Annotated in this window: 54 protein-coding genes, 1 pseudogene and 2 riboswitches (1 of these 57 cut by a window edge); of the genes and pseudogenes, 40 read left to right on the top strand and 15 right to left on the bottom strand. The window is 38.1% G+C overall.

What is annotated here, in order from left to right; translation table 11 throughout:
- Positions 1-73 carry the beginning of a response regulator transcription factor gene (locus AC1DRF_RS00260; RefSeq protein ID WP_043975761.1) on the bottom strand. It extends 653 nt beyond the left edge of the window, so only the first 73 of its 726 coding nucleotides appear in the window; its start codon is at positions 71-73; its stop codon lies off the left edge, out of view.
- A gap of 170 nt (positions 74-243) precedes the next feature.
- Here AC1DRF_RS00260 and AC1DRF_RS00265 point away from each other — a divergent pair, with 170 nt between their 5' ends.
- The 7 genes from AC1DRF_RS00265 to AC1DRF_RS00295 all read left to right on the top strand — a co-directional run bounded on the left by AC1DRF_RS00265 (position 244) and on the right by AC1DRF_RS00295 (position 7,035).
- A complete protein-coding gene (locus tag AC1DRF_RS00265; protein WP_477740216.1) occupies positions 244-1,458 on the top strand; it encodes a DUF418 domain-containing protein in 1,215 nt (404 codons plus the stop codon).
- A 35-nt stretch (positions 1,459-1,493) separates the two neighbouring features.
- The gene (locus tag AC1DRF_RS00270; protein ID WP_043975758.1) at positions 1,494-2,177 is read left to right on the top strand and encodes an ABC transporter permease; all 684 of its coding nucleotides are present in this window, start codon (positions 1,494-1,496) and stop codon (positions 2,175-2,177) included.
- Between the two features lies 1 nt (position 2,178).
- Positions 2,179-3,111, top strand: a complete 933-nt coding sequence (locus tag AC1DRF_RS00275) for an ABC transporter ATP-binding protein (protein ID WP_477740217.1) — start codon at positions 2,179-2,181, stop codon at positions 3,109-3,111.
- Between the two features lie 146 nt (positions 3,112-3,257).
- Entirely contained in the window at positions 3,258-3,851 is a 594-nt protein-coding gene (locus AC1DRF_RS00280; protein ID WP_477740218.1) for an undecaprenyl-diphosphatase, read from the top strand.
- Between the two features lie 152 nt (positions 3,852-4,003).
- Positions 4,004-4,423, top strand: a complete 420-nt coding sequence (locus AC1DRF_RS00285) for an organic hydroperoxide resistance protein (protein WP_013055083.1) — start codon at positions 4,004-4,006, stop codon at positions 4,421-4,423.
- Between the two features lie 105 nt (positions 4,424-4,528).
- Positions 4,529-4,711, top strand: a riboswitch (cobalamin riboswitch).
- Between the two features lie 133 nt (positions 4,712-4,844).
- Positions 4,845-5,642 (top strand): HoxN/HupN/NixA family nickel/cobalt transporter, encoded by a 798-nt coding sequence (locus AC1DRF_RS00290; protein ID WP_013055084.1) that lies wholly within the window; start codon positions 4,845-4,847, stop codon positions 5,640-5,642.
- Positions 5,643-5,871: 229 nt separating this feature from the next.
- Complete coding sequence (locus AC1DRF_RS00295) at positions 5,872-7,035, top strand: M20 family metallopeptidase (protein WP_043975748.1); 1,164 nt, start codon at positions 5,872-5,874, stop codon at positions 7,033-7,035.
- Between the two features lie 69 nt (positions 7,036-7,104).
- On the opposite strand, the gene AC1DRF_RS00300 is transcribed toward AC1DRF_RS00295, so the two are convergent.
- A complete protein-coding gene (locus AC1DRF_RS00300; RefSeq protein ID WP_016762814.1) occupies positions 7,105-7,527 on the bottom strand; it encodes a DoxX family protein in 423 nt (140 codons plus the stop codon).
- 305 nt (positions 7,528-7,832) lie between these two features.
- Here AC1DRF_RS00300 and AC1DRF_RS00305 point away from each other — a divergent pair, with 305 nt between their 5' ends.
- Positions 7,833-8,357, top strand: coding sequence for a type 1 glutamine amidotransferase domain-containing protein (locus tag AC1DRF_RS00305; RefSeq protein ID WP_427076835.1), 525 nt, complete (start codon positions 7,833-7,835; stop codon positions 8,355-8,357).
- On the opposite strand, the gene AC1DRF_RS00310 is transcribed toward AC1DRF_RS00305, so the two are convergent.
- The gene (locus tag AC1DRF_RS00310) at positions 8,318-8,623 is read right to left on the bottom strand and encodes a hypothetical protein (protein ID WP_427076834.1); all 306 of its coding nucleotides are present in this window, start codon (positions 8,621-8,623) and stop codon (positions 8,318-8,320) included. The two genes, AC1DRF_RS00305 and AC1DRF_RS00310, sit on opposite strands and share 40 nt — an antisense overlap.
- A 367-nt stretch (positions 8,624-8,990) precedes the next feature.
- Between AC1DRF_RS00310 and AC1DRF_RS00315 the strand changes: the two genes are divergently transcribed.
- The gene (locus AC1DRF_RS00315) at positions 8,991-9,479 is read left to right on the top strand and encodes a DinB family protein (protein ID WP_274157404.1); all 489 of its coding nucleotides are present in this window, start codon (positions 8,991-8,993) and stop codon (positions 9,477-9,479) included.
- A 25-nt stretch (positions 9,480-9,504) separates the two neighbouring features.
- On the opposite strand, the gene AC1DRF_RS00320 is transcribed toward AC1DRF_RS00315, so the two are convergent.
- Positions 9,505-10,257, bottom strand: coding sequence for a lipase family protein (locus AC1DRF_RS00320; RefSeq protein ID WP_274157405.1), 753 nt, complete (start codon positions 10,255-10,257; stop codon positions 9,505-9,507).
- Between the two features lie 255 nt (positions 10,258-10,512).
- Between AC1DRF_RS00320 and AC1DRF_RS00325 the strand changes: the two genes are divergently transcribed.
- The gene (locus AC1DRF_RS00325; protein ID WP_063248473.1) at positions 10,513-11,967 is read left to right on the top strand and encodes an alanine/glycine:cation symporter family protein; all 1,455 of its coding nucleotides are present in this window, start codon (positions 10,513-10,515) and stop codon (positions 11,965-11,967) included.
- 32 nt (positions 11,968-11,999) lie between these two features.
- On the opposite strand, the gene AC1DRF_RS00330 is transcribed toward AC1DRF_RS00325, so the two are convergent.
- A complete protein-coding gene (locus AC1DRF_RS00330) occupies positions 12,000-13,055 on the bottom strand; it encodes an aromatic acid exporter family protein (RefSeq protein WP_477740219.1) in 1,056 nt (351 codons plus the stop codon).
- 143 nt (positions 13,056-13,198) lie between these two features.
- On the opposite strand from AC1DRF_RS00330, the gene AC1DRF_RS00335 reads away from it, so the two are divergent.
- Complete coding sequence (locus AC1DRF_RS00335; RefSeq protein WP_274157407.1) at positions 13,199-14,365, top strand: M20 family metallopeptidase; 1,167 nt, start codon at positions 13,199-13,201, stop codon at positions 14,363-14,365.
- Between the two features lie 54 nt (positions 14,366-14,419).
- Here AC1DRF_RS00335 and AC1DRF_RS00340 read toward each other — a convergent pair whose 3' ends face one another.
- Positions 14,420-14,875: a ferritin-like domain-containing protein gene (locus AC1DRF_RS00340; RefSeq protein WP_274157408.1), complete on the bottom strand. Its 456-nt coding sequence runs from the start codon at positions 14,873-14,875 to the stop codon at positions 14,420-14,422.
- A 151-nt stretch (positions 14,876-15,026) separates the two neighbouring features.
- Here AC1DRF_RS00340 and corA point away from each other — a divergent pair, with 151 nt between their 5' ends.
- The 3 genes and pseudogenes from corA to AC1DRF_RS00355 form a co-directional block, all read left to right on the top strand.
- On the top strand, positions 15,027-15,992 hold the full coding sequence (gene corA, locus AC1DRF_RS00345; RefSeq protein ID WP_274157409.1) for a magnesium/cobalt transporter CorA: 966 nt from the start codon (positions 15,027-15,029) through the stop codon (positions 15,990-15,992).
- A 154-nt stretch (positions 15,993-16,146) separates the two neighbouring features.
- Positions 16,147-17,733, top strand: a complete 1,587-nt coding sequence (dcuS, locus tag AC1DRF_RS00350; RefSeq protein WP_477740229.1) for a DcuS/MalK family sensor histidine kinase — start codon at positions 16,147-16,149, stop codon at positions 17,731-17,733.
- Positions 17,726-18,058: pseudogene (locus tag AC1DRF_RS00355) on the top strand (response regulator); the annotation flags it as partial. The gene dcuS and the pseudogene AC1DRF_RS00355, both read left to right, overlap by 8 nt.
- Before the next feature lie 241 nt (positions 18,059-18,299).
- Here the strand turns inward: AC1DRF_RS00355 and AC1DRF_RS00360 are convergent.
- Positions 18,300-18,449, bottom strand: a complete 150-nt coding sequence (locus AC1DRF_RS00360) for a DUF952 domain-containing protein (RefSeq protein WP_350494489.1) — start codon at positions 18,447-18,449, stop codon at positions 18,300-18,302.
- A 142-nt stretch (positions 18,450-18,591) separates the two neighbouring features.
- On the opposite strand from AC1DRF_RS00360, the gene AC1DRF_RS00365 reads away from it, so the two are divergent.
- The 13 genes from AC1DRF_RS00365 (at position 18,592) to essA (ending at position 35,145) form a co-directional block, all read left to right on the top strand.
- Complete coding sequence (locus AC1DRF_RS00365) at positions 18,592-19,251, top strand: cobalamin B12-binding domain-containing protein (protein WP_274157411.1); 660 nt, start codon at positions 18,592-18,594, stop codon at positions 19,249-19,251.
- On the top strand, positions 19,238-19,990 hold the full coding sequence (locus tag AC1DRF_RS00370; protein WP_274157412.1) for an STAS domain-containing protein: 753 nt from the start codon (positions 19,238-19,240) through the stop codon (positions 19,988-19,990). Before AC1DRF_RS00365 ends, AC1DRF_RS00370 begins: the two co-directional genes overlap by 14 nt.
- A gap of 293 nt (positions 19,991-20,283) precedes the next feature.
- A complete protein-coding gene (locus AC1DRF_RS00375) occupies positions 20,284-21,378 on the top strand; it encodes an ATP-binding protein (protein ID WP_477740220.1) in 1,095 nt (364 codons plus the stop codon).
- Positions 21,379-21,743: 365 nt separating this feature from the next.
- Positions 21,744-22,949 carry a DEAD/DEAH box helicase gene (locus tag AC1DRF_RS00380; RefSeq protein ID WP_274157413.1) on the top strand — a complete coding sequence of 402 codons (1,206 nt, stop codon included), beginning with the start codon at positions 21,744-21,746 and terminating at the stop codon, positions 22,947-22,949.
- 252 nt (positions 22,950-23,201) lie between these two features.
- Positions 23,202-23,519 carry a hypothetical protein gene (locus tag AC1DRF_RS00385; protein WP_013055102.1) on the top strand — a complete coding sequence of 106 codons (318 nt, stop codon included), beginning with the start codon at positions 23,202-23,204 and terminating at the stop codon, positions 23,517-23,519.
- 109 nt (positions 23,520-23,628) lie between these two features.
- Entirely contained in the window at positions 23,629-24,228 is a 600-nt protein-coding gene (locus AC1DRF_RS00390) for a WXG100 family type VII secretion target (RefSeq protein ID WP_274157414.1), read from the top strand.
- Positions 24,229-24,289: 61 nt separating this feature from the next.
- On the top strand, positions 24,290-24,682 hold the full coding sequence (locus AC1DRF_RS00395; protein WP_013055104.1) for an SseB family protein: 393 nt from the start codon (positions 24,290-24,292) through the stop codon (positions 24,680-24,682).
- A 372-nt stretch (positions 24,683-25,054) separates the two neighbouring features.
- A complete protein-coding gene (locus AC1DRF_RS00400) occupies positions 25,055-25,348 on the top strand; it encodes a WXG100 family type VII secretion target (RefSeq protein WP_013055105.1) in 294 nt (97 codons plus the stop codon).
- Between the two features lie 93 nt (positions 25,349-25,441).
- The gene (yukD, locus tag AC1DRF_RS00405; protein ID WP_013055106.1) at positions 25,442-25,681 is read left to right on the top strand and encodes an ESX secretion system protein YukD; all 240 of its coding nucleotides are present in this window, start codon (positions 25,442-25,444) and stop codon (positions 25,679-25,681) included.
- 14 nt (positions 25,682-25,695) lie between these two features.
- The gene (gene essB, locus AC1DRF_RS00410) at positions 25,696-27,000 is read left to right on the top strand and encodes a type VII secretion protein EssB (RefSeq protein WP_477740221.1); all 1,305 of its coding nucleotides are present in this window, start codon (positions 25,696-25,698) and stop codon (positions 26,998-27,000) included.
- A 12-nt stretch (positions 27,001-27,012) separates the two neighbouring features.
- The gene (essC, locus tag AC1DRF_RS00415) at positions 27,013-31,491 is read left to right on the top strand and encodes a type VII secretion protein EssC (protein WP_477740222.1); all 4,479 of its coding nucleotides are present in this window, start codon (positions 27,013-27,015) and stop codon (positions 31,489-31,491) included.
- On the top strand, positions 31,488-34,670 hold the full coding sequence (esaA, locus tag AC1DRF_RS00420) for a type VII secretion protein EsaA (RefSeq protein WP_477740223.1): 3,183 nt from the start codon (positions 31,488-31,490) through the stop codon (positions 34,668-34,670). Before essC ends, esaA begins: the two co-directional genes overlap by 4 nt.
- Positions 34,648-35,145: a type VII secretion protein EssA gene (essA, locus tag AC1DRF_RS00425; RefSeq protein ID WP_274157418.1), complete on the top strand. Its 498-nt coding sequence runs from the start codon at positions 34,648-34,650 to the stop codon at positions 35,143-35,145. Before esaA ends, essA begins: the two co-directional genes overlap by 23 nt.
- Before the next feature lie 50 nt (positions 35,146-35,195).
- On the opposite strand, the gene AC1DRF_RS00430 is transcribed toward essA, so the two are convergent.
- Positions 35,196-35,672 carry a hypothetical protein gene (locus AC1DRF_RS00430; RefSeq protein ID WP_013081504.1) on the bottom strand — a complete coding sequence of 159 codons (477 nt, stop codon included), beginning with the start codon at positions 35,670-35,672 and terminating at the stop codon, positions 35,196-35,198.
- Between the two features lie 288 nt (positions 35,673-35,960).
- Here AC1DRF_RS00430 and AC1DRF_RS00435 point away from each other — a divergent pair, with 288 nt between their 5' ends.
- Both AC1DRF_RS00435 and AC1DRF_RS00440 read left to right on the top strand, forming a co-directional pair.
- Positions 35,961-37,115, top strand: a complete 1,155-nt coding sequence (locus tag AC1DRF_RS00435; protein WP_274157419.1) for an endonuclease — start codon at positions 35,961-35,963, stop codon at positions 37,113-37,115.
- 106 nt (positions 37,116-37,221) lie between these two features.
- On the top strand, positions 37,222-38,859 hold the full coding sequence (locus AC1DRF_RS00440) for a family 14 glycosylhydrolase (protein ID WP_274157420.1): 1,638 nt from the start codon (positions 37,222-37,224) through the stop codon (positions 38,857-38,859).
- A 49-nt stretch (positions 38,860-38,908) separates the two neighbouring features.
- Here AC1DRF_RS00440 and msrA read toward each other — a convergent pair whose 3' ends face one another.
- Entirely contained in the window at positions 38,909-39,424 is a 516-nt protein-coding gene (msrA, locus tag AC1DRF_RS00445; protein WP_029324598.1) for a peptide-methionine (S)-S-oxide reductase MsrA, read from the bottom strand.
- Positions 39,425-39,792: 368 nt separating this feature from the next.
- Between msrA and AC1DRF_RS00450 the strand changes: the two genes are divergently transcribed.
- Positions 39,793-41,130, top strand: coding sequence for an ATP-binding protein (locus AC1DRF_RS00450; RefSeq protein ID WP_477740224.1), 1,338 nt, complete (start codon positions 39,793-39,795; stop codon positions 41,128-41,130).
- A gap of 164 nt (positions 41,131-41,294) precedes the next feature.
- Positions 41,295-42,191, top strand: a complete 897-nt coding sequence (locus tag AC1DRF_RS00455) for an amidase (RefSeq protein WP_477740225.1) — start codon at positions 41,295-41,297, stop codon at positions 42,189-42,191.
- A gap of 193 nt (positions 42,192-42,384) precedes the next feature.
- Here AC1DRF_RS00455 and AC1DRF_RS00460 read toward each other — a convergent pair whose 3' ends face one another.
- Positions 42,385-43,941, bottom strand: a complete 1,557-nt coding sequence (locus AC1DRF_RS00460) for an ABC-F family ATP-binding cassette domain-containing protein (protein WP_013055117.1) — start codon at positions 43,939-43,941, stop codon at positions 42,385-42,387.
- A 261-nt stretch (positions 43,942-44,202) separates the two neighbouring features.
- On the opposite strand from AC1DRF_RS00460, the gene AC1DRF_RS00465 reads away from it, so the two are divergent.
- Both AC1DRF_RS00465 and AC1DRF_RS00470 read left to right on the top strand, forming a co-directional pair.
- A complete protein-coding gene (locus AC1DRF_RS00465; RefSeq protein ID WP_477740226.1) occupies positions 44,203-45,135 on the top strand; it encodes a D-2-hydroxyacid dehydrogenase in 933 nt (310 codons plus the stop codon).
- Positions 45,136-45,234: 99 nt separating this feature from the next.
- Positions 45,235-46,320, top strand: a complete 1,086-nt coding sequence (locus AC1DRF_RS00470) for a nitric oxide synthase oxygenase (protein ID WP_043975699.1) — start codon at positions 45,235-45,237, stop codon at positions 46,318-46,320.
- A gap of 48 nt (positions 46,321-46,368) precedes the next feature.
- Here AC1DRF_RS00470 and AC1DRF_RS00475 read toward each other — a convergent pair whose 3' ends face one another.
- Positions 46,369-46,500, bottom strand: a complete 132-nt coding sequence (locus AC1DRF_RS00475) for a YflJ family protein (protein WP_016762840.1) — start codon at positions 46,498-46,500, stop codon at positions 46,369-46,371.
- A gap of 173 nt (positions 46,501-46,673) precedes the next feature.
- Positions 46,674-47,123 carry an Rrf2 family transcriptional regulator gene (locus tag AC1DRF_RS00480; protein WP_028410145.1) on the bottom strand — a complete coding sequence of 150 codons (450 nt, stop codon included), beginning with the start codon at positions 47,121-47,123 and terminating at the stop codon, positions 46,674-46,676.
- 216 nt (positions 47,124-47,339) lie between these two features.
- On the opposite strand from AC1DRF_RS00480, the gene hmpA reads away from it, so the two are divergent.
- The 4 genes from hmpA to AC1DRF_RS00500 all read left to right on the top strand — a co-directional run bounded on the left by hmpA (position 47,340) and on the right by AC1DRF_RS00500 (position 51,645).
- On the top strand, positions 47,340-48,521 hold the full coding sequence (hmpA, locus tag AC1DRF_RS00485) for an NO-inducible flavohemoprotein (RefSeq protein WP_043975696.1): 1,182 nt from the start codon (positions 47,340-47,342) through the stop codon (positions 48,519-48,521).
- A gap of 72 nt (positions 48,522-48,593) precedes the next feature.
- Positions 48,594-49,883: a lysine N(6)-hydroxylase/L-ornithine N(5)-oxygenase family protein gene (locus AC1DRF_RS00490; RefSeq protein ID WP_043975694.1), complete on the top strand. Its 1,290-nt coding sequence runs from the start codon at positions 48,594-48,596 to the stop codon at positions 49,881-49,883.
- Positions 49,884-50,026: 143 nt separating this feature from the next.
- Positions 50,027-50,539, top strand: a complete 513-nt coding sequence (locus AC1DRF_RS00495; protein ID WP_013081517.1) for a type 1 glutamine amidotransferase domain-containing protein — start codon at positions 50,027-50,029, stop codon at positions 50,537-50,539.
- Between the two features lie 359 nt (positions 50,540-50,898).
- Positions 50,899-51,645, top strand: coding sequence for a CAP domain-containing protein (locus AC1DRF_RS00500; RefSeq protein ID WP_013055125.1), 747 nt, complete (start codon positions 50,899-50,901; stop codon positions 51,643-51,645).
- A gap of 238 nt (positions 51,646-51,883) precedes the next feature.
- Here AC1DRF_RS00500 and ade read toward each other — a convergent pair whose 3' ends face one another.
- Together ade and AC1DRF_RS00510 are read right to left on the bottom strand one after the other, a co-directional pair.
- Positions 51,884-53,620 carry an adenine deaminase gene (gene ade, locus AC1DRF_RS00505; protein WP_477740227.1) on the bottom strand — a complete coding sequence of 579 codons (1,737 nt, stop codon included), beginning with the start codon at positions 53,618-53,620 and terminating at the stop codon, positions 51,884-51,886.
- A gap of 83 nt (positions 53,621-53,703) precedes the next feature.
- Positions 53,704-53,805, bottom strand: a riboswitch (purine riboswitch).
- A 182-nt stretch (positions 53,806-53,987) separates the two neighbouring features.
- The gene (locus AC1DRF_RS00510) at positions 53,988-54,215 is read right to left on the bottom strand and encodes a DUF1128 domain-containing protein (RefSeq protein ID WP_013055127.1); all 228 of its coding nucleotides are present in this window, start codon (positions 54,213-54,215) and stop codon (positions 53,988-53,990) included.
- 177 nt (positions 54,216-54,392) lie between these two features.
- Here AC1DRF_RS00510 and AC1DRF_RS00515 point away from each other — a divergent pair, with 177 nt between their 5' ends.
- Genes AC1DRF_RS00515 through AC1DRF_RS00525 form a run of 3 tightly spaced genes read left to right on the top strand, consistent with a single transcriptional unit; the run spans position 54,393 to position 56,098 of the window.
- Positions 54,393-54,866, top strand: coding sequence for a low molecular weight protein-tyrosine-phosphatase (locus AC1DRF_RS00515; RefSeq protein WP_427076822.1), 474 nt, complete (start codon positions 54,393-54,395; stop codon positions 54,864-54,866).
- Positions 54,867-54,905: 39 nt separating this feature from the next.
- Positions 54,906-55,244, top strand: coding sequence for a hypothetical protein (locus AC1DRF_RS00520; RefSeq protein WP_013055129.1), 339 nt, complete (start codon positions 54,906-54,908; stop codon positions 55,242-55,244).
- Between the two features lie 14 nt (positions 55,245-55,258).
- Positions 55,259-56,098, top strand: a complete 840-nt coding sequence (locus AC1DRF_RS00525) for a YihY/virulence factor BrkB family protein (RefSeq protein WP_013081521.1) — start codon at positions 55,259-55,261, stop codon at positions 56,096-56,098.
- Between the two features lie 229 nt (positions 56,099-56,327).
- Here AC1DRF_RS00525 and AC1DRF_RS00530 read toward each other — a convergent pair.
- Positions 56,328-56,805, bottom strand: a 478-nt coding sequence (locus tag AC1DRF_RS00530; protein WP_477740228.1) for an HAD-IC family P-type ATPase, incomplete at its 5' end; no start/stop codon positions are given.

Consider the following 56,805-nt stretch of genomic DNA (forward strand, 5'->3'; position numbering starts at 1 on the left):
TTTTTAATACTGTCTCCAGCATTTTGACGATGGCAATTTCATCATCAACTAGCAATATAGACGCATCTTCCAACGTAAATCACCTCTGTTTCATTTCATACGTATTCGATTTTAGCATAAGAACATTACGAAAAGATTAACAAAATTGGAAAATGTTAAGGAAAAGATAATCTCCTGGTTATTTTCTTGAAAACTTCATTTCATATACTAAATGCACAGACACATAGTAAAGGAGTTAAAAGGATGAGTAATGATTTTAGGCGGGTTAAAGTAATTGATAGTATGAGAGGATTCAGCTTGTTTGGTATTTTACTAGCGAATATGCTGATTTTTCAATATGGCATTTACGGAAAGGATATGATTCATCTCTTCTCGCTATCACCAAGTGATTCAGCAGCCTATGTCTTTTTAAAAGTCGCGGTAGAGGAAAGTTTTATACCGATTTTCACCTTTTTATTTGGCTATTCAATGGTGAAGATGAAAGAAAGCTTAGAAAGAAGGAAGCTAGGGGTAAAAAGGCATTTCTTTCGCCGTTTTCTTCTACTTCTAGGGTTTGGCTTACTGCATGGAGTGTTTTTATGGGAAGGAGATATTCTTACATTTTACGGAATGATGGGAGTATTTTTACTACTTTTCTTTTTAAAGCGTAAAGCCAAAACACTTTTGGTGTGGGCATCGATTTTGCTGGTCCTTACAGGAGCATCCGGATACGGTTCATTAAACGATAATATGTATCTTCTTAGCGATAAACAAACGCTTACGACATATGTAAAAGATACGATTCATGTGTATGGAAGTGGAACTTATGAACAGATTAAAGACCACCGCAACAATGTTGATCCGATGAATATAGCAGGATATAAATTTGCTTTTGCCTTCTTGTTTACGCCATTTATAATGGGCGCTTTGTTTTTATTTGGTATGTATGCAGGAAAGAAAAAGTGGTTTTACGATGTTTCAGCTAATCAAAAACAGTATGGCCGTTGGGCAGCCGCGCTGATTCCGCTTGGCTTGCTGTTAAAAGGGACTATGTACGTATGGCCAGATGCGAATTGGGCTGGTTCTACACATATGTTAGGTGGAAGTCTTCTATCTCTTGGTTATATTGCAGGCTTTGCTTGGTTATATGCGAAATACGAGAAGTCATTTTTGATAAAGGCTTTTGAAAGTGTAGGCAGGATATCGCTTAGTAATTATTTAATGCAAACGGTCATATGCACGACGATTTTTTACGGTTACGGATTAGGTTATTTCGGAAAGCTCGGCATGATTGCAGGGATTTTTGTCTGCATAGGTATTTACGGAATTCAGCTTATCAGCAGCTATATGTACGTGCAAAAATTTCAAACTGGACCGGTGGAAAAGCTACTGCGTATATGGACAAATTTTTCTTGGAGTGGAAAGCCCAAAGAAAAAAAAGCCTTACCGGCGGAAGTAAATCATCCTTTTGTTGGATGATAGCAGTCAAATTTATTTAAAAGGAGATTTTAAAAATGTGGGCTATTAGTGTAAAAGAGTTTCAAAGCTTATTTAAAAGTATTAAATCAATTATCGTTATCTTAATCGTATGCGGTGCTTCCTATGGAATAGCCCATATAGTTAGTCAACTTGGAGGTCAACTGACGAGTGCACAGATTCAAGATGGAGCCAACGGGGGAATTTTGGTGATGCTTCTCGGGTTCGGACCTTTATTTATTTCAAGTCTTTCTCATAATGTTATTAATCAAGAAATTAAAACAAGAACAGCAAGGTTTTTAGTTACCAAAACATCAAGAGAGCGTATTGTACTAGGAAAATTCTTAGGTATTTGCTGTTTCTGGCTTGTTTGTATCTCTATTTCATTTCTACTGATTGTGTTTATTTCGCATCATTTTTCTTTTTATATATTTTTAGAGTGCCTGCTATTCACCGTTTGTATCATTTCATTTGTTTTAATGCTTTCAGCTTTAATGCCAAGCCCAACTCATACTATGTTTTTATCAATTATTTTATCGTTTGTTCTACCGGTACTGAGCGTGTGGAGCATATTTTCATCAAAAGCGTACATTGCATGGTTTAAGTATGTGACACCCTACTACTATTTAAAGCTGGAGAAAGGGTATCTAACAGTTCTTCTTATTTTTGCAGCACTTTGTTTATGTACGGCACTTTGGAGTTTTAAAAGGAGAGAAGTATAATATGTATGCTATTGAAACAAGTAAATTAACTAAAAAATATGGATCTAAAACAGTTGTTAACGGTATTAATTTACAGGTACCACAAGGGGAAACTTACGGATTTTTAGGAAGAAACGGAGCAGGAAAGTCTACATTTATTAATATGCTTACCGGCGTTTCATTTCCTTCAGCAGGAGAATTTACGCTGCTGGGACAGAGTGATATTGATTTAGAGCTTCAGAAGAAAATAGGTGTGCTTCCTGACTATGCTAACTTTTATGATGAGATGACAGCGCTCAATCATTTGCGCTATTTTTTAAAGATAAACGGCCATCGTTTTTCGAAAGAACACTGTAGTATTGTACTGAAGAAAGTAGGATTAGAAGGACATGAGCATCAGAAAGTTGGAAAGTTTTCATTTGGAATGAAAAAGAAGTTAGGAATTGCTCAAGCAATTGTAGCAGACCCAGATCTTATCTTTTTAGATGAACCAACTTCTGGAGTAGATGTTGAATCTGCTCTTCACATTCATGAACTAATAAGAGAACTCCAAAATCAAGGCAAGACAATTTTTATGACGTCTCATAATTTAAATGAAGTTGAGAAGATTTGTACACGTGTAGCGATTATGAAAAATGGGGTCATTTTAATAGAAGGTACAATGGAAGAGCTGCGCTTTCAATATCAAGCGAAAAAAACGGTGATGATTAAACATGATCCCTACCCAAGCAGTCATAAAGAATATATTCAACAGTTTTTCCGTACGTTGAGTCCCGAAGTTGAATACCATCACATGTACACAAAAGTGATGCTTCAAAAAGAAAGAAATATTCCTCTTATTATTCGCGAATTGATTCAATGCGGCATCGACATTTATCAAGTTCACGTCGAAGAACCTTCTTTAGAGGAAATCTTTTTGCAAAAAAATATTGTGGATCACTCACAGGTGAGTTAATGGGCGAAAGTCCGTTGGTTTACTACTCAGTCTGAATACATTATTTATAAATACCAGTTAGGAAGCTTCTGACAAAAACATGTTCATTTTCTCAAGAAACTGATAAGATAGCTAATGACATTTAAAAATAAGAAAGGATTTCGATTATGTTATCAGCTATTAATTCAGTAGATTATACCATCTTCCACGCGGTGAATCAGTATGCCTCACACGTAAAGCCTCTAGATTCGCTGATGGTATTCTTTGCAGATTATGCCCAGTATGTACTTATCGTTTTACTCGGCTTGTTTTTACTTATTAATAAAAACGGCAGCCGTGTTGTAGCATTTCAAGCTTTGTGTGCTTGTGCCACAGGAGTCATTATCAATAAAGTGATTAGTTTATTTGCTTATCGAGATCGTCCGTTTATCTCTCACCACGTGAATCAGCTTGTTGATCACGCCGCAAATTCTTCATTTCCAAGCGATCATGCTACATCTGCATTAGTTATCACTTTTACCATTTGGCTGCATTTCAAACGTTCAGGGCGCATGTGGGTTGTCATGGGCGTACTCATTGCCTTTTCACGCGTATGGGTTGGCGTTCATTATCCATTCGATGTGTTAACAGGAGCCGTTTTAGGCTGCGTGCTGGCGCTGTTTATTCATTATGTTATTTTTAATACGAAACTGATGAGGACCATTACCAACTTGTCTATCTTTCGAAAATCAGCTTATGACGAACAGTCTCAATATTATTAAGAAAAAGTCGCAAATACGCGGCTTTTTTTATTGGGAAATTTTTAATGTATTTAATACTTGTTTTTTAAAATTAAATTGCGTACAATTAAATAACGGAAACGATAAATAAAAAACTTTTAATAAAATTAATGAAAAAGAGGAGAGGTTTATACATGAAAGCTTTATATGAAACAACAGTCGTTAACACAGGTGGAAGAACAGGAGAAGTTCACTCTTTAGATAACATCTTTAACTTAGACGTTGCAACACCTCCAGCGCTTGGTGGAGAAGCAACAACAGCAACAAACCCAGAGCAGCTGTTTGCAGCTGGATACAGTGCTTGTTTCAACAGCGCGTTAGAATTTATGTTGAAAAAACATAACGTAGAAATCAAAAGCAGTGAAGTAAAAGCTACTGTTCAGCTGCTTCCTGATAAAGCTGATCAAGGAGTGAAAATTGGAGTAGCGCTTGAAGCACATATCGAAGGCTTAGATTTAGAAACAGCGAAAAAATATGTAGACCTAGCTCATTCATACTGTCCGTATTCAAAAGCAATCAGCGGCAACGTAGACGTAACGGTAGAAGTAGTTTAATTGCTTTAAAAAGCCCTGCTAAGCATGTAAAGCTTAGCAGGGCTTTTTTATTTGAATTTTCTCTATTCATTTGTAAGCGGTACTAGTATAATGAGGAAGAAAATGAATCATTCGCACAGTTTAGGTGCTCTTACATAGCGTAAGAGGTAACAGGGAATTGAGTGCAAATCTCGAGCGGTCCAGCCACTGTAAACAGGGAGTTTTCTATCTTATCGTCACTCAAAATGGGGAAGGCGGTAGAAAATGATGATCTCAAGCCAGGAGACCTACCTATTCTGTACACTTGACTCTTCTAGGAAAGAGGCGGTGTATCAAGGTACGCAGTGAGCAATTGCTGTTTATTTTCATATGCCGATACGTCCTCAATTTCTATAGAATTGAGGCTTTTTTACGTTTTATTTTAAAAAAAGGAGTGTAGGAAATGGAAGGTTTATCAGTTTTTTTACTTGTCTTTTTATTAGGAATCAGGCACGGATTGGATGCAGATCACTTAGCTTTTATTGATGGCCAGACCCGATATAATTGGAGAATGGGCAGCCGTTTTGCCCCGTGGGTTGGAACGCTGTTTTCACTAGGTCATGGAGGAATGGTGGCCGTCACGGCCGGGGTGCTGGGCGTGGTGATGAAGAATTTTACGTTTCCATCATATTTCGATCATTTTGCATCTTGGGTATCCATTATCTCTCTCTTTCTGATTGGAACATTAAACACATATCATTTGCTTCGAACTAAAAATAAAGAAGAAGAGTTTCAGCTGAGCGGATTAAAAGGGAAGTTTATTCCGAAAATCGCAAAAGGAACAACGAATCCTTTTTTAATTATTCTTGTAGGGGCATTGTTCGCTTTAGCAGCCGAAACGGTCAGTCAAACGGCCGTGTGGTCTCTAGCTGTAGGGAACGCAGGCAAGTATACGCCGCTTTTGTTGGGACTAGTGTTTATGTTTGGCATGATGCTTACAGATACAATCGATTCGATGATTGTACATAAAATGGTGAATGAATCGAGTAAATTTGGACAATCTGCTTCCCGCTTGATGGGCTGGGTTATTGTTGTCCTCGCGTATGGTGTGTCGTTCTATTTAGCATTCACTTTCTTTAACCCATGGGCCGAAGTAAACTTTGAAATGGTTGGCGTTATTCTGTTTATTTTTTTAGTGTCTATGTTTGTTTTTGTGAGTGTGAAGTCAAAAGGGAAAAATATTAAAATAAATGTCAATTAGTCAAACGAAAGCTTTAATCTGTTGAAGATTGAAGCTTTTTTGTATGAATTTGTTGAAGTTTATGGCTATTTTCGGTCGGTTATGAATAAGTTAAAGTATTATCTGTATTTAAAGGATGGAAAATTGTCTGAAAACCATTATAATTAAGGATAATTTAAGGTCGTTATGTGAAACGTAGAACATAGTTATACGTAAAATAAATAAAAGCATTTAATGCAAGCAGCAGGGGTTGTTTGGAGGAGGAATTGATTTGAGTCAGGTAATGGTAGAACAAAGCGTGTTTAGTTATTTAAAAGAACACGAACAAGATATGCTTGAAGATTTAATTGGATTTGTGAAAAAAGAATCACCGTCCTACAGTAAAGAGTTAGTAGATCAGTGTGGAATGTATTTAACGCAGCTGTTTCAAAAGCGGTTAGGGGTAGGGTACGAAATCATAGAAGAAAAAGAAGTAGGAAACCACTTGAAATTTACGATTGGAGAAGGAGAAAAGCAGCTTTTAATTATCGGTCATTTTGACACGGTATGGGAAAAGGGGAGGCTGAGTCTAAGAACGGAGGGAAACAAGCTGTATGGTCCGGGAATTTTAGACATGAAAGGCGGCATTGTACAATCTATATGGGCGATTAAAGCGATTCAAGAGCTTGGCTTATCGCTCGATAAAAAAATTGTGTTTTTCTGTAATTCGGATGAAGAGATTGGGTCAATTTCTTCTAAAAAATACATTGAAGAAGAAGCACAAAGAAGTGAAGCAGTGCTAGTAGCGGAACCAGCGGTGGCGGGTTCAGGTGCGTTAAAAACGTCGCGCAAAGGAGCGGGGATTTTCACCGTAAAAGTATGGGGACGAGCAGCACACGCGGGTAATCACCACAAAGAAGGAATCAATGCGATTGAAGAGCTGGCGCGCCAAGTGATTTTCTTGCAGGGCTTAACAGATTATGAAAAAGGTACAACGGTGAACGTTGGGACATTTACGGGAGGCAGCGGTACAAATGTAGTGCCGGAATATGCAGAAGCGCACGTGGATTTACGTGTTTCTACAGAAGAAGAAGCAAAACGCATGACGGATATTATTTTGAATTTAACACCCATTTTAAAAGGGATTAAGCTCGAAGTAACGGGAGGTATGAATCGTCCTCCGATGGTCAAGTCTAAACAAACGGAAGAGCTATTTGAATGCGCTCAGTCAATCGCGGCGAAACTGGGTATGAAATTGGAAGAAGCAGCTGTGGGCGGCGGAAGTGATGGCAATTTTACAGCGGCCATTGGAGTTCCCACGCTGGATGGATTAGGAGCATGCGGAAAAGGAATACACGCAGAATATGAACATATTCAAATTGATACGTTGTCCGAGCGTTCTTCTTTATTTGCGAATTTGCTGCTGCAAATATAAAAAAAGCCCGCCTCAAACGGCGGGGACTAATTTTAAAGCTTATATTGGGAGAGTATAAGCTTTCTTTTTTTATTTACTGCTTTCTTCTTGAAGAGAAAAGGCAGTTTCTTTCTTTTTGAATACCACTGCATCAAGAGCAAGGAACTGGCTTCCTGCAAGAAATAAGTGAGCAGACATGGCAATTAAGGCAATATCAAATTCAAACCCGCCAACAAATCCGCTTTTAAGCTTGGCTGTAAAAATGGCGCCAAGCATAACTGCCACAAATAAAGCAGATACGACTCTTGTTGCTAGGCCAAGAATAATAAGAATCCCACCTACAAGTTCAATGGTTGCAACAATATATGCCATGAAACCAGGGATTCCTAAGCTATCGAAGAACCCTACTGTATTTTCAATCCCGCCTTGCCATTTTTGAAAGCCGTGTACTAAAAATGTAAAACCTAATACTAAACGAATAATAAGTGAACCAATTTCGACGTTTTTATTCACTTTACTTCCTCCTTTAAGTGTATTTGAAAAACACTACATTATGTAGTGTTAAAGCCCGAAAAAAGAAATGTAGCAATTAAATCAGAAAGTCTTTCTTATTTGGATAATTTTATAACATTATGAACATCACACTACACATTGTAGTGTGATGTTTGTCCTTAGTCAAGTGGAAATATAAAATTAGACCATTTGGCATACAAAAATTTTCTGAAGAGCACTTGAAAAATCCTTTAATTATGTACAAGTTAGTCCCTTATTTTCAATCTTATTCTCCAACATGCTATACTGATGGCGGAGGTGTTACGATGCGTTTAGAAAATAAAAGAGTTATTGCGCTTGTTAGTGCAGACTTTGAAGATCTAGAACTATGGTATCCAGTGATACGTCTTCGAGAAGAAGGAGCAGAAGTACATTTAGTTGGAGAAAAAGCAAACGAAACGTACATGGGGAAATACGGTGTTCCAGCCGTATCGGACTACGCGTTTAAAGATGTTGATCCAGCTGAATATGATGCTATTTTAGTACCTGGGGGCTGGGCGCCGGATAAACTGCGCCGCTATCCTGAAGTAATTGAAATGGTTCGTCATATGGATGAACAGCAAAAGCCAATCGGTCAAATCTGCCATGCAGGATGGGTATTAATTTCTGCAAAAATCTTAGATGGCCGAAACGTAACAAGTACGCCAGGAATCAAAGATGATATGGAAAATGCGGGAGCTATTTGGCATGATGAAGCAGTCGTAATCGACGGCCACATTATTTCAAGCCGCCGTCCGCCAGACCTTCCTCCTTATGCAAAAGCATTTGCTGATGTACTAGCAGAGCAATAAGAAAAAAGCCGAAACCACATTGGTTTTGGCTTTTTTATAAGATCCGCTAAAAAAAGAAATGATAAAGTAAATAAAAAAGTATCATTAAAAAAGCGAGCAGATGCATCTGCTCGCTTTTGTTTGTGTTTCTTATCAGTAACTTGCTTTTGCAAGTGTAAAAACAAAATGATTACTTTCTTTATAAAATCCATGATTACGGTTTTTGTATGTTTCGTTGTTGTTAGGGCACAATTAGCATTGATTGTGCTTGCATGGATTTCATCCATTGCCGCGGTTTGTTTTTCCACATGATCGATTAACCTAAACGACGCAAGCCCTACCTCTCTTGCATCCTTACGGCTCCGAAGCCGATCCAGTGTGAATAAGTTTTGTTCAAAGACATGTGTCGAATGCCAGTATTTTTACCTTGCATTGTACGATACATCCTTTCAAGTTACTTTCACTATGTCCAGCTCTTAAAGAAAAGCCAGAAATCTAAATATAACATCTCAGTTGATCTATGTCAAATAGAAAATGTGATTTTTTCACGTGAAACAATTGCAGCTAAAACATGGTTAAATAAAGGGATATCTTTTTTATATGGAAGAGTTTTTTGATACGATAAGTTAGAGGAATCCTAGAGGAGGATGAAAAATGAATAAAAATGAACAGTTTCGAAATGATGTATTGAGAAGTGTAGAATCATTAACATATCAACAATTAAATCAACAGCCAGCATCTAATACATGGAGCGTTATGCAAGTATTAGAACATTTATATTTGATGGAGCGCATGATTGTTTCACGTGTAAAGGATCAGTTAGAAAACGGTGTGGATCAGCCAACTGAAGATAAGCCGTTTCATTTAGCGGTAGACCGTTCGCGAAAAGTAGATGCACCGGCTCAAGTTACGCCTTCTAATGAAAAGCAGACATTAGAAGAAATGAAGAGTAAGCTGGCAGAATCAAGAGCAGCTTTAATAGAGCTAGAAGAAACAGCAAGTGAAGACAAGCTAAAGCAAAAATCATTTCCACACCCTGTGTTTGGGTTAATGGATTTAAAGCAGTGGATTGATTTTATTGGCTATCATGAAAAGCGTCATCAAGAACAAATAGAAGAAATCAAAACAGCAATTCGTGCATAAAAAAACAGGCAGTCCGCCTGTTTTTTTATTTTTGGACCAAAATAGGATAGTCCGACATCATCCAAATACCAACACTATATGTTTGGGGATTATGATTCCCTACGGTAGAGCCTGTTTGAATCGTAAACGAGAGTTGCAGAGGATCTTGATCGTAATAAATCGTTTGCTTGGTGGAAGGGGAATAAAGGCGCTTCGGAGGGATTTTAGGAACCGTATCCGTCGTGTTAACAAAACAGCGGCTATTTGAAACAAGATTTGTGTATGTTTGAACGAATTGAGGATCACCTACTCGAGGAGCTCCGTAGTTGTACATTGTAACTTCCGGAAAAGATGCGTTTGTGGCGACATCTAAGGCATGAAGAGCAGCGAGTGCACCACCTAGGCTATGCCCTGTTATATAAAGTGGCTTGGGGGTAAGGGACTGATATGTTTCAAAAATTTCATCACGGCAGGATTCGTAAACGGCTAAAAAACCTTCGTGAACGAGACCAGCTTGTTGATTGTATGGATAAGGGCGCTGCCTAATGCGAGCATCAGTAATCCAGTCTGCCTCAGATTGAGTTCCTCGAAAGGCAATTACGATAGAGTCATCAGATTCTAAAATAAAACCAAACCATTCTTGCACCCCTACGGCAGAAGCTTTAAACGATTTAATAAGCCGGTAGCCTTCAGGTACATCAAATGTGCCTCCCTGTGCGTATTGCTTATAAGCTAAGACGCACGCATAAAGAAGGTCTAGAGCTAAAGGACGATAAAATAAAGGCTCTATTCTCATCATTGTTTTTCACACCTTCTAATAGAAAATAACTCCTATAGCCTATGTGTTCCTGAGAAGAAAGGTGCAGATACCTCTCTTTTGAAAGCGATAATTACGGAATGTAAACGGTTTATCGTTAGATGTTTTTGAAGATTTTATAAGTTTTTTTGTGTATTTTAACTAAAAATAAGTTTTAATTTAGAGTTTTATTGTTAAAATTTATAATTTAACTTATAATTTAAAATAGTCTGAATGAAAAAATAAGGGGGTTATCGTTTGGAGCAATTTGTAACGAGTTTGAATAATGTGCTATGGAGCACACCTGTTATTTATGGGTGTCTTGCGATCGGCCTGTTTTTCTCAATTTTAACGAGGTTTTTGCAGGTAAGACACTTAAAAGACATGGTTATGCTGATGTTTCAGGGTAAAAGCTCAGAAGCAGGAGTTTCTTCCTTCCAAGCCCTGTCTTTAGCGCTGTCGGGACGAGTCGGAACAGGAAACATTGCTGGAGTTGCAACAGCTATCGCTTTTGGAGGTCCAGGAGCTGTATTTTGGATGTGGGCAGTTGCTTTTATTGGTGCTTCTAGTGCATTCATCGAATCAACACTTGCTCAAATTTATAAAGTTAAACAAGATGGCCAATATCGAGGTGGTCCAGCGTACTATATCGAAAAAGGAACAGGTATGAAATGGTATGGCATTTTATTTGCTATTGCAGCACTTGTTGCGATGAGTATCTTAATGCCGGGCGTTCAGTCTAACTCCATCGCGCTTGGCATCGACAACGCATTTGGCGTTAGTCCAACGGTTACAGCAGTAGGATTAGTTATTATTCTTGCTTTTATTATCTTTGGAGGCGTTAAGCGTATTGCAGGGGTGGCCCAATTCGTTGTCCCTTTTATGGCACTTGGGTATATTATTTTAGCTCTTATTATTATTGCCATGAACATTTCCGAGTTGCCGGGAGTGATCGCTCTTATTTTTAAAAGTGCTTTTGCATTAGATTCTGCTTTTGGAGGAATTGTTGGTTTAGCTGTTTCTTGGGGAGTTAAGCGCGGTATTTATTCAAATGAAGCAGGGCAAGGAACAGGTGCACACGCAGCAGCTGCAGCAGAAGTTTCACATCCGGCGAAACAAGGCCTTGTACAAGCTTTTTCGGTTTATATTGACACACTGTTCGTTTGTTCAGCAACAGCGTTTATGATTTTATTCACAGGCATGTACAACACGGAAGGACCAGGTGGTTCATTTATTATTTCAAATTTACCAGGTGTAGAAGCAGGGCCTGGATTTACACAAGCTGCTATTGAAACAGTGTTGCCGGGATTCGGAGCTGGCTTCGTGGCAGTAGCCCTATTCTTTTTCGCGTTTACAACGATTATGGCTTATTATTACATTGCTGAAACAAATATTGCTTACCTAACTCGTGGAAAGAACGGAAAGTGGGCTATGTTTGCATTAAAGCTTGTCCTTCTAGGAGCTACGTTCTACGGCTCAGTTAAACAAGCATCACTAGCTTGGGCGTTAGGTGATGTCGGGCTTGGTATCATGGTATGGCTAAATTTAATTGCTATCTTAATTTTAGCTAAGCCTGCGTTAGTTGCATTAAAAGACTATGAAGCTCAGAAAAAACAAGGGGTAGACCCTGTGTTTGATCCTGTTAAGCTAGGAATTAAAAATGCAGACTACTGGGAGAAAGAATATAAGAAAGATGAGTCACAAGTTTCGTAAACAAGAAAATCCTCACATATGTGAGGATTTTTTTATGAAGAAAGCGAGACAGATGAGTTATTTAAGTTATATCGATCCTTCAAACAATGAATACGGTGTAGTTCTTCAAGCAGATGGTGAATTGCAAGCAGTTCGTACAGCATTGTTGTTTCTGTTGAAAAAGGCTGATCCCCTCTGTTTTCTTCCTGCTTATGTGCCCAAAACCTTTGTTTTAAAGTCAAAACAAGCGTTTGATGATGCAAAGAGCTTTTATATTGTTCATTTTGTAAGACGTTATGAAAGGAATTGAATGTATCCCATATTACTTGATGTCTTGCACTTTGCAGCTGATGAGCAGGCAAGTAAATTAAATTACCAATATGGTAGACAAGCTGCCTCATAAGAGAAAGTTTCTTATATTCATAGTGGAATTTTCTCATAGCTGTACGAGTGAAATGATGAAACTTCCATTCTTTTCGCTGATACTCACAAAGCGTCTCAATTTTTTCAATTTCAGCGGAAAGCTGCTGAAATTGAAGCTTTGTTTGTTTATGACAAGCATGTACTTGGGAAAGTTCGCTTCCTCTTTGCTGTAAAACGCTGCTCATTTGTTTTGAGAGATTTTGAATTTCCCTCGTAATAATCGGTGTATAATTAGGAGGAAGAACGCTGATATTCACAAGTGAAGAAGTAAGCAGCCCAATACTGGTGGTCGCTAAGCGAATTAAAAACGAGATGAAATAATGATCGTGCACAATCGTCAGCATAGCCACTCCTGTTAGCGTGGCAACGAGTGTTCCTGCATGCAAACGCAATTTAGAACAGGATATAATAGTAGAAACAGCAACAAGCATATAGGTAAGCGGCGTCACTCCTAATAGAAATGTGTAAAGCATGGCAAAAGCAGCTCCGATTGCTGAAGCAGGAAAGCGGATGAACGCTTTTTTAATAGAATCGGCAGCGGTTGGTTCAATCGTAACAATAGCTGTAATAACAGCGAGCATATATGGCCAGCCGATAGACTGGCAAATGAGTGCAGTCAAAAAAACGGCAATGCCTGTTTTAATAATACGACCGCCTAAAAAATTGAATTTTTTTATGTAAATCATTATGCATACCTTCTTTAAAACAGTTAGTAGTTTAATTATAAGGCATATTAAGGTGATAGGAAAACACGTCTTAAAAACTAGCTTTTAAAAAACGAATAAATATACTATAATTTGTTTAAATATTTAAAAGAGGAGTACGACTAATGAAACAATTAATAAATGAAGCAATTAATAACTTACAGGAGACATTTTATGATGTAAGCAAATATATTGGGCAAAACCCTGAGCTTGGCCACGAAGAATTCAAAGCGTACAAAGCATTAACGGATGTTTTAAAAGAACAAGGGTTCACAGTTGAAATTGGTACATGTGACTTGCCAACGGCTTTTACTGCTGTTTATGACAGTCAAAAGCCAGGTCCGTCGATTGGGTTTATGGCTGAGTACGATGCTTTGCCGGATCTCGGACATGCATGCGGACATAACTTAATTGGAACCATGTCGATTGCAGCTGGTATTGGTCTTAGTAAAGCAGTTGCAGAAACAGGCGGCAAAGTATACGTATATGGAACGCCTGCAGAGGAAACACGAGGCGGCAAAGTAACGATGGCCGAGCAAGGCATTTTTAATCATTTAGACGTAGCTATGATGGTACATCCTTATTACTGTCACCAAAAAAGCGGACGTTCTCTTGCAATGGATGCCATTCAGTTTGAGTTCTTCGGAAAATCCGCGCACGCAGCTGCTGCTCCTCATGAAGGAATCAACGCGTTAGACGGCGTATTACAAACGTTCAACAGCATTAATGCGCTTCGCCAGCATGTGAAGCCGGATGTACGCATTCATGGAGTGATTACAGAGGGAGGCAAGGCGGCCAACGTTGTACCGGATTATGCAGTAGCGCAATTTTATGTCCGCGCTTCAACTCGTGCATATGTAGATGAAGTGACAGAGAAGGTGAAGGCATGTGCAAACGGCGCTGCTCTAGCCACGGGAACAAAATTAAAAATCTCAAACTATGAGTTTTCTTATGATGATATGCAAACGAATCAAACATTATCCGATGTCTATACAAATAATCTCATCTCATTAGGCGTGAGTGAACAAAGCATTACGGAAGACCAAGGCGATCATGGATCTTTAGATATGGGGAATGTAAGTCAGGTTGTTCCGGCTATTCATCCGTATATTCAAATTTGTGATGATTATTTTGTTTGTCATACGCACGAATTCAGAGAAGCAGCTTTAAGTGAGCAAGGAAGAGAAGCAATGATACTCGGGGCACAAACAATGGCATTAACAGGGTATGACGTATTAACAAATCAAATGCTGCTCCAAAAAATCAAAGAAGAATTTAATGCTACAAAGTAAGAGGTAATGATAAAACCATACCAAATAATACGCTTGCGACTGCAAGCGTATTATTTAGTATGAGAAGTGGGACTGAATGGTTCGGAAAATTTGACCGTGGCGCTGTTCATCGCTCGCAGCTCGAACAATGCGGCTTTGAATTCGAGCATTTGTGATTCTTCTAGCGATTGATTGATAAAATGGAACGGTTTCTACTTCATCTTTAATGGATTCAGAGACCCCTTCTTGAAAAGTATTTGGTAGTTTTATGTTTAATGAAATTTGTGGGTAGCTGCCTGATAAATCATAATAGGCTTTAGAAAACCAGTCAAAGTGTTTAATTTCATCCTGCCGAATACCTAATATAGCTTGTTGAACCTGATTATTAGGAGCCAGTTCTGCTAAGCGTGTATAGTAGTGAATAGCGAAAAACTCATCGTTTACAGCTTTGTTTATATCTCTTAGAAGCTGTTCGTCTAGCCTTGTATCATCTTCCCAATATTCTTCATGCCGGGAGTAAAATTCATACATATGGATATGCCTCCTCACCGTTTTGTTCTCTTGTCGTCACCATCATCGTATGTATAGACGAGAAAAGACGTACATTAAAAGAAAAAAGTTTAACAAAATGGTAAAAAGGGTATGTGCAGAGAATAGTATCAAAAAAGACAGAGGTTATCTTATGATTAAAATTGTAGCTAAAACCAAAGAAGGAGCTATTAAAGAAATAGAAATGAATGAGATTCGTTCAAGCCATGACTTTCAATGGTATTGGGTTGATTTTTACAATCCCACCGAGGAAGAAAAAAAGCTGCTTGAACAATTTAATTTTCATCCTTTAGCAGTTGAGGACTGTTTAAATCAAGGTCAGCGCGCTAAATTTGAGTTGTATGATGAGCATTATTTTTTAGTCTATTATGCCCTTCATAAAGAAGAGCTTGAGCACTTAGAAGTATCTGCGTTTGTAGGGGATAACTTTTTAGTCACTTACCATATGGATAAGCTAACGAGCGTGGCTAGGGTGTGGGAGCTTATCAAAAAAGACCCTGAGGCTACCGAAGATGGAACATGGGATATCATGTATGAACTCTTAGATCATACCGTGGACGAATACTTCCCCGTGCTTTATAAATTTGAAGATCACATAGACGACATTGAAGACAATGCAAAAGACGAACCTATGGATGAATTAATGAGGCAGCTTTATGACATCCGAAGTGATTTGTCACGAATGCGCCGCATTTTAAACCCCATGAGAGATTTAATGTATCGTATTATGTCAACTAATGCGTTAAAAGCAAAAGAGCAGGTTCGCTATTTTAATGACATTTATGACCACTTATTAAATATGATTGAAATTATGCAAGCAAGCAGGGATTTGTCAAATGATATTCGAGAAAGCTTTATGTCCATTAACTCGGATCGTATGAATTCAATCATGTTTACGCTAACGCTTATGTCAGCTATTTTCTTACCGTTGACGTTTATTGCTGGCCTCTATGGCATGAACTTTTCATATATGCCGGAACTGACGGGGAAATATAATTATTTTATTGTACTTGGCATTATGATTGGGCTTGTAGGCGTAATGGTCTTTGCCTTTTATAAAATGGGATGGTTTAAATATCGAAAAGGACCGAAACTATAAAGTAGATTGTTGACCTTCCTGTATAAATGTTAATCAACTCAGTAAAAATGAAATTAAATAAGCGAAGATCTTATCTGACTCTAGATAAGATCTTTTTCTTGTGCTATAAACAAGAAAAGCAGGGAAGCGAGGGAAGAATGTGAAACACGGAAGAATGGGTCTGCGAAGCATCACGGTGCTGCTTGTATGCATGGTGGTGATTCTATCGCTATTGTTAACGGATTTATTAGTTAGCAGTTCAATTGGAAAAAATATTCGGGATCAACAGGCTGAAAAAGCTCGGACTATTGCTACGATTATTTCAGAATCAACGAACGTGAAAGAAGGACTAGAGACAAAAACACCTCAGTCAATTCAAGAATTCACTAAACGAATTCGTAAAAAATCAAGCGTCTTGTTTATCGTTGTTATGGATATGAATGGAATTCGGCAATCTCACCCAGATCCTAAAAAGATAGGAAAGAGGTTTGCCGGAGGCGATGAGCAAAAATCATTGCACGGGAAATCTTATGTATCTGTATCAAAAGGAACGCTCGATAAATCTCTGCGCGCTTTTGCACCTATTTATAATGAAAAAAATCAACAAATTGGCGCAGTAGCTGTGGGGATTTCTTTGAATAATGTAAATGAAGCAATTAGAGATGGGCATCGTCGAATTGTTTTAGGTTCATTAATTGGTTTACTTGTGGGTATTCTTGGTGCTATTTTATTAGCGAATTACATAAAGAAAATTTTATTTGGCTTGGAACCTTCTGAAATTGCTAAAATTCTAGAAGAGAGAAGTACCATGCTGCAGTCGGTTCGTGAAGGAGTGATAGCTGTTGATAAAGAAGGTAATATTACACTTGCTAATCGTTCTGCACGCCGTTTATTTGTTAAAGCAGGGTTAGCACCAGAGCCAATCGGTTTGTCTATTCGAGAATATATGCCCACCTCCAGGCTGGACGACGTTTTGTCTACGGGGGAATCTCATTACGATGAAGAGCAATTCATAAATGGAGTAGCCATTGTGGTTAACAGGGTTCCGTTAGTAGTAAACGAAGAGATTGTAGGGGCACTTTCTACGTTTCGGGATAAAACAGAAGTTAACATCTTAGCAGAACAGCTAACAGGTGTTAAAATGTATGTGGAAGCGCTTCGAGCACAATCGCATGAATTTATGAATAAACTTCATGTGATTTTAGGAATGGTGCAGATGAATTATTATGATGAGCTAAAAACGTATATTCATCAGCTTGTTAATCACCGTGTCGATGAATCTAGTTCAGTGACTAAATCTATTAAAGATCATGCGTTGGCAGGGTTCCTCATGGGCAAAATGAGTTATGCTAGAGAGGAAAGCGTAGAACTGACGTTTTCCGCTGATGAAGTTATTCCAGAACCTTCAGATCCACACGTTACTCATCATCTCATTACCATTATTGGGAATTTAGTTGATAATGCAATTGATTCAGTTCGTCATCAAGCCTCTAAAAAAGTGTCCGTTATGCTTGTTTATAAAAACAATAAACTTACGATTCAAGTCACGGATACAGGCTGCGGCATTCCTTCCGATACAATGAATCAGATTTTCAAGAAAGGCTTTTCTACAAAAGGCACGAGCAGAGGGTTTGGGCTGCATTTAGTGAAGCAAACGATTGACGAACTAGGTGGCCAAATCGTCATTGACTCATTTATAAATAGCGGTACCACATTCTATATTGATATTCCGTACGAAACAAGGAGAGATCAAGTTGATTAAAGTATTAATTGTTGAAGATGACCCAATGGTTGCTCAGTTTAATCAAAAGTACATTGAAGAGATAGAGGGGTTTACAGTGGTCGCTGTTGCTCATTCGGGTCATGAAGCCTTGGTGAAGGTAAATGAATATCAAGTTGATTTAGTGCTGCTTGATGTCTTTATGCCTGGACAAAATGGTTTGAAAGTTTTACAAGAGATTCGAACAAAACAAGAGGAAATAGATGTCATTTTTATCACCGCTGCTTCGGATGCCCAAACGATTCAGCAAGCTCTACGCTACGGAGCGATTGATTATTTGATTAAGCCTTTTACATTTGAACGCTTTTATCAAGCACTTTCGGCTTACAAACAAACATTTCGTACGTTAAAACAGCAACCTAAGCTTAACCAACAGGAATTAGATGGGCTGCTGTCTAATAAAAAAATAAAAGAAGCTCGGGTAGAGCCGTTGCCTAAGGGTTTAACGACAGGAACATTAGAAGTTATCGTAGAAGCCATTGAGCATCTTAAAGATCACCCTTTTTCGACTGATGATGTAGCTGAAAAAACGGGAATTTCAAGAGTGTCTATTCGGAAATATTTAAAATTTCTAACAGATATAGGTCTTCTTGGAGAAAGAATGACTTACGGCACAATAGGACGACCTGTGTATGCGTACTTATACAATGAACAAAACCGTCACTTGCTGCATCACTACCTCGTTGACTTTGAAAAATAAAGAGATTGACCTGTCAGAGACGTCCGGTGCTATTTTGTCAGTGTGAGAATATTTTACTGTAGAGTGCGGGTGAGTTAAGTGGTATGGTTGATAATAACAAAGGAAAAAACAAGTCGTTTGACTGAAAAAGAGGTGGTTTCTTGATTGAAAGCATAGAACGCTTGACTGAATTACTGTTATCAGGGAATCAAGATGAAGCTTGGAATATTGTGTGGAAAAAAAGACAGCAGGGTTTCGATACATTTTATATTTTTCAGCAATTCATTTCAGTGTCGATGGCTCAAATCGGTATGATGTGGGAAGAAGATGAAATTTCAGTGGCTGATGAACATTTAGCTACTACTACCTGTGACTATGTTTTGTCACGCTATCAATTGTGTATAAGACAAGAAGTTATTAAAAATGAAAAAAAAGGTCTGTTTTTGTGTATAGAAAATGAACAGCATTTTTTAGGTTTAAAAATGATTTCCATTCTCTTTGAAGAGCACGGTTGGCAGACGAAACTTTTAGGAGCAGACTCTCCGCTTTTACATGCAACGCACGCTGTTGAACAATGGAAACCTGATTTAGTAGGAATCTCGTTCAGTTTAACTCATCATATAGAAAAAGCAAACGAATATATAGAAGGATTACAAAAGACAAAACATCAGCCGCTTATTTTAGTTGGAGGTCGAGTAGTTTCAAGCTATAAGTTTCCTTTTGCTCAAACAAATCAAGTTCGGTTTATTGCACAGTTAGAGGAGTTGAAAGAGTTTTTTCATTATCAATCGATTAGGGGGATTAAGGTTGTCGACTATTAAATATGCTCCGCTTCCTGTTTTTATTATGGATGAGGAAATGAATATTCTAGCGCAATCTGATGAAGCAGCCGATTTATTCGGAGAGGTTCAACATTTTTTAGAAATTGTTGACGAAGATAGTCAGATCAAAGCTAGAAAACGATTAGGGCAGAAGAAAAAAATAAAAACAGAATTAGTCATGCATTCGCGCAAAGCTAAGATGTCTCTTTATACCGTGAATTGCAAATGGGAGCAAGATAAGGCGCATGTGATATGTGTAGAGGAAGATTCTCAAATTAGAATTCTTTCAGAAAAAATCCAACAACATACAGCGCGTTTATCTGAAACAGACTTAGAACTGCTGCTGCAAAAAGAACGATTAGAAAAAGCAATGAACCGAGTTATAGAACTGTCGGGACCGTTTATTCATTTATCGAACAACATGGTGCTTATACCTCTGTTTGGCGATTTATTTGAGGAAGTCATCATGAAAAATGAGCATCGGCTGCTCAGACAAATAGATGAAGAAACGGTTGATCGAGTTATCATTGACTTTAATGGAATAGGTCAAATTGATGAACGAGGTGTTGCAGCCCTAGAACATTTAATATGGGAATTTCAGCTAATGGGTGTACAGATTTATTTAACAGGTGTGACACCCGATCATAGTCAATGGCTTCACCAGTATCATTTTCAAGCAAATGTAAAATCTATTAGTAACTTAGGTCAGGCCATTCATCAATTTTTTACAACGGCATGAAATGACTACAAAAAGTGAACACTTCATATAAAGACAATAAGACAGGGGATCAATACTGATAAACAGGTGATTAAAATTTGGTGAAACACGCGCGTAAAGTAGCTTTAAGAATTTCAATTATATATATCATTATTGGCGCTGTATGGATCTTGATATCTGATAATATATCTAGAACATTAGCGCAAGGTCGTTTTGAAGTATATATTTTTTTTCAACAATACAAAGGTTGGTTTTTTATTTTAGCTACGGGGATTATTTTGTATGGGTTGGTATATAGGAGAGCTTATAAACTAGTGGAGTCCCAGCAAGAGCTCGTAGTAAAAGAACACGAACTTCAAACGAGCAATCAGCACTATCAATCTTTATTCAAACATAATCCCGATGGCGTTTTTGAAATAAGTAAAACGGGTGAAGTTCTTCTTGCTAATCCAGAAGGTGAAGCAATCGTTGGATACTCCAGTGAAGAATTGCAAAAGATGAAACCTTCAGCTCTTATCGCAGCTGAAGAGTTTGATATGTGTAAAGAGTATTTTAAAGAAGTGCTGAATGGAAAAGGTGCTAAGTTCGAAATGAATGTGATCAATAGAAAGCGAGAAAGACGGTTGCTTAGGTGTTCTTTGCTTCCCATCATCGTTCATAAGCAGGTAGTAGGTGTATTTATGATTGCACGCGATATTACTACATACCGTCAAGATGAAGAGCTTATGATAACCTCGGAAAAAATGTCCGTTATTGGACAAATGGCAGGCGCCGTCGCACATGAAATTAGAAACCCGCTTACTTCTTTAAAAGGCTTTGTACAGGTTATGCAAGCCTCTAAGGAAACAAATGACACATATTTAGATATTATGATGTCTGAAATCGACCGCATCAACCTAATCTCCAGTGAAATGCTCATTCTTGGAAAAAAGCAGCATGTATCTTTTGAAAAGACCAATTTATGCGAGATTTTAAAACAAGTTATTACGCTAATGGAAGCGCAGGCCAATTTAAATAATGTTTCTATTTTATTGAAAGAAACAGCCAAAAGGCCTATTTATGTTTCGGCTGATGCAAATCAATTGAAACAAGTGTTCATCAACGTGATCAAAAACGGTGTAGAAGCTATTATGGAGAAAGGTCATATTACAATAACAGTTGAAGAAAAAGATACACGAGCATTGATTCACTTTGAAGACAATGGAATCGGAATGAGTCAAGAGAGGATTGAACAAGTAGGAACGCCGTTTTATTCTACAAAAGAAGCGGGCACTGGCTTAGGGCTGGCCGTGTGTTACAAAATCATGGAGCGTCATCAAGGTACCATGCATTTTAAAAGCGGTAAAGGAAAAGGGACAACGGTTATTATTGATATGCCAATTATAGAACGAAACAGCCGCCTCTCGTAGCTCAGAGAGGCGGCTGTTTTCTTAAAAAAGAGGAAGTAAGCAGCTGAGCCCTTTGCGTCTGGATCCATATAGGACATAAAACCTCCTTCTTATACAAGTTTTCGTCCATAATAAAGAGGATCATATTGTTTTCTATAGAAGCAATAGTGTATCATAGTTGAAGCTATGTTTATTGGTGTAGAAAAGTTAAGGTAACAACCGATTTTTCTACTGACGGATTGACAGGGTCCCTTGGGATAAGAAAGGTTTATTTATAAATAGAAATTAAGGTCAGTATTAACGCACATGGCCACTGATACATTCGTTTAATTGAAATGAAAAAAATCGTTTATAATATCGAGAAAAGCATGGAAAAGGAGATAGATATGAGTCAGTTTATAGAGAATTTACAGCCTTTTTTACAAGAGGCGTGGAAAAAAGCAGGGTTCAATGAGCCTACTGCCATTCAAACGAAAGCTATTTCAGAGATTTTAGCTAATAAAGATGTAATAGGAGAATCCCCAACGGGAACAGGAAAGACGCTGGCGTATTTGTTGCCTGTCTTACATCGCATTCAGCCGGGACCATCTCATATTCAAGCTGTTATTTTAGCATCTTCCCATGAATTGGTTATGCAAATTCACGGTGAAATTCAAACTTGGTCGCAGGGAAGCGGTATTTCAAGCGCTGCGTTTATTGGCGGAGCAAATATGAAACGGCAATTAGAAAAACTCAAAAAACGTCCCAATATCATTGTTGGTACCCCAGGACGTTTGAACGAGCTAATTAAAATGAAGAAATTAAAGATGCACGAAGTCAAAACAATTGTGATTGATGAAGCGGATCAATTGTTTGTACCTGAGCATGTTCAAACGGTTCAACAGATTGTAAAAATGGCGTTAAGTGATCGTCAAATCCTAGTCTTCTCAGCTACTGTATCAGAACGTACCAAATCGCTAGCGAAAGATATGATGAACTACCCTCTTGAAATAGAGGTAGGAAGAGATGAACTTCCGGCTTCGAAGGTAGAGCATGTATACATCAAAAGTGAAGCTAGAGATAAAGTGGACGTGCTTAGAAAACTAGTTCGTCAAGAACAAATGAAAGCTTTAGCCTTTTTTAAAGGAATTGATACTCTAATCGAGTTTGAAGAAAAATTAACATTTAAGCGTGTAGAAGCAGGCTCTTTGCACAGTGAAACGAAAAAAGAAGATCGTGCTACGACGATTAAAGGGTTTCGAAAAGGAGATTTCCCTGTCTTATTAGCAACGGATGTCGCAGCTAGAGGATTAGACATTAAGGGATTGACGCATGTAATTCACATCGATGTTCCTCAAGATGCAGATCAATACGTCCATCGCTCAGGTAGAACAGGCAGATCGGGAGCAGAAGGTACAGTCATTTCTCTTGTGACTGAACGTGAAGAGCGAAATTTAAAACAAATCGCACGTGAACTTCAACTTTCATTAGTGAAAAAAGAGCTTTATATGGGTGAAATCGTGGATGAAGGAACAAAAGAGCAGTCCCGTACAGCTAAAAAACCTTCAAAAAAGCCATTTAACAAGAAAAAGAAACAAAAAGGTCGAATGTAAACTAGGTATTCTTCCTTTTTATAACAGCAGTGTTACAACCTAAAAAGCAACGTCTACTGCTTTATAACAGCAGCCTGGCGTTGTTTATTTTCTCTATTTTACCTGTATAAATAAGTAAAAAAAGAGAAATGTAGATATTTTTTCCTAGGTATGAAAATAGTTTGAATGATGGATTTTGTTTTTTGTAACCTTATTTTAACATTACTTTAAGAGACTTCTAATAAAAGAGGAAGAAGGACGTGGGGACATTTTATGGATGCAATTGATGATCTCTTTGACGACATAGAGCGAAGAAGAAAAAGTAAAGAATATAGTCGAGATGCAGATCAATTAGAATCATATTTACATGAAGTTCAACGTATCATGGAATTTCTTGAAGAGGGTATCTATCTGTTTCAAAATTCGCACCAACAATATGCGTCAGATTGGTCAGGGCGTTCTAAGAGCTCATATGAGGATATTTATAATGATATTACGCAATCTACTTTTCATCTGTACGACGTAAGGGATGAATTGTTTCAAACTTTACGCTTAGAAATTTCACGATTAAGAGAGTTAGCATCGGCGTAATAAATAACATTATCGACTCACTCCTTTAGAAAGTGAGTCTTTCCGTATAGGCTTAAAAAATGTTTGGATGATGACTGAAGGCTTACGAGAGATAGGGGGACGGACATACATGGAGATAAAAGTAAATCCAGAGGTGCTGCAGACATTTGCAGAGCGAATTCAGCACTCTCATTCACAGACGGCTGATGCACTTCAAAAACTAAGCTGGGAAGCTACAAATCTACATTTCTTGTCTGTTGCAGATATTGATAAAGTGCTGGACTTGCAGGAAGAGTTACAGCATATGATTCGCAAACTTGATTTGCTAACGGAAAACGCACATTTATTAGTAAAAGACACGGCAGAACAAATGAGAAAAGCAGATGGAGAGCTAGAAGGCTCTTCAGGCTGGACGGAGTTTTGGTCGAGCGTGTGGAGCGATGGGAGCACCCATTCACAAGATACGTGGAATGACATAAAGAACTTAAAAGAATGGAATACGTATGACAATATGCATAGAACGATTGAAAAACCTTTAGGTACTCTTAATGTTATGTGGAATTCGCTTTCTATGTCTTGGGAAGAAAAAGTAGTGAATGGTTCTACATGCAGTCGAACGGAATTTTTTACTTATGGCGTTATTCAAATGGGGTTGGGTATTTTAAGTCAGGAAATGAATCCTTCAAACATTATGTTTAGTGACAGCACAGAGGAAGTGAAGAGAGAATGAATGAAGTATATGATGGCGCTGGAAGTGAAATGGTACAGTTCCTTACAGGGTTGTCTCGGCAATGAAATATACATTTAACTTATTAGAAAAATCATTAATTGAAGCAATGAAAGATAATAAGAAAATTGCTCAATTTTATAAAACTTTAATGAATAGCAATTTATGGCTAGTTGTTAGTTCAGAGCATGGAGCATCAGATATATTGATTGCAGAGCACTACGTTCAGACGATGAAAAGCGCAGCGTACCGATATTTACCTGTTTTTTCGTCAAAATATCCGATTGAACAGATGCTGAAAGATGAAAAGACCGTATGCGTATCATTTAAGGATATGCTGCCTGTATTAAATGAAGAAATAGCGATATTACTTAACCCTGACACGCCTCTCTCAAAATTATTCATCCCCGAAGAAATAAGGATGTTAAAAGAAGATCAAAATTATTTTAAGCAGTAGCCAAAAAATAAAAAGCGCATGTGCTTTTTCCAAGCATGTCTGAATCTTAAATAAATAGAAGATATATAAAGAGGCAGGGCCTTAAATAGGCTGCTGCTTTTTTATTACTAGTAAATATTTTTATAGATAATGAACAAAAATGTAATTTAATAGACTTATAGTTTTTATTTTCCTTTAAATAGGTACCTATAGATCAGATGGAAAAGGTTTAAATGAGAACAAAATCTTGGTTGTTTAGGTTTTATTTGCATTTTTTAGGGGTATTTGTAGATACATATTCTCATTTTTGGAGGCTTTTGCAAGTAACCTTTGACCTTATCACTAGAGTTTCTTACAATAATAGTAAATATATAAACCGAAGGAGAGATATGTATGTCAGGAATTATTCGCGTAACACCAGCAGAGCTTCGCGACATGGCAGGTCGTTATACTAACGAAAGCGGTCAAGTTCAAGAATTAGTAAGCCGTCTTGATACAATGAAAAATCAACTTCAAGACATGTGGGAAGGTGCTTCAAGCGAAGCGTTTGCTGCTCAATACGAAGAATTAAAGCCTTCTTTCGTTGAAATGTCTAACCTACTTACAAAGATTGCTAAGCAATTAGATGACTCTGCAAACGTTCTTGAAGATACAGATAACCAAATCGCTAGCCAAATCCGCGGTTAACTTCATCTAATAATCTAAGTGAAGTAATAAAAGGAGCGCCCTATTCTCAAAAGATGAAGGCGCTTTTTCTATGTTTTGAGGTGATGAAACCCTATGTATATAGAAGTAACAGTAGACTTAAAGCACTATACAGGTGATCGGTTCGATTTGCGACTATCAAACTATCATTCACTCAAAAAAGTAGTCGAGATCGTTTGGCAAGCTAAAAAGATTACTCAATCACCAAAGGACGGTGCGTGGATACGTGTTTCAAATAAAAATCTTATTTTCTCGGGAAATGAGACGATGATTAACTGCGGAATTACCACAGGTGATTGTATCGAAATTCTCTAAAGGAGTCTATTAGAATGTCAGAGAAGAAACCGACTTACTTAGAAGAACAGCTCGAAGCTGTAATGACACGTCATAATAATGAATATACATTTGTTTTTCAAAAAGAAAAAATTCGACTTAATCGTTCTGTTGAAATTGAAATGTTAAAGGATGTAAACACGGCTTTTCAAAAAGAAATCATGATGAGCGATGATGAACTTAAAATAACAATTAAGCCTACCTCTGAATTTCAACCTTTTACAGCATTAAGAGGAAAAGAAGAACAGCAAAAGTGGCTGTTTGCAGATCAGCTTATCAAACAGGTAAAGCAGCATTCTTTTTCAAGGCTGCATTTGTTGATTTGTCCAGAAAATATCATTTTTGATAAAAGTTTAAGTCCGGCTTTTTTACATTATGGAGTCAAAGGAAGTTTACCTCCTTATGAGTCTAACGGGGAACAAAGTTTTCAAGAGTTAAAGGCTACGATAGCAGCGGCCGTTGACTCATCGCATACATTTGAACAGTATTTTAAGTTATATGAGACCTTGCAATTAAAAGAAGACGCTAAAAAAATAATGCATATCAGCAATGCGGAAGAGTTGAGTCAATTTGTTCAGCATAAGCTAACTCAAATTGAAAAGCATCAAAAGACAATCGTTCAACTTCCTCAAAAACGCTGGACCATTTTTAAGTTTTCATCTGTGGGTATACTTGCCTTATTAATTCCAGCTCTTATTTATACTTTTTACTCTTACTTTTTTGCTCAGCCGAAACAAGAAGCATTTGTAGAAAGCAACGAATACTTTCTTGAAAAAAACTACAGCAAAGTAGTCGACACACTTGAAGATTATGACATTGAAAGCATGCCTAAAATTGTGCAATACGAAATAGCAACTTCCTATCTTGTTAATGAAAAGTTAGGGGAGGAGCAAAAAGCAAATGCTTTAAAGACTATTACGCTTCAGTCAGATCCTCAGTATTTTGCCTATTGGTTTTACATTGGCCGAGGAGACAACAAAAAAGCGCTAGAAGTCAGCAGGTTGTTAGAAGAACGTTCGTTAATTATCTATGCACTAATGAAATACGAAGGTCAGCTAAAGACAGACAACGATTTAGCGGCTGATAAAAAGCAAGAGGAGCTTGATAAAGTAGCGAACGAACTTGAAGAATTTAAGAAAGAAAATGATCAGCAAGAAGCGGAAGTAGCCAAGCAGCAAGAAGAGAAACAAGCTGAGGAGGCACAGGCGGCCAAGCAGCAGGAAGAAGAACAGAAAGCTGCAGAAGCCGAGAAAAAGAAACAAGAAGAGCAGAAAAAACAGCAGGAAGATCAATCGAAGTAGGGAGGTAGTTGTATGAATATGCTTTGGGTAGTTAGTGGGCAAACGTATCAGCAGCTGCCTGTAGATTTTAAAACCTTTCGCCAAGCAACGGTAGGAAACACTCAGAATCAAACTTTTACGTTTTCCTATCCGTTTGAGAAAGGGCAAATGACGCTGTCATCTGAAAAGAACGGCCGGCTCTTGATTTCCTACGGAGAAGAAAGGATAGCAGAGCTATCTGTTTCTGAGTCGTTTGTATGGCGAGAACAAGGACATGCTTTAACCTTTGTCCTTACAGAGACAGCTGTTAAAGAAGCTGTCTATTATATTGATTACGGATCAGAAGTCTCGTTTTCCACAAGTGATGAAACAGCTGATGTGTATCAGCAGAAAGAAAAGTGTGTAGTAGAGGCAAAAGAAGGATTTTACTTATCAAAGATAAACGGGAAGTGGAAGGTCTTTTATAACCACGAACCGCTTTATCTTAACGGACACCGACTAGAAGAGAATACGAACCTTCAGCCCGGAGATCTTATTTTATGGTCTTCTATGACGATTCAATTGATCGAAAAAGATTTGCTGAAGATTCAAAGCTGCTATAATTATGCATCTAAGCTTCCAGCTACGGCACAGCCTATTTCTGAAATGAAAAAGAAGTACCCGGTTTATAGACGGACACCGCGCATGATATATGATTTGCCTAATGATAAGGTGAGCTTGTCCTTTCCATCTCAAGACAATGATGAAAATAACCGAAGCTTGTGGCTTACTATTTTACCGCCATTAGTCATGCTTTTAGTCATGGGTACGGTCTCGATTATTCAGCCTAGGGGAATTTTTATTATTATATCTGTCATGATGTTTACGACCACGCTGATTGTATCTACCGTTCAATACTTCAAAGATAAAAAACAGCGCAAGAAGCGGCAGGAGCGTCGTCGTCGAATTTATACAAAGTATTTAGAGAACAAGCGCGAGGAATTACAAGAACTAGTATCAGTTCAACGAGATGTATTATCTTATCATTTTCCGACGTTTGAACGAATGAAATATTTAACAGAACAGATTTCTGATCGAATTTGGGAACGAACTGTAGAAAGCAGTGATTTTTTACAGGTGCGCCTTGGAACAGGAACAGTTCCGGGAAGCTACCAAATTTCTTTGAATAGCGGAGATATGGCTAATCGAGAAATTGATGATTTGCTTGAGCAGTCTCAGCACATGGAAAAGGTCTATCGAGAAGTGAAAAATGCCCCTGTTACCGCTCATTTAGGTTTAGGCTCTATCGGTCTGGTAGGAAAGATGAAAACGGTGAAGAATGAACTGCATCAGCTTGTAGGACAGCTGGCATTTTCCCACAGTTATCATGACGTAAGATTCGTATTCATTTTTGATGAAGAAGAATATAAAGCGTGGGAATGGATGAAATGGCTTCCTCATTTTCAGCTTCCGCATTCTTTTGCGAAAGGTTTCATCTATAATGAACAAACGAGAGATCAGCTTTTATCTTCTATTTATGAAATGCTGAGAGAACGCGATTTAGATGAAGCAAAAGGAGAAGGGGTTTTCTTGCCTCACTTTGTTTTTATTATTACGAATCAGCAGTTAATTGCAGATCACGTTATCTTAGAGTATTTAGAAGGATATCACCCTCACCTTGGGTTTTCTGCGATATTTGCGGCAGAGACAAAGGAAAGCTTAACGGAGCATGTTCATACACTCGTTCGTTATATTAACGAATCCGAGGGGGATATATTAATTCAAAAGCAAAAAGCTGTGAATATTCCATTTCAGCTTGATAAACACACGCTTGATTATAATGAAAGATTTGCAAGGATGCTACGGACATTGGATCACCAAGTTGGTATGACCAACTCAATTCCAAATAGCGTTTCATTCTTAGAATTATTTAAAGCAAGAGAAATTGGTGAGTTGGATATCGTGCAAAGGTGGCAAAGCAATGAATCAGCTAAGTCGCTAGCAGTTCCCATTGGTTTAAAAGGAAAAGAAGATATTGTTGAACTAAATCTTCATGAAAAAGCTCACGGCCCTCATGGATTACTTGCAGGTACGACGGGGTCAGGGAAAAGTGAATTCTTACAAACGTACATTCTTTCTCTAGCGGTGAATTTCCACCCCCATGAAGTCGCATTTTTATTGATTGACTATAAGGGCGGAGGAATGGCTCAGCCGTTTAAAAACATGCCTCATCTGCTTGGAACCATTACAAACATTGAAGGAAGTAAGAATTTTAGTACAAGAGCCCTAGCTTCTATTAAAAGTGAATTAAAGCGACGCCAGCGCTTGTTTGATAGATATGAAGTCAATCACATCAATGATTATACAGATTTATATAAGCAAGGTATGGCAGAAGAACCTCTGCCTCATTTATTCTTAATCTCGGATGAATTTGCCGAGTTAAAAAGTGAAGAACCAGAGTTCATTCGGGAATTAGTCAGCGCGGCGCGCATTGGACGTAGTCTGGGCGTTCATTTAATTTTAGCGACGCAAAAGCCAGGCGGTGTTATTGACGATCAAATTTGGAGTAATGCGCGCTTTAAAGTAGCTTTAAAAGTCCAAGATGCCGCTGACAGTAAAGAAATCTTAAAAAATGCGGACGCTGCTTCTATTACGGTGACGGGTCGAGGCTATCTGCAGGTTGGAAATAATGAAGTGTATGAACTGTTTCAGTCAGCTTGGAGCGGCGCGCCGTACATGGAAGATACGTATGGGGCTGAAGATGAAGTCGCCATTGTCACAGATCTCGGGTTGATTCCTTTATCTGATGTATCTACTCAGCAGACGTCATCTAAACAAGCGGAAGCAGAAATTGATGTTGTGGTGCAAAAAATTGAAAAAACGCAGCAGGAACTAGCTATCAAAAAATTAAATAGTCCATGGCTGCCGCCTCTTAAAGAAAGATTGCTTCGCAGTGAGTACAAAGAGAAGCGAGACGGCGTATTCCCAATTGGCTTGATTGATGAACCGGAAAAGCAAAGCCAAACGGTATACAACTATCAGCTGATGGACGATGGAAACATTGGTATATTTGGTTCGTCAGGATACGGTAAATCGTTTACAGTCATGATGTTGCTTCTTAGTCTAGCTGAAAGAAAGAGTCCGGAGCAGCTTCATTATTACATTTTTGATTTTGGAAACGGCACGCTGCTGCCGCTTCGTCAGCTGCCTCATACGGCGGATTATTTCTTAATGGATCAAATGCGTAAAATTGAAAAATTCATGACGATTATCAAACAAGAAATCGCAAGGCGAAAGCAGTTATTTCAACATCGGGAAGTTAGCAATATCAAAATGTATAATGCTCTAAGTTCAGAAGAGCTTCCTCTAATTTTTATCACGATTGATAATTTTGATCTTGTCAAAGAAGAAATGCAAGATCTAGAAATGCAGTTTACACAGCTCGTGCGTGACGGTCAGTCTTTAGGAATTTATATGATCTTTACCGCGACGCGGGTGAATTCTATTCGTCAGTCGCTTATGAATAACTTGAAAACGAAGGTTGTTCATTATTTAATGGATCATTCAGAAGCGTATTCTATTTTAGGACGTACGCCGTATGCGCTAGAGTCTATTCCAGGCCGGGCTATTATCAAAACGGATCAACCTTATTTTGCGCAGCTGTTTTTACCTGCGGAAGGAAAAGATGATTTTGAAATTTTTGATACAGTTAAGTTGCACATTCAACGATTAAAGAATCAATATGCTGATGCTATTGTTCCGGAGCCTGTACCAATGCTGTCATCGAAACTTGTACTTGCCGAGTTTATGACGGACAGAAGGGTTATTAGGGAAAAAGGAGTCATTCCTCTTGGATTAGACGAAGAGTTTGTTCGACCGGTGCATATGAACTTTAAGAAAAATAAGCATTGCATCGTCATGGGGCAGACGCAAAAAGGAAAAACAAATGTAGTGAAGGTCATACTGCAAACAGCGCTTGAACAAGACGTGAAGCAAATCGGACTATTTGATTCGATTGACCGCGGTTTATCAAGTTATGCAGCTGAAGATGAAGTTGTTTACATGGAAACAAAAGAACAGATTATTGACTGGCTTGATTTAACTGAAGAACGATTGCAGCGACGTGAAAATAAGTATTTGGAAGCAGTACAGGAAGGAACGGTACACAGTCTTTCATTTTCCCCGATCATGCTTGTAGTAGACGGATTTGTACGATTCCAGCAAAACTTAGACAGCGTCCTGCAGGATCGTATTACAAAATTGATGAAAAATTATAGTCACCTGGGCTTTAACTTGATTGTTGCAGGGAACAACAATGAGTTTTCAAAAGGATTTGACGCGTTAACAACAGAAGTGAAGCAAATTAGCCAAGCCGTGCTGCTGATGAAGAAAACAGAGCAAAGTTTATTTACACTTCCTTATGACCGAAAAGAAGCCGACGTTAACCCTGGCTTCGGTTATTATATTAAAAGTGGAAAAGAAACAAGAATTCAAATCCCGCTATGTGTAAGTGAAAGGAAGATCTTAACATGACCGAACAGCGTAAGTATACACTTAAAGTCATATTAGCTGTTGTTTTAATTTTGGCTCTTCCTTCTTTCTTTTTCCAGTATATTGGAGACAACCCGCTGCAAGTCACAGAAAACTCAACAAGAACGATTGCGGTGGTTAACGAAGATAATGGAGTAAAAGAAAATAGTGAAAAAGCGATAGAGTTTGGAGAAAAAGTGACTCCTCTTTTACAGGAGGGGTCGGATTATCAATGGACCGTGCTTGGACGAAGCGCAGCTACAAGCGGTTTACAGAATGGAAAATATGATGCGGTTATCTATATTCCCTCGACCTTCTCACAAAATATTTTATCGTATCAGGAAAAAAAGCCAGAAAAAGCTACTTTGGAATACAAAGTTCAAAGTCAGCTTAACGCAGTTAATAAGGAAAAAGTAGTAGGGGAATTAGAAGATGCTACTACAAAGGTTAATAATGAAATGTCCTCTTTGTACTGGAGTTATGTATCACAGGAAGTGGATAAGGTACGAGGACAGTTCGATAAAATTCTAAATAAAGAAATCGCCTTTCAAAAAACAATGGTCGCTTTTTATAAACCGAATTCAAAAGATTTAGCAGGTGAATTAAATGATCAAAAGAAAATTCTTCAGCAAATCCAAGATAATGTAAATAAAGCAGAAAAAGGTTCGAGTGACAGACAAGGCGACGTAGAACAGGTTGAAAAGAATTTAAACAGCTTTATTGAATATGTAAATCAATATCAAACATATCAAGAAACACAGAAACAAATGCTTGAAAAAACGCAGGCTCAAAGCGTCACTGCGATTCAAGAAGGGCTGTCTTCCCTTGAATCTAATCAGCCAAGCTCTAAGCAAAATTTTAATGAGCAGGCCAATCAAGTGTTTAGTGGCTTATCTTCCATTCAACAGCAGTTGGATCAAAATCAAAAAGCCGTCGGAGAACTTGGAGACCAACAAGCGGATAACGTCAGTGAACAAGAAAAAGCTCTGCAAGATTTGAACGGCCAAATAGTCAGTTCATATAAACAGCAGTCTGAGCAAACAACCCTAAATCAAATTGAAAGTAAGCTAAAGCCGCTTCGTGCACAGCTAGAGACAGCTTCATCAAATGAGGGTGGCGGAGGCTCAACGGATCCAGGAGAAGACGGCGAAACTCAGCCAGATCCAAATCAAGGCGGAGAGACGCCAACGGACCCTGGGGAAGGTGAGGGAACTCAGCCAGATCCGAATCAAGGTGGAGAGACGCCAACGGATCCTGGAGAAGATGATGGAACTCAGCCAGATTCCGGTCAAGGCGAAGGAACGTCAGAACCAATTAAAGTGGATTTATCTCAGCAAACAGCAAAGCTTGATGATATATCAAAAGGCCTTGAAGACTTAGAACAGCAGCTCCAAGGAATGGTGAACGAAACACCTGAAGCGCCTGAAGCACCTGAAGCACCTGAGACATCTGAGGGAACGGAAACACCTGAAACACCGGACACATCGGATGCATCAGGTACATCCAATGCTGTGAAAAGTGCGCTTGAAAAAGTGGCTAATCTGAAAACACAGGTACAAGCAGTCAAAGATGAGCTGCAAAATGTAACAGTTCAGCCGGAAGCTTCAGGAGAAAATACGGATGAGCTGAAGCAGAAAATTGCCAGTTTGGAAGCAGACGTTAAGTCTTTGACAGCACAGAAAAACAAAGCAGAGAAAGACTTAGAAGAAGCGACCAAGTCGTCGAGCAGTCAAATTGCTAAGCTTCAAGAAGAAAATGAACGATTAAAAAAAGAGAATGAAAAGTTGAAAGAAGACGGCAAAAAGCCTTCTAAAGGTAGTGTGAATGTAGACAATCTCATTACGATGATTACAAACAAAGAAGATAAAATTTTATCTTCTCCAAACCTTTCAGCTTCTCGCAAGGAAAAGTTGAGCAATACATTCTCAGGTAAGATTCAAAGCAGCAGTGCAGAAGATCTGCTAAAGTACTACGGTGATTTATCGCAGTATGATTTGACTTTAGCTCAGGTAGGAAATACAGACATACAGAACAGCGTCCTTAACAATGACTCTATTAAAGGAAGTTTGCAGCAGGCGTTAGCTGGGACCGTCTCTTCTCAAGATGCACGTAAGCAAATCCAACAAAACCTGTCTCTAACAAAAGAAGAGTTAGCACAGTTCCAAAGTTCAGTGCAAGATTTTGCTGATCAATATGGACAAACAGTTGATGCTGAACAAGCATCTATTATGGAAGAGCTATCAGCTATTCAAGAAAAAGCAAATGCAATGAATCAAGAGCTTCAATCTAGCGCAGGTGAAGATCAAGCATTAGAAAAGAAAGAAGCTCCGGACGTAACGGGCTTAATGACGCTGCAGCAAAGCATGGGTCAAGAGTTGAAGGGAATGAACGAACTCATTTCATCTTTAGGTGAAAGACAAGCAAATGTTGTCACATACACAGATGAATTGCAGAAGCGTGTAAATGAAGTCCAGGATAAAGCTGACACGCTTAACAGCAAGTGGGCCCAAAACGTGGATTCAACGAAGTTGGTTCGCGGCCAGGTATACCGTTTGTTAAATAATACATTAGTAGATGGACAGAATAATGATTACGTTTATCATTATTTAGCCAATCCTCTTCAAGTAAGCGGTGAAGTGCCGGCTGAAAAAGTAAAAGAGGTTCCACCAGTTGTCATTTTGGTTATTATCTTAATCAGCAGCTTACTAATTGGCTATTTCAGTCAATACTACCGACATGCACCTATGCTTGTGAAAGGTACGCTGTTTGGGTTATTGAATTTGATTGTAGGGTTAATGGTAAGTATCTTTAGCCTTAATATTTATTCGTTATCGGGAGACCGGGCAATGGAATGGTCAATCTTTACGATCGTCTTATTGCTTGCTACATCTACACTCGTACGTATTGCTTTCTTATTAGGAAGCTTCGCTGGATGGGTGACGACAGTAGGGTTGATTTTATTTTATATTACCCCGCTTCTTAACTTATCTATGCCAAACTTTAATTACGAAGATCCAGTATCTAAAGTATATATGTCAATTCAATATGATACGCAGTCTCTGTTTGGACAGGCGCTTATTGTATTACTGGGAATGACTGCCGTTTTAAGTGTTCTGCCATCTATTATTCGTGCTTTAAAGACGACTAAAGAGGTTGAAAATGATGAAACCTATAGTGCTTAATAAGAAGATTGGAAGTATTGTTCTTATTTTTTCACTTCTTTGTTTCCCTGTAGCAGCAGCGGCTGAAGCTGATGACGGAAACGTTGAAGAGATTAAACCAAATGTATATAAGGATGATCCGATTAACTTGGACCCCGAATCTTTGCTAGAAAATAAAAAAGAAGTAGGAAATATTCCGGAGGAAATAAAGGATCTTACATTTGAAAAAGAGGAAGATGTAGAGAAAGAGAGCTTAAAAGAAAGTCTTTTTGCGAACGCATCAGCTGAAGATAATACGATTTCTGCGAAAGCAAAAGAATATAACTTGTTTTCTTCTAAAAACACTTCCTACAAGAAAGATCGAACAGAACAAACTGCTTCTGAAAAGTCATCAGACCTACAATGGTTTTATTTATTATTGATTGGTGTGGGGGTTGTTGTATTATTTGCGGTTTTAATACCGCGCATTAGCCCTCAGCCTTCTGTGAAAAAATGAAAAAACCTCGCTGTTAATCAACAGCGAGGTTTTTGCGTATAGACGCAAGCTTATAGGCGGCGGAACCCTTCTTCAAACAAATAATCTTCTGCTTCTTCGTAAGATAGAAATGCTGCCTCTAAATTCAAGCCAGAATAAACATTCCACAGATCATCTTCATGAACAAGTAAAAGCGTTGCATTGTCTGGGCCGTTCCAGCGCTGTTCATTTCCATTCCCTACAATAGCTTCTTCTCTAGCTGTATCAGGAAGGGTTGACAAAGACTCAATAGAAGCTTCAATAATTGAGCGAAGCTCTTCTTCTGTATAATCACGGATATTTACAAGACCTTTGTCATTTGTTTCATATCCTTTTAAAAACCCTCCATATACAAATCCATTTCCGTTAGGATGCAGATGATGCACAACAACCGTTTTATCGTACACGCTTTCTTCATAATGAAAATTCACGCGTCCTAAAGATACATCTTTTCGATGCAGCTCTGGAAACGATGAAATAATAGCTAATTTTTCGTCAAAACTAAGCATACACAATCCTCATTTCTATTTAAATCATTTCATTTTCTGAAATGGTATAAGCTCTTTTACGATTCGGTTGATTATAACATATATAAAGAAAGACACATAATGCTTTTTCCAATGTGAACTTTTAAAAATATAATCCTTCGCATAAAGTGGCCGTCACTGTAAAGAAGAATACATCTTTTTCACTATAAAACTTAACAAAAAAGAGGCAGGGAATTCACAGTGAAAAAATAATATAAAGAGGTGGAAGAAAACTAGTTTTCAAACCTATCATATAAGAGGAATAAAAAAGTGAAATTATACGCTCTGTGTAAAAAAACATGGGCAATATCCCTGCTTGTTTTTGTTCTTTTAGTGAGCTTAACTCCTGTTAGTCAAGCAGCCGCATTTTTATCTGTTGCACAAGCTCTTGAGAATCAAAACAATAGTGTACAAACGGTTAAAGGATATGTAGTAGGTCAACCTACAGGCACATCTACAGTTATTACGAGCAATTACCCAAACGATTATGCACTTGCTCTTGCTGACAGTTCAAATGAAACCAATACAGACAAGATGGTGTACGTTCAAATTCCTTCAAATTTGCGAAGTACATTTGGACTTCAAAGTCACTCGGAGTTAAGAGGGAAAAATCTTACTGTTACGGGCACACTCACTCCTTATTTTTCACACCCAGGAATAAAATCAGTTACTTCTATCAGTACAGAAACAGGAGGAACTGATCCGGCTCCAGATCCCACAGAGCCAACCGTTTCAGTAGAAGAATACTATCGTACTGCAGCTGAAAAAACAGGAAACAGCTTAAAGACAGAGCTTCATAACATTATTGATCATCACACAGAACTGTCGTATTCAGCCGTATGGGAAGCTTTAAAGAAAACGGATGAAGATCCAGCTAACGCAAATAACGTTATTTTGCTCTACACAGGGCGTTCACAGGCTAAGAGTACAAATGGAGGCGGAGTGGACGATTGGAACCGTGAGCACGTCTGGGCAAAGTCTCACGGGGATTTTGGAACAGCTATGGGACCTGGAACAGATCTTCATCACTTACGTCCAACCGATGTATCTGTAAACAGTACGAGAGGAAACTTAGATTTTGATAACGGAGGGACAGAACATAGCGAAGCACTCGGAAATTATTTTGACAGTGATTCATGGGAACCTCGAGATGAAGTAAAAGGCGACGTGGCTCGTATGTTGTTTTATATGGCCGTGCGCTATGAAGGCGATGTAAGTGATGAGCCTGACTTAGAACTTAATAATACAGTGAATAATGGCACTGCTCCTTATCACGGGAAATTATCTGTGCTTCTTCAATGGAATGCCCAAGACCCAGTAGATGATCGAGAACGACGTAGAAATGACATTATTTATTCAGACTATCAGCATAACCGCAATCCTTTTATTGACCATCCTGAATGGGTGAATGAGATTTGGAACTAATGAAGAAGGCGTCCTGGCGGGGCGTCTTTTTTTTTATAAAAGAAAAAGGAAAAAACTAAAATCCGCCGAATACCTATAGGTGATTTTGAAAAAATGGAGGGAAGATATGAAACAGCTATGTAAAAAAGGGTTGGCTTTCGTTTTGATGTTCATTTTTGTTAACGTTTTCATTTTAAGTCCAATTAACGGAGCGGCTGCCGTAGATGGAAAATCAATGAATCCAGGTTACAAAACCTATTTAATGGCGCCTTTAAAAAAGGTAACAGACTATACAACATGGGAAGCGTTTGAGAACGATTTACGCAAAGCGAAACAAAATGGATTTTATGCAGTGACAGTAGACTTCTGGTGGGGAGATATGGAGAAAAACGGCGATCAGCAGTTCGATTTTTCCTATGCGCAGCGCTTTGCTCAAGCAGCTCGTAATGCAGGTATAAAGATCGTTCCTATTATTTCTACTCATCAGTGCGGAGGCAATGTAGGAGATGATTGTAACGTTCCGCTTCCATCTTGGGTATGGAACTTAAAAAGTGATGACAGCCTTTACTTTAAATCTGAAACAGGTACGACAAATAAAGAAACGCTAAGCCCGCTTGCAACGGACGTTATTTCTAAGCAATACGGAGAGCTCTACACTGCATTTGCGCAAGCGTTAGCACCTTATAAAGACGTGATTGCTAAAATCTATTTATCAGGAGGCCCTGCAGGTGAAATTCGTTATCCGTCTTATACAGCAGCAGACGGAACCGGCTATCCGTCTAGAGGGAAATTTCAAGTTTATACGAACTTCGCCAAAAGCAAGTTTCAATCATATGCTTTGACTAAATACGGTTCGCTCGCCGGCATTAATCAAGCATGGGGAACCAATTTAACGTCTGCATCGCAAATTTTACCGCCATCAGATGGCTATCAGTTCTTAAAAGATGGTTATTCAACAGCTTATGGAAAAGATTTCTTAGCATGGTATCAAGGAGCTTTGGAAGATCATACAAAACGTATTGGACAGTTAGCTCATCAGGCTTTTGATTCCACCTTTAACGTACCAATCGGTGCAAAAGTGGCAGGAATTCATTGGCAGTATAACAATCCCACGATTCCTCATGCTGCAGAAAAACCTGCTGGATATAATGATTACAACGCGCTTTTAGATGCGTTTAAAACAGCTAAGCTAGATATAACGTTTACGTGCTTAGAAATGACGGACAGCGGAAATTATCCAGAATATTCTATGCCAAAGACGCTTGTACGCCAGGTAGCGGGTATTGCGAATGCAAAAGGAGTTGTTTTAAACGGAGAAAATGCTTTAACTATAGGCAGTGAAGATCAATATAAAAAAGCAGCTGAAATGGCCTTTAACTATAATTTTGCAGGATTTACTTTGCTTCGTTTCTACGATGTTATTAACAATGATACGCTGATGGGGCAATTTAAAAATACGTTGGGCGTTACACCACTTGCGCAAACGGTTGTAGTAAAAAATGCGCCAACTGCATTAGGAGAAACGGTTTATATTGTTGGAGACAGAGCTGAGCTAGGTCAGTGGGATACGTCCATTTATCCAATTAAATTAACATATAATTCATCTACAGCTGATTGGAGAGGCACTGTCTATTTTCCTGCCAGTCAAAATGTTCAATTTAAAGCAATTGTGAAGAGAGCTGATGGATCGTTAAAAGCATGGCAGCCTTCGCAGCAATATTGGAGCGTGCCGTCAACAACAACGACTTATACAGATAATTGGTAAAACAAAGCCGCATAGCAAACACTATGCGGCTTTATTTTGAACACAAGAATTATTTCCAGTTCGTTTGAATAAATTCATCTCGACCAGACTTAGCGCGGTCTTCTTTATAATGCTTTGGATTTTTCTTGTGAAAATCTTGGTGATACTCTTCGGCTTCATAAAACGTAGAGGCAGGAAGAATGCTTGTTACGATTGGTTTTTTAAAGCGTCCGCTTTCTGCGACCTCTAGCTTCGTCTCTTCAGCTGCTTGTTTTTGGCTGTCGTTATGGTAAAAAATTGCTGTTCGATATTGCGAGCCGCGATCTTGAAATTGACCTCCGTCATCTGTTGGATCAATTTGCGGCCAATAAAGATCTAATAAACGTTTATACGGAAACACTTCGGGGTCAAATGTGATTTGAACCACTTCGTAGTAACCGCTTGTTCCAGATTTTACTTGCTCATAAGTAGGGTTATCCACAGTTCCCCCCATATATCCTGATACAATGCCGTGAATACCTTCTAGCTCTTCAAAAGGTGTAACCATACACCAGAAACATCCACCTGCAAATGTAGCTTTTTCCATACGTAATCCCTCACTTAATCCGTTGTTATGAAGGGTATTATAACAAATTTATATTGAAACAGCTAGAAAAGGGTTTGTAGTCTGTGTAAAAGCTGTGGATAAAGGTGAATATCCACAGCTTTTACACAATAAACTCGACTGTTTTGAAGATTGAAAAATGAAGGAGAGAATAAAGAAAAAATGATAGAATAGATAAGATGTATATATCGTTTTAGAAGAAATTGCACAACAGAAGTACAATCTACGGACTGGGCTTTGGGGTGCTGATGGCATCTAGATAAATAAAGTTAGTACGTTAGTAACAAGAGGTAAGAAACAGCATATTCGCGCTGTTAAATAAATATACAAAGATAATAGGAGAGTTGAATATGTTACAAGATAATCTCATCCTAGAGCACTATGGATTAAACGAATTAAATTTTGATACGATCAAAAGCTATCGGGATCGGTTTGCTGAAGTAAAACCAGCTCATCCTTGGAATGCGCTTGAAACAAAGGAGTTTTTATACAAAGTAGGAGCTTGGGGAAAGGTTAGAGATACCCATAAAGAAGGAGTCACACTCGCAGGCCTGCTTTTATTCAGTGAAGAACGGATTATCACAGAAGTTTTACCACAATACTTTTTAGAATACCGGGAAAGTAAAGGGAACGAAGAATGGACAGAGCGCTTTACCTCTCAAGACGGGACGTGGTCAGGAAATATTTTTGATTTTTATTTTCATATTCATGAAATTGTTCGTAATAGCGAACCTCAGCCGTCAATCGCTTCCTCTTTAACAGAAGTTTTGATTAATATGCTTATTCATGCAGATTATAATGGCGAGGGCGGCGTTATTTTAGAAAAGCAACCTTCTCATTACGTTTTTTCTAATCCAGGCCTTTTGTTAGTACCTACAGATTCAGTTTTTAGCAATATCGTTAGTCAGCTTCGAAACCCAAATATCGTTAAGCTATTCAGTTTACTAGGGCTATGTGAACGTTCGGGCTCTGGTTTGAAAAAAGTAAAGCAAAATTGGAGCCTGCATCATTATAAAACGCCAGCTATTGATCAAGATGTTTCTATGCATCGTACAGTGGTCACGTTATCTTTGTCCACTCAAGAAAGACAGGTAAGTTCTTCTGGAAAAGACACTTACAATACGTCCATAACCGATTCGGGAAATAATTTTAAGGATGTCGAAAAATATCAAAATACACCTGAAAACAATGTCGAAATCTACTCTTATAATAAAAATAAGTACTCCTATAATAAAGGATTAATAGAGGAGTTTAAGTCATACAATAACGATGTTAACTCCTTCAATAAGGAAGATAACTGCTATAATAACGAGAGTAACTTATATAATAATGATGTTAACTACTATAATAATAACCATAACTCCTATAATAATGATCGAGAAGAAGATTCTTCTAATTTGGTAAATGTAGAGAATATTGATACGAGGCTATGGGATATTGCAGCGTTGGCTCGTGAAAAAAAACGGCTTTCGCCGAATCAGATGGAACATATTATTCTTGAGTTATGTAAAGAAAAACCGCTCATGCTTAAAGAGTTTGCTTATTTACTAGAAAGAACGCCGGATGGAGTACGTAATAATTATTTAACAAAGCTATTACGAAAAGGACAATTACAGTTGAAATATCCAAATCAGCCAAACCATCCAAAACAGGCATATTTATTTAATAAGAAAGATATAGAGAAATAAATCAAGCAACCGATAGAACATATAGAGATTCAGCTGCAAAAAATTGATAAGGAGGAGTTTGCTAAAAGCTACAGATTTAAGGGGGGAAATTCACCATAAAGTTGTGCCAAGCTGTCAGACTCTCTTTATATGAGTTCTGGCTCGTATAAAGGAGGAAAAAGAGTGTGAAAAGCAAGTGCGTTCTTATTTTTCTGGTGGTTGTATGGCTGTTTAATATGGGGAAAGGAATAGGATGTGGATCAAAGGTGAATGCAGAGATAAATATACCGCTGTCGACGTGGGTGTGGGATACAAAGAAATGGATGCTGAATCAAGAAGCTATCCTCGAAAAGCTTCAAGAAAAAAAGGTGACAAACGTTTATTTACAAATTGATACTCATCTTTCACCTTCCGTATATCGGCATTTTATCCAACAAGCACAAGCCCAGGGCATAAGTGTTTACGCACTTGACGGCGCTCCTTATTGGATAGGGCCTTCTGGTATAGAAGAGCAGGAAGCATTTTTTAATTGGATAACAGCTTACCAAGCACAAGCAGACGAGCCACAGCAATTTTCAGGGGTTCATTTGGATGTAGAGCCTTATTTGTATAAAAGTTGGGAAAATAATCGAGCGAAAAGTATTCTGCAGTATCAATATGTTATTTCTCAAGCCGCTGTACAGTCTCATGAGTTACACTTGCCGCTTGCTGTAGATATCCCGTTTTGGTTTGACGAAGTTCCATTCAAAAATAGCAATGGTTCCGGTTCGCTGGGGCGGTGGATTATTCAGTACGCTGATGAAGTCACAATTATGGCGTACCGGAACCACGCAGATAAAGAAAACGGTATTGCTGAAATAACAGAAAATGAACGCAAGTGGGGACGTGTACTATCCACTCCGATTGAAATAGGGGTAGAAACGATGGCTTCAGATGAAGGAGAATACATTTCTTTTTCTGCTAAAGGAGAAGAAATGATGATGCAAGAGCTGGGTATGTTGCTTACAAAGTGTCAAGCTGAAAATCCTCCAAGCAGTATAGCTGTTCATTATTTTGATAGCTGGATTCAGATGAAGCCATGACAACGAAAAGACCGCTGCATCACTGCAGCGGCCCTTTTGGGTTTAGGGAGTATAGATACAATATAGCCATTTTCTTAAAGGACTATACATAAAAAAAGTAACCATTTAAAAAATGGCTACTCACACAAAGGGGGGGAACTTAATCTTATCATTCCCACTTTTTCTAAAAGATATGCCTCTTTTAACCCGTTTTTTAAAATAATTTAGTCGTCCAAGATTCGCAGTTCCACACGTCTGTGACAACATCTTGATAAAATTCAGGTTCGTGGCAAATAATTAAGATACTTCCTTTGTATTCTTTTAAAGCTCGTTTTAATTCATCTTTCGCATCTACATCTAAGTGGTTTGTAGGCTCATCCAGTACAAGAATGTTGGTTTCATTGTTAATTAGCTTACATAGACGAACTTTTGCTTTTTCTCCACCGCTTAGAACTTCTACTTTACTTTCAATATGTTTTGTTGTTAAGCCGCATTTAGCTAAAGCTGCACGAATCTCGTATTGGGTAAAGTGAGGAAACTCATTCCATACTTCTTCAATACACGTATTGTAATTAGCCGTTTTGATTTCTTGTTCAAAATAGCCAATATGCTGGTAATCTCCTTTTTCTACAGAGCCTGAAATCGGTTTGATTTCTCCTAAAATACTTTTTAAAAGAGTTGTTTTCCCGATTCCATTTGCTCCTACAAGGGCAATCTTTTGACCTCGCTCCATTTTTAAATTCAGTGGCTTAGAAAGCGGCTCTTCGTATCCAATGACTAAATCAGATGTTTCAAAAATTAATTTGCTTGAAGTACGAGCACCCTTAAAGTTAAACTCTGGTTTTGGACGCTCCTGAGCTAGTTCAATTACTTCCATTTTATCGAGCTTTTTTTGACGGGACATGGCCATATTTCGTGTCGACACACGGGCTTTGTTTCTCGCTACGAAATCTTTTAAATCTGCCATTTCTTGCTGTTGTTTTTTATAAGCTGCTTCAAGCTGCTGTTTTTTCATCTCATATACTTTCATAAAATCGTCGTAGTCTCCTACATAGCGATTTAACTCTTGGTTTTCCATATGATAAATTAAATTGATCACGCTATTTAAAAATGGAAGATCGTGAGAAATTAAAATAAAGGCATTTTCATATTCTTGCAAGTAGCGTCGCAGCCACTCAATATGCTGTTCATCCAAGTAGTTTGTAGGCTCATCCAGTAAAAGAATTTCTGGTTTTTCAAGCAGCAGTTTGGCTAATAATACTTTCGTACGCTGTCCGCCGCTTAAATCCTGTACATCGCGATCTAAGCCGATATCTTCTAATCCTAATCCGCGTGCAATTTCTTCGACTTTCGCATCGATAACATAAAAGTCATTGTTTGTTAAGAGGTCTTGAAGCGTACCGACTTCTTCTAATAGTTTTTCGAGTTCTTCTGGTGATACCTCCGCCATTTTCTCGTAGAGGCCATTCATTTGAGCTTCTAAATCAAATAAGTATTGAAAAGCACTTTTTAGTACATCACGAATAGAAAGGCCGCGCTCTAATGCTGTGTGCTGATCTAAATAGCCAACGCGCACTTTTTTAGACCATTCTACTTTTCCAGCATCCGGTTCTAGCTTGCCTGTAATGATGTTCATAAATGTTGATTTACCTTCGCCGTTTGCTCCAATTAAGCCGACGTGTTCACCTTTTAACAATCGAAATGATACATCGTTAAAAATCGCACGGTCACCAAAACCATGGCTTAGATTTTTTACGTTTAATACACTCATGCTGACACACCTTTTCTTTTAAAATATCTATCGTACGTTTCGTTATAAACAAATTGATTCATAACGATTATAGCGAACTTATATACATAAATCCATATGAGTTTTCCAGCCTTGAAAGTCATATAAAATTCACTCGCGTCTTCCTTTCACTTCATTCATACTATATATATCAATGTAGAAAATCCTTCATGACGAAGGGAAGGTTATATCGAATCATTCAAATAGAGTATACAAAAGAATAAAAAGGCAGGGGGAAAAGAAATGAACATTCATACGATACTAGTGACAGGAAGAATGAATAAAGAGCTGGAGGAGATAATCAAACAAAAGCAGCTGTCTCAGACGTTTCGATTTATGGAAGAGCAAGACGTTACAATTGAAGATTTAAACTGGGCTGACGCGCTTTTATCCTTCGGTCCAACGAATTGCTTTGAAGATCATAGCCTTAAATGGGTTCATTCTCTCGGCGCAGGAGTCGATCGGTTCTTAGAAAGCGGTAATTGGAAAAAGAGTGTGATGTTAACACGTACGGTTTGTTCATTCGGTCAGCGAATCAGTGAATATTGTCTTAGCTATATGCTAGCTGAACTTCAGCACCACGCACAGTTTCAGCAACAGCAAAAACAAAAGCAGTGGAAAGTGGTAGAGCCTAAGCAGCTTTCTACTCAAACGGTCATAATTTACGGAACAGGTGAAATCGGCGGGCGTCTTGCAGCCGTTTTAAAATCTTTTGGTGTACGAGTAATAGGTGTATCTAAAAGTGGAAATGAAAAGCCATCATTTGATCAAGTGGTCTCGATTTCGAAGGAAAAAGAATTGCTAAAAGAAGCCGAATGGATTATTAGTACAATGCCGCTAACACATGAAACAAAAAGCTACTTTGATCCCAAATGGATGAATGTAGTTGAAAATGCATACTTTATAAATGTTGGACGAGGAGCAACTGTAGATGAAAATGCGTTAGTAGAGGCTATTGAGCAAAAACGTATTCGAAAAGCATACATAGACGTGTTTGAGCATGAGCCGTTAACGAAAGAATCTTCTTGGTGGGATCATTCAAACATCATCATAACACCTCATATTTCAGCGGTGACTACGGCTGAAGAAGCTGTTGAGTGCTTTGTTGAAACGCTGCAAAAAGTTGAGCAAGGCGAATTGCCTTCTAACTTGGTTAATATTGAAAGAGGCTATTAAAGCATTATGATGCGCGTTTCCGCTATGAGAATGGTATACTGAAACTTGCTTTTCTTGAACGAAAAGAATGAAATCTGTTCTTCTAGGGGGGAACAAACGTTGAAGCAAGAAGAATTATTTGAACAAGCACGTGTATTTATAGAGACGTGTTACGCTGAACTTGAAAAAAGCGAAGCGGATAAAAACAAGCGGTTAAAAGAAATCCATCAGCAAATTATGTCACTCGGACATTATGATCATACATTTGAAGAGTTAGAGCACGGAGCTCGTATGGCTTGGAGAAACAGCAATAAATGTATTGGACGATTATTTTGGCAATCGCTCAATGTATTTGATAAGCGAGATGCGAACACAGTTGAAGAGGTAAGAGACGCCCTTTTTCACCATATTGAATATGCAACAAATGACGGGAAAATCCGGCCTACTATTACGGTGTTTAAACCGAAAATGAAAGCAAAAGAGCCGGTTAGAATATGGAATCATCAGCTAATCCGCTATGCGGGATATGAGACGGAATATGGTATGGTAGGAGATCCTGATTCTATTGCGTTTACGGAGGTTTGCCAAAATTTAGGATGGGAAGGTGAGAGAACTCACTTTGATGTTCTTCCTCTTGTACTGCAAGTTAATGAAGAGTCACCTCGATGTTTTGAGATTCCAAAACATTTAGTGAAAGAAGTAGCTATTACGCATCCAGAACTTCCTGAATTTGAAGACTTACAGTTAAAATGGTACGCTGTCCCGATGATTTCAGATATGAAGCTAGAAATTGGAGGGATTGATTACGTCGCGGCACCATTTAATGGATGGTACATGGGGACTGAGATTGGGGCGCGAAATTTAGCGGATACGTATCGCTATAATCAACTTCCAAAAATAGCTTCTATGATGGGATTGAACATGGATTACAACGCGACGCTTTGGAAGGATAAAGCTCTTGTTGAATTAAATGTTGCAGTGCTTTCTTCTTTTAAACGAGAAGGAGTTAGCATTGTAGACCATCACACCGCTGCTCAGCAATTTCACTTGTTTGAAGAAAGAGAGCAAAAAAATGGCCGCGAAGTGACTGGGAACTGGACGTGGTTGATTCCGCCGGTTTCGCCAGCTACCACGCATATTTTTCATAAGCCTTATAAAAATAAAGTATTATCACCAAATTATTTTTATCAAGACGCTCCTTATTAAATGAACAAAAAAGAGAGTACGCATTTGTACTCTCTTATTACACGTTAATTAATTTTTGTGTTTATCAAGCAAGTTAGCAAGTACATATGTTTTGTACTTTTCTACTTTGCGGCCTTCGTGGTTGCGAACTCCTCGTTTCTTAAGTTCCTCAACATACCAACCTTTGCTTCCTACGTGCATACTCAAACACCCTTTCGTCATTTTTTTAGGATGAACAGAATGAGGTTCATTGTCTGCTCGAATGGAGACATCTTGTCTTTCCAATACGTGCCTCATTGTAACATCTTTTATTTTATGATAAAAGGGAAAAAGGTTAAAAAAACGAGAATGATTTCAAATGAATTTTAGTTTACTCATTCCTCGTTTTTTTGAGATAGAAGGAGGAGGTTTAATTCATCTTTATTTTGAATTAGATCTTCTAGCGTATATTGATCCAATACCTTAATGAAGGCTTGCATGGCTTCATGTAAAACACTTTTTAATTTACAGACGGGGCTAATAATGCAGAAGTTTCCTTCACGGTCAAAACATTCCACGATATGAAAATCTTCTTCTGTTTGACGTACCACTTTTCCAATATTAATGTCTTTTGGAAGCTGAGCTAAACGAATACCGCCGTTTCGTCCTCGAATCGTTTCAATTAAGCCAAGTTTTCCAAGCTCGTGAATGATTTTCATAAGATGGTTTTTTGAAATATTATACGCTTCAGCAATTTCTTTTATATTGCTTAGTTTATTATTATCGCGAACGCCTAAATATAATAAAACTCGCAGTGAGTAATCTGTATATTGTGTGAGCCTCATCTTTTTACCTCTTCTCTTATCAGCAGCTGATATATCTATAATAGCATGTCTATATCTAAGAAATACAGAAAGAATGCTCTCATTTTTGACGAGGCGAATTTGTGAACATTTCTTTAAATATGTATATAAAATATATCTTTTTAAGTTGGATATGAGTATCATAAAGATGTATTAAAAATATATCTTTTAAAAATGAATCTTTCGGAGGCGAAAGTTATGAAACAAACAACTATTTCTATTGTAAAAAGTACAGTTCCTGTTTTAGAACAGCATGGTCAAGCGATTACCACTCGTTTTTATGAGATGCTTTTTGAACAGTATCCTTCTTTAAAAAATGTATTCAACCAAACAAATCAAAAAACAGGCCGTCAGCAAATGGCGTTAGCTAATACAGTTTATGCCGCTGCGCAGTATATCGATCGGCTTGAAACGCTGCTTCCAGTTGTAAAGCAAATCGCTCATAAACACCGCAGTATCGGCGTAAAAGCAGAGCACTATCCAATTGTCGGAGAGTTCTTATTAAAAGCAATTAAAGATGTTTTAAAAGAAGCTGCGACCGATGAGATTATGGAAGCTTGGAAAGAAGCATACGGTGCCATTGCGGACGTGTTCATAAGTGTGGAGCAAGAATTATATGAAGAAGCCGAAGAAAAAGGATGGAAAGATTATAAAAAACTAATGGTTCATAAAAAAGTAAAAGAAGCAGAAGACGTGTACTCGTTTTATTTAGTATCACCTGATCAAAAAGCGTTGCCTGCTTTTCTACCAGGTCAGTATGTGAGTGTACGAATTCCTGGTCAAGAGTATTTATCTATTCGTCAGTACAGCTTGTCAGGCTATCCAAGTCAACCATATTATAAAATTACGGTGAAAAAAGAAAAGCAAATGGAAGACGGGGTCGTGTCAACTTATTTACATGACCAATTGAAAGAAGGAGACTTGCTTGAAGTCAGCGTTCCAGCAGGAGATTTTGTCTTAAAAGAAAATAGTAAATCAGTATTTATCAGCGGAGGTGTAGGAATTACTCCAATGATGTCAATGCTGCATCAAGCACTGGAAAACAATCAAGAAGTAACATTTATTCACAGTGCTAAAAATGAGCAGTTTCATGCAATGAAACAAGACCTTCAATCGTTGTCAGAGACATATACGTTTGAACAACACGTTTTCTATAGTCAAGCGCAAACAGACCAGCATGATGAACATATAACGTATGGTCGCTTAACTAAAAAAGAGCTAGCTAAATATGCCGGCGATAAACACGCATATTATTATGTTTGTGGATCTTCTTCATTTACGCAAATGGTGTTAGAAGGCCTAGCTGAAATGGGTATTTCCCAAGAAAATATCATGTATGAATCGTTTGGCCCGAAAATGAGTATGACTCCTTCCGCATAAATGTATGGAAAAAGGGTAAAAAGCTAACAGTAGACAATACTGTTAGCTTTTTTTATGAAAGGGAGTTTAAAGATGACAAATAAGCAGTATGACATGGTGGGAATAGGAATAGGACCTTTTAATTTAGGCTTAGCGGCCCTTGCTGAGCCTCTTGATGAAATTGATGCCGTCTTCTTTGATAAAGAAGAGAAATTTGAATGGCATCCGGGCATGTTAATTGACGGCACGGACTTGCAGATTCCGTTTCTAGCAGACTTAGTTACATTTGCGGATCCAACAAGCCCCTATTCTTTTCTAAATTATATTCACAAGCAAAAACGCTTGTATCCGTTTTTTTTCTTTAATCGTTTTGACATTCCGCGTCAAGAATACAACGAGTACGCAAAATGGGTAGCGGAGCAGCTATCTTCCTGCCACTTTTCTTCAAAAGTTGTGGACGTGATACCGAAAAATGAAGAAGAGTATTATGAAGTAAAGGTAGAAACACCTGATGGAATTCAAACGGTAAATGCTAAACACGTTGTAATGGGAACAGGAAGCATTCCACTTGTACCTCCGGCTTTTGAAGAAAAGCTTAATGAGCATATTTTACACAGCAGCGGCTATTTACATAAAAAAGAAGAGATTCAAAAAGGAAAGCATGTAACGATCGTTGGTTCAGGGCAAAGTGCTGCAGAGATTTTTCTTGATTTACTAGAAGAACAGACTGAACATCATTACCACCTTACATGGTTTACAAGATCCTCTAATTTTTTTCAGCTTGATCAATCCAAGCTTGCTCAAGAGTTATTTTCGCCAGACTATGTAGATTACTTTCATTCGCTGCCTTTTGAGGAACGTACAAGCACGGTAGAAGATTTAAATCCTTTACGTCACGGAATTGAATCTTCTACCTTAACGAAAATCTATGATTTACTTTATCATCGTTCACTTAAAGGAAAAGTACCCGTTACGATTCAAGCTTCGACTGAAGTAAGTGATATTCATAAAAAAGGAAATGGATATGAGCTGGAGTGCAAACAATTAAAGGCTGAACGCTCTTTTCAATACGAAGCGGATCGTTTGATATTGTCCACGGGCTATAAGCCAAAAATTTCGCCGTTCATCGAACGAATAAAAGATGATATCGAATGGGAAGATGACAAGCGTTTTAAAGTCACAAAAGATTACCGGCTTGTCTTTAAACAACCTCGTAACCACCACTTTTTTACGTTAACCAATATTGAACATTCACATGGATCTGGCGCAACAAATCTTGGTTTATCCGTTCAGCGCAATCAGCGTATTCTGAACGTGATTGCAGGGAGAGACGTGTATCCAGTTCCAGAAGAGACGACGTTCCAGACATTTAATTTGTTTTGAATTTCTTCTTTATAAAAATCTTCAATGTGGTTTTTGATTATTGTAGAAAAGTTTTTTATCCCTAAACTATGTTTAAAAGAATAGTGTACGGGTATTTTATTTATAGAACATTAGTACACAAATCAATTAAGGAGTTGCTTAGAATGAGTAAGAAAATTGCAGTACTAGTAACAGATTTATTTGAAGATGTGGAATATACAGATCCAGCCAAAGCCTTTGAAGAAGAAGGCCATACGCTAACAAAAATCGATGTTAAAACAGGTGAAGTAACAGGTAAACAAGGCGAAACAACATTAACAATTGATAAAGCAATTGCGGATGTAAAACCAGAAGATTTTGACGCATTGTTTTTACCGGGAGGTTTCTCACCAGATATCTTACGTGCAGACGATCAAGTCGTAGCTTTCACAAAATCATTTATGGATGAAGGCAAACCGGTTATGGCTATCTGTCATGGACCACAGCTGCTAATCAATGCTGAAACATTAAAAGGACGTGACGTAACTGGTTTCAAATCAATTGCTATTGATTTGAAAAATGCAGGTGCAAACTTCCATGACAAAGAAGTGGTGGTATGCGGTAATCAACTAGTTACAAGCCGTACACCAGACGATATGGAAGCATTCGTACGTGAATCAGTAAATGTCTTAAAGTAAGTAAATAATATTAGTAAAACTTTCTGTAAAAGGCGATAAAAGGGTGGTTTACCACTCTGCTGTCGCCTTTTTTGTATGTAACGATTTTGACGAGGAAATTACAGTTATATTACTGCATTGGATGAAGCGGTTTCTAAAAGAATATGAAAACCTTTTACTATCAATAGATAGAAGCCATGTAACACAATCGAAATATTTTTTACATAAATAAAAGTATAATTTTGGTAGCTTAAAAGACGTTGCGAGTTTCATAGTTTTCATGCAACAATGAGGGTGCATCACGAGATTGGCTTGCTACAAGCTTAGATGCGTTGCGGTTTTACAAAAAAACTTTATTATCACATAGGAGGATTTCAAACATGAAGAAAAGGTTTCGTATTGCCACTGTCGCAGGTGCCGTATCATTAGGATTACTAACAGCAGGACAAGCAAATGCAGCAGCTCCTGATTGCAACACTCCAAAACAAATTAACATTAAAGATGCTCAAGCAGCACAAAATATAAATGTAGATGAGCTATTAAAGAAATTTAACGCTCAAGGACAATCTGCTCAAGCAGCAGCTCCACAACAAGAAACACAAGCACCAGAGCAAGCTGAAGCAGCTCCACAGGAACAAGCACAAGCACCAGAGCAAAGTGAAGAAGCAAAAGCTCCAGAGCAAACACAGCAAAACACAAAAGCTCAACAATCAGAAAATACTGATAAAGCAGAACAAACAAAAGATGCTAGTCAATTCGAACAAAAGGTCGTAGATTTAGTGAACCAAGAGCGTGAAAAACAAGGTTTAAAACCTCTAACACTTAACAAAAAATTAAGTGACGTTGCACGCACTAAATCAAAAGATATGATGGACAAAGGGTACTTTGACCACAATTCACCAACATATGGTTCACCATTTGATATGATGAAACAATTCGGCATTGAATATACAACTGCAGGTGAAAACATTGCAAAAGGTCAGCAATCTCCTGAAGATGTAATGAATGCTTGGATGAATAGTGACGGTCACCGCAAAAACATTCTAAACCCTGATTTCACTGAAATTGGTGTTGGATACGTAAAAGGTGATACTACGTACTGGACTCAACAATTTATCGGTAAGTAATACAAAAAGAGCAGGATATACCTGCTCTTTTTTGCGTTTTTAGCTGTCCAATTTGGGTATAGTAAAGTAAGAACACGTAAAGGAGTGCCTTAAATTGGGACGTATATTAAAAAAAATTCTAGTCGCTGTTTTTCCTATCCTTTTAAAAGAAGGATATCGTCATTATAAAAATCGTAAAACTCGAACTACGCCGTCTAAAGGATATAAATAAAAAGGACTCAAAAGAGTCCTTTTTATTTTATGCTTGAACGGTGATATGCTTAAATTCTTTTACGTTAAATAATCCTTTGTCGGTTAGTTTTAGACATGGGATAACAGGCAAGCTTAAGAAAGATAATGTCAGCAGCGGGTTGAATTTCTGTGAAATATCAAGCTCATGAAGAGCCCCGTGAAGCTGTTTAAGTAAGCTGTTTACTTCATTGTAAGGGTGAGGTGACATTAATCCTCCAATGGAAAGAGGGAGGGAGCCAATCACTTCATTGCCTTTTACAATAACAATACCTCCGCCGATTTCTTCAATTGCCGAAATTGCTTTTGCTAAATCTTCATCATTTGTTCCTACGGCTACGATATTATGTGAATCATGAGCAATCGTGGTAGCGATCGCTCCGTCTTTTAACTGAAAACCTTTTACAATCCCAAGACCAATATTCCCTGTTAGATGATGACGCTCAACAACAGCCATTTTTAGCTGATCGTTTTCTACAGAAGACTGAAATTCGTTTTGCTTCACTTGAACTTCTTCTACAATATGATTTGTAATCAGGCTGTTTGGATTAATTTCAATAATATTAGCGCGATTGTGCTGAAGTGGTATCGTAAGTTTTTTAATGGAAAACTCTTTGAGATGAACAGAATTCATTAGTTCTGTTGGAAGATCAATTTGTTCTTCTTGAACAGAAAGCATCTCTCCATTTTCAGCAATAAGCTCTCCGTTTTGATAGACATGTGCTGCAGATATATCGGTTAAGTCGTCTAATAGAATAAAATCCGCTTTGTAACCAGGAGCAACCGCACCTCTATCTTTTAACCCGTAGCATTCAGCGGCATTTAACGAAGCCATTTGAATCGCAATTAGCGGATCCAGCCCGAGTTCAATAGCAAAACGAACATTGTAATCAATAGAACCTTCCGTTAATAAATCATCTAGGTGTTTGTCATCGGTACAGAATAAAAATCTGCGCGCGTTACGTTCATTTACAGCAGGTAATAGTTGTTTCAAATCTTTAGCAACAGAACCTTGGCGGATCAGAACATACATCCCGCGCTGAATACGCTCAATTGCTTCTTCTGCTGTTACGCATTCATGATCTGTTGAAATATCAGCGGTACGATAAATATTAACGCCCGTAGCATCTAGCCCTGAGCCGTGCCCATCAATTACGCCGTTTGCATCGTTAGCTGCTTGTAATTTATCGAGCATATCGTCATCGCCATCTCGCACAGCAGGGAAATCCATCACTTCTGCTAATCCAAGCACGCGAGGGTGAGAGAAAAATGGCGCTAAGTCAGCTGCTTTTAAGACGGCTCCAGAGCTTTCAAAAGGAGTTGCCGGCACGCTTGAAGGTAAGTTCACAAATACGTCTAAAGGAATGGAATCCGAGTTTTGAAGCATAAACTCAATGCCAGATTTCCCTGAAACATTCGCAATTTCATGAGGGTCCGTTACGACAGTTGTGACGCCTCTAGGTACAAGAAGTTTTGAGAACTCTTTAGGTGTAACCATTGATGATTCAATGTGAACGTGTCCATCAATGAATGTAGGAGAAATGTATTTTCCTTTTGCATCCACGACGTTATTCCCATCGTATTGACCTATTCCAACAATCACTCCATCAGCAATCGCAATATCGGCTTCAATGATGGAAAGCGTAAAGACATCGATAATTTTCCCGTTTTTCACTACAAGATCTGCAGGTATTTTTTTATTGGCAACAGCAAGCTGTTTTTTTAAGGTTGTTTTTGTATTTGACATGAATGTGACTCCTCTCATTGTATAACTGAATAACAATGAAGGACTATGTAAGGGAGAACATAAAGAAGAATAAAAATGCAGTATGAATGATGTTCAACCCTCGTAGTCCAACTATTTACGGTAGTTCGGTAGAAACTCTTGGACCCTATTTCCAAGACTATACGAGCTTTAGGTATTTCGATACATTCTATAGACAAATAATAAAAACGTCAATTCCTAATAAAAAAGAAAGATTTTTGGGAATATTTCATCTATGTGTATGTAAACGATTTAACTCTTATTTGCTCGCTAAAAGGCGCAGCATTCATGTATAGAAAAAAATGTAGAAAAAACCGTCAATGGCTATTAGTCATTGACGGAGTTGTCATTAAGCTTGTTTACGCAGTGTACCTAATTCTTCCGCGATCGCTTGCATTTCACTTGGGCTAAAAGAATCTTTTCTCATTACCATATCGTATAAGTACTTTAAGTCTTCATACATTTCTTCGTCAAAAGCTTCAGCTTTAATTGCTCCGATATTTAGCATGCGCAGTTTTTCACTAATACTATCGACCATATGTTTAATATTCTCTGGAGATTTTACTGATAAATCCACTTTGTTCATCCTTCCAGTTGCGTTTTTTTTTATTGTAACATGTTTTTATCGTGTGAACACTTTTATGTCAGGTTCTTATCCACAGAAGAGTGAAAACGATATAAATAAAAGAAAACTATTTTTTAGTTTAAAAATGATTGTATATAATGTTTGTAATAAGGGAAAGGAGTCGAGACTATGATTAACGTATTATTCGTTTGTTTGGGAAATATTTGTCGTTCACCCATGGCAGAAGCGGTCTTTAAAAATATGGTGAAGAAAAAAGGGCTAGAAGGACAAATTCACGTAGATTCTGCAGGCACAGGAGGCTGGCACAAAGGCAATCCTCCTCATGAAGGAACGCAATCTATTTTAACGAGAAACAACATTGATTTTAAAGGGCAAACAGCAAGACAAGTGATTCAAGAGGATATAGCTAAATTCCATTATATTATTGGAATGGATGTCGAAAATGTAGGAAACCTGAGAAGGATGGCTGGACATAATAAAACAGGTTATATTGCAAGGCTTTTGGATTTTGTGCCCGATTTACATATTGAAGATGTGCCTGATCCTTATTTTACGGGAAATTTTGACGAAGTATATGACTTAGTTCAAGAAGGATGCAAGGCTCTTTTAGACGAAATTATAGAGAAGCATTTCTCGGAATAAGCGATACTTAAAAAATAAAAAGCGGAGGAGAAACGACAAATGGGTAAACGAAATAAGCTAGTAGAAGGTATTGTCATTGGAGCAATTATAGGAGGAGCTGTTTCTTTATTTGATAAAGAAACAAGAAGCTCTGTCATTCAAGGAAGTAAAAAACTGAAAGACAAAACAACAACTCTTATTCAGCACCCTGAACTTGTAACGGATACTGTCAAAGAGAAATATGAAACCATCCGTACGACCATCGAGCAAGTTTCTGAAGATGTATCATTTGTAGCAGGAAAAGTAGAAAAGTTAAAAGAAACAACACCTCAGGTGATGGAAATTGTAAACGATACAAAAGAAGCATTTGTGGAGAAATATGGTGATGAACAAAAATAAATAAGGAGGCACATATGGCTGGAATGTACATAAATAACATCGTAAGGTTTGGCAAAGAACTGATGGGCCGCATTCATCGAGATGAGCTGCCCAGTTTATCAGCTGAATTGGCTTATTATCTGCTGCTCTCGCTATTTCCTTTTTTAATTTTCTTAATTACGCTGATTGGATTTTTGCCATTAGAATCAACAGACCTGCTTGACTTGGTCGAAAATGTAGCGCCACAGCAAACGCTGCACATGATTGAAAGCAACGTTTCCCATATCATTGGTTCTCATAATGAAAAGCTATTATCCTTTGGTATCATTGCCACGATGTGGTCTGCTTCAAATGGAATTAATGCGATCGTAAGAGCATTTAACCGAGCATATCACGTACAAGAAAATCGGCCTTTTTTAGTGGCGAGAGGTATGGCAGTTCTCCTTACTTTTGCGATGATATTTGTTATTATTGTAGCGCTTTTACTTCCTGTTTTCGGTCATATGATTGGCCTTTATTTATCGTCTACGTTTGGGTTTTCAGAAACTTTTCTCGCTTTATGGTCTGCTTCCCGCTGGATTATCAGCGGCCTCATTTTGTTTACTGTTTTTACGGGGTTATATTACTTTGCTCCTAATAAAAAACTGCTGATTCGAAATGTTGTAAAAGGAGCGGCTTTTGCTACGGTCGGATGGACAGTGGTATCGATGCTGTTTGCATATTACGTAAATCATTTCAATAACTATACAGCTACATATGGAAGCTTGGGCGGAATTATTATCCTGCTTATTTGGCTGTACCTATCGGGCATGATTATCGTTATTGGAGGAGAAATCAACGCTATTTTCTACGACCGTCGAGTCAAATCTTCATAGTCACAAATTGGGATGAAATCATTCGCAAGATATGAGCATACTAACAAAGTGAAAGGGAGGTTTTACATCATGACAAAGCATACAAAAAAAGACGGAAGCAATACAAAGCAAAATAAAAAGAGCCAGCCAAAGCATAAAACAAGCAACAGCCAAAATGGACAAAACGGTTACCATTAAGGCATTGATTTCCATAATAAAAAGCCTAACAAATACGTTAGGCTTTTTTGCGTTAAGATTTTAGCAAGCGAAGGCCGTTTAAGATAACTAAAATGGTGCTACCTTCGTGACCTATAACACCAAATGGCATATCAAGCACTTGGAAAAAATTCGAACAAATTAATAAAAAGATGACGGCAATAGAAAAAATAACGTTTTGCTTCACAATTGAGTTCATTCGTCTGGAAAGAGCTACTGCATCCGAAATTTTTGATAGATCATTTTTCATTAAAACGATATCGGCTGTTTCAAGTGCCACATCCGTTCCTTCTCCCATGGCTACTCCAACGTTAGCAGTAGCAAGAGCAGGTGCATCGTTAATGCCATCTCCCACCATTGAAACGGTAGGGAATTTTTCTTTTAACGCTTTAATTTTATCTACTTTCGCTTCAGGCAAACATTCTGCAATGTATTCATCGACTGCACACTCTTTTGAAATAGCTTCGGCTGTTTTTTCGCTGTCTCCTGTAATCATGACGGTATGAATGCCC

Source organism: Priestia sp. P5_B4 (genome assembly GCF_056400385.1).

What these genes read in the sequence shown, in the direction of transcription:
- AC1DRF_RS00330 (WP_477740219.1), bottom strand. Translation starts at nt 13,055, where the DNA reads ATGATTTACATAAAAAAATTCAATTTTTTAGGCGGTCGTATTATTAAA.
- AC1DRF_RS00525 (WP_013081521.1), top strand. Translation starts at nt 55,259, where the DNA reads ATGGCTGGAATGTACATAAATAACATCGTAAGGTTTGGCAAAGAACTG.
- AC1DRF_RS00280 (WP_477740218.1), top strand. Translation starts at nt 3,258, where the DNA reads ATGTTATCAGCTATTAATTCAGTAGATTATACCATCTTCCACGCGGTG.
- AC1DRF_RS00460 (WP_013055117.1), bottom strand. Translation starts at nt 43,941, where the DNA reads ATGAGTGTATTAAACGTAAAAAATCTAAGCCATGGTTTTGGTGACCGT.
- AC1DRF_RS00475 (WP_016762840.1), bottom strand. Translation starts at nt 46,500, where the DNA reads ATGCACGTAGGAAGCAAAGGTTGGTATGTTGAGGAACTTAAGAAACGA.
- AC1DRF_RS00270 (WP_043975758.1), top strand. Translation starts at nt 1,494, where the DNA reads ATGTGGGCTATTAGTGTAAAAGAGTTTCAAAGCTTATTTAAAAGTATT.
- AC1DRF_RS00500 (WP_013055125.1), top strand. Translation starts at nt 50,899, where the DNA reads ATGAAGAAAAGGTTTCGTATTGCCACTGTCGCAGGTGCCGTATCATTA.
- essB (WP_477740221.1), top strand. Translation starts at nt 25,696, where the DNA reads ATGTCAGAGAAGAAACCGACTTACTTAGAAGAACAGCTCGAAGCTGTA.
- AC1DRF_RS00465 (WP_477740226.1), top strand. Translation starts at nt 44,203, where the DNA reads ATGAACATTCATACGATACTAGTGACAGGAAGAATGAATAAAGAGCTG.
- yukD (WP_013055106.1), top strand. Translation starts at nt 25,442, where the DNA reads ATGTATATAGAAGTAACAGTAGACTTAAAGCACTATACAGGTGATCGG.
- AC1DRF_RS00380 (WP_274157413.1), top strand. Translation starts at nt 21,744, where the DNA reads ATGAGTCAGTTTATAGAGAATTTACAGCCTTTTTTACAAGAGGCGTGG.
- hmpA (WP_043975696.1), top strand. Translation starts at nt 47,340, where the DNA reads ATGAAACAAACAACTATTTCTATTGTAAAAAGTACAGTTCCTGTTTTA.
- AC1DRF_RS00285 (WP_013055083.1), top strand. Translation starts at nt 4,004, where the DNA reads ATGAAAGCTTTATATGAAACAACAGTCGTTAACACAGGTGGAAGAACA.
- dcuS (WP_477740229.1), top strand. Translation starts at nt 16,147, where the DNA reads ATGGGTCTGCGAAGCATCACGGTGCTGCTTGTATGCATGGTGGTGATT.
- esaA (WP_477740223.1), top strand. Translation starts at nt 31,488, where the DNA reads ATGACCGAACAGCGTAAGTATACACTTAAAGTCATATTAGCTGTTGTT.
- essC (WP_477740222.1), top strand. Translation starts at nt 27,013, where the DNA reads ATGAATATGCTTTGGGTAGTTAGTGGGCAAACGTATCAGCAGCTGCCT.
- AC1DRF_RS00395 (WP_013055104.1), top strand. Translation starts at nt 24,290, where the DNA reads ATGAAATATACATTTAACTTATTAGAAAAATCATTAATTGAAGCAATG.
- AC1DRF_RS00290 (WP_013055084.1), top strand. Translation starts at nt 4,845, where the DNA reads ATGGAAGGTTTATCAGTTTTTTTACTTGTCTTTTTATTAGGAATCAGG.
- AC1DRF_RS00305 (WP_427076835.1), top strand. Translation starts at nt 7,833, where the DNA reads ATGCGTTTAGAAAATAAAAGAGTTATTGCGCTTGTTAGTGCAGACTTT.
- AC1DRF_RS00340 (WP_274157408.1), bottom strand. Translation starts at nt 14,875, where the DNA reads ATGTATGAATTTTACTCCCGGCATGAAGAATATTGGGAAGATGATACA.
- AC1DRF_RS00275 (WP_477740217.1), top strand. Translation starts at nt 2,179, where the DNA reads ATGTATGCTATTGAAACAAGTAAATTAACTAAAAAATATGGATCTAAA.
- AC1DRF_RS00515 (WP_427076822.1), top strand. Translation starts at nt 54,393, where the DNA reads ATGATTAACGTATTATTCGTTTGTTTGGGAAATATTTGTCGTTCACCC.
- AC1DRF_RS00390 (WP_274157414.1), top strand. Translation starts at nt 23,629, where the DNA reads ATGGAGATAAAAGTAAATCCAGAGGTGCTGCAGACATTTGCAGAGCGA.
- AC1DRF_RS00480 (WP_028410145.1), bottom strand. Translation starts at nt 47,123, where the DNA reads ATGAGGCTCACACAATATACAGATTACTCACTGCGAGTTTTATTATAT.
- AC1DRF_RS00430 (WP_013081504.1), bottom strand. Translation starts at nt 35,672, where the DNA reads ATGCTTAGTTTTGACGAAAAATTAGCTATTATTTCATCGTTTCCAGAG.
- corA (WP_274157409.1), top strand. Translation starts at nt 15,027, where the DNA reads ATGATTAAAATTGTAGCTAAAACCAAAGAAGGAGCTATTAAAGAAATA.
- AC1DRF_RS00335 (WP_274157407.1), top strand. Translation starts at nt 13,199, where the DNA reads ATGAAACAATTAATAAATGAAGCAATTAATAACTTACAGGAGACATTT.
- AC1DRF_RS00490 (WP_043975694.1), top strand. Translation starts at nt 48,594, where the DNA reads ATGACAAATAAGCAGTATGACATGGTGGGAATAGGAATAGGACCTTTT.
- ade (WP_477740227.1), bottom strand. Translation starts at nt 53,620, where the DNA reads ATGTCAAATACAAAAACAACCTTAAAAAAACAGCTTGCTGTTGCCAAT.
- AC1DRF_RS00320 (WP_274157405.1), bottom strand. Translation starts at nt 10,257, where the DNA reads ATGATGAGAATAGAGCCTTTATTTTATCGTCCTTTAGCTCTAGACCTT.
- AC1DRF_RS00495 (WP_013081517.1), top strand. Translation starts at nt 50,027, where the DNA reads ATGAGTAAGAAAATTGCAGTACTAGTAACAGATTTATTTGAAGATGTG.
- essA (WP_274157418.1), top strand. Translation starts at nt 34,648, where the DNA reads ATGATGAAACCTATAGTGCTTAATAAGAAGATTGGAAGTATTGTTCTT.
- AC1DRF_RS00385 (WP_013055102.1), top strand. Translation starts at nt 23,202, where the DNA reads ATGGATGCAATTGATGATCTCTTTGACGACATAGAGCGAAGAAGAAAA.
- AC1DRF_RS00450 (WP_477740224.1), top strand. Translation starts at nt 39,793, where the DNA reads ATGTTACAAGATAATCTCATCCTAGAGCACTATGGATTAAACGAATTA.
- AC1DRF_RS00265 (WP_477740216.1), top strand. Translation starts at nt 244, where the DNA reads ATGAGTAATGATTTTAGGCGGGTTAAAGTAATTGATAGTATGAGAGGA.
- msrA (WP_029324598.1), bottom strand. Translation starts at nt 39,424, where the DNA reads ATGGAAAAAGCTACATTTGCAGGTGGATGTTTCTGGTGTATGGTTACA.
- AC1DRF_RS00520 (WP_013055129.1), top strand. Translation starts at nt 54,906, where the DNA reads ATGGGTAAACGAAATAAGCTAGTAGAAGGTATTGTCATTGGAGCAATT.
- AC1DRF_RS00400 (WP_013055105.1), top strand. Translation starts at nt 25,055, where the DNA reads ATGTCAGGAATTATTCGCGTAACACCAGCAGAGCTTCGCGACATGGCA.
- AC1DRF_RS00315 (WP_274157404.1), top strand. Translation starts at nt 8,991, where the DNA reads ATGAATAAAAATGAACAGTTTCGAAATGATGTATTGAGAAGTGTAGAA.
- AC1DRF_RS00310 (WP_427076834.1), bottom strand. Translation starts at nt 8,623, where the DNA reads ATGGATGAAATCCATGCAAGCACAATCAATGCTAATTGTGCCCTAACA.
- AC1DRF_RS00440 (WP_274157420.1), top strand. Translation starts at nt 37,222, where the DNA reads ATGAAACAGCTATGTAAAAAAGGGTTGGCTTTCGTTTTGATGTTCATT.